46 protein-coding genes, 1 tRNA gene and 2 pseudogenes (1 of these 49 running past the window's edge) are annotated in these 57,671 nt (G+C 72.9%); 22 read left to right on the top strand and 27 right to left on the bottom strand.

What is annotated here, in order from left to right; all coding sequences use genetic code 11:
- Positions 1-127: pseudogene (locus tag GSY65_RS12710) on the top strand (DUF2087 domain-containing protein); its annotated part reaches 173 nt to the left of the window's first position; the annotation flags it as partial.
- Positions 128-140: 13 nt separating this feature from the next.
- Here GSY65_RS12710 and GSY65_RS12705 read toward each other — a convergent pair.
- Both GSY65_RS12705 and GSY65_RS12700 read right to left on the bottom strand, forming a co-directional pair.
- Positions 141-1,106: a D-2-hydroxyacid dehydrogenase family protein gene (locus tag GSY65_RS12705; RefSeq protein ID WP_159767430.1), complete on the bottom strand. Its 966-nt coding sequence runs from the start codon at positions 1,104-1,106 to the stop codon at positions 141-143.
- Positions 1,107-1,459: 353 nt separating this feature from the next.
- Positions 1,460-1,532 (bottom strand) — tRNA-Arg (locus tag GSY65_RS12700).
- A gap of 271 nt (positions 1,533-1,803) precedes the next feature.
- Between GSY65_RS12700 and GSY65_RS12695 the strand changes: the two genes are divergently transcribed.
- From GSY65_RS12695 to GSY65_RS12665, 7 genes are all read left to right on the top strand, one after another.
- Positions 1,804-3,462, top strand: coding sequence for a dynamin family protein (locus GSY65_RS12695; RefSeq protein WP_159767429.1), 1,659 nt, complete (start codon positions 1,804-1,806; stop codon positions 3,460-3,462).
- 947 nt (positions 3,463-4,409) lie between these two features.
- Positions 4,410-6,083 (top strand): YfjP family GTPase, encoded by a 1,674-nt coding sequence (locus GSY65_RS12690; RefSeq protein ID WP_236579763.1) that lies wholly within the window; start codon positions 4,410-4,412, stop codon positions 6,081-6,083.
- 309 nt (positions 6,084-6,392) lie between these two features.
- Positions 6,393-6,866 carry a single-stranded DNA-binding protein gene (locus tag GSY65_RS12685; protein ID WP_159767427.1) on the top strand — a complete coding sequence of 158 codons (474 nt, stop codon included), beginning with the start codon at positions 6,393-6,395 and terminating at the stop codon, positions 6,864-6,866.
- A gap of 428 nt (positions 6,867-7,294) precedes the next feature.
- The gene (locus tag GSY65_RS12680) at positions 7,295-8,737 is read left to right on the top strand and encodes a Cys-Gln thioester bond-forming surface protein (protein ID WP_236579762.1); all 1,443 of its coding nucleotides are present in this window, start codon (positions 7,295-7,297) and stop codon (positions 8,735-8,737) included.
- Between the two features lie 206 nt (positions 8,738-8,943).
- Entirely contained in the window at positions 8,944-10,608 is a 1,665-nt protein-coding gene (gene ettA / locus GSY65_RS12675; protein WP_159767425.1) for an energy-dependent translational throttle protein EttA, read from the top strand.
- 2 nt (positions 10,609-10,610) lie between these two features.
- A complete protein-coding gene (locus GSY65_RS12670; RefSeq protein WP_159767424.1) occupies positions 10,611-11,024 on the top strand; it encodes an acyl-CoA thioesterase in 414 nt (137 codons plus the stop codon).
- On the top strand, positions 11,021-11,710 hold the full coding sequence (locus GSY65_RS12665; RefSeq protein WP_159767423.1) for a hypothetical protein: 690 nt from the start codon (positions 11,021-11,023) through the stop codon (positions 11,708-11,710). Before GSY65_RS12670 ends, GSY65_RS12665 begins: the two co-directional genes overlap by 4 nt.
- A 17-nt stretch (positions 11,711-11,727) precedes the next feature.
- On the opposite strand, the gene GSY65_RS12660 is transcribed toward GSY65_RS12665, so the two are convergent.
- Positions 11,728-12,141 carry a globin gene (locus GSY65_RS12660; protein ID WP_159767422.1) on the bottom strand — a complete coding sequence of 138 codons (414 nt, stop codon included), beginning with the start codon at positions 12,139-12,141 and terminating at the stop codon, positions 11,728-11,730.
- A gap of 183 nt (positions 12,142-12,324) precedes the next feature.
- Between GSY65_RS12660 and GSY65_RS12655 the strand changes: the two genes are divergently transcribed.
- On the top strand, positions 12,325-13,305 hold the full coding sequence (locus GSY65_RS12655) for a methyltransferase domain-containing protein (RefSeq protein ID WP_159767421.1): 981 nt from the start codon (positions 12,325-12,327) through the stop codon (positions 13,303-13,305).
- A gap of 87 nt (positions 13,306-13,392) precedes the next feature.
- Here the strand turns inward: GSY65_RS12655 and GSY65_RS12650 are convergent, their stop codons facing one another.
- The 13 genes and pseudogenes from GSY65_RS12650 to GSY65_RS12590 all read right to left on the bottom strand — a co-directional run bounded on the left by GSY65_RS12650 (position 13,393) and on the right by GSY65_RS12590 (position 30,507).
- Positions 13,393-15,066, bottom strand: coding sequence for an FHA domain-containing protein (locus GSY65_RS12650; protein ID WP_159767420.1), 1,674 nt, complete (start codon positions 15,064-15,066; stop codon positions 13,393-13,395).
- 167 nt (positions 15,067-15,233) lie between these two features.
- Positions 15,234-16,580 (bottom strand): vWA domain-containing protein, encoded by a 1,347-nt coding sequence (locus tag GSY65_RS12645; protein ID WP_159767419.1) that lies wholly within the window; start codon positions 16,578-16,580, stop codon positions 15,234-15,236.
- Positions 16,581-16,721: 141 nt separating this feature from the next.
- Positions 16,722-18,038: a PP2C family serine/threonine-protein phosphatase gene (locus GSY65_RS12640; RefSeq protein WP_159767418.1), complete on the bottom strand. Its 1,317-nt coding sequence runs from the start codon at positions 18,036-18,038 to the stop codon at positions 16,722-16,724.
- A 3-nt stretch (positions 18,039-18,041) separates the two neighbouring features.
- Positions 18,042-20,543 (bottom strand): serine/threonine-protein kinase, encoded by a 2,502-nt coding sequence (locus GSY65_RS12635; protein ID WP_159775861.1) that lies wholly within the window; start codon positions 20,541-20,543, stop codon positions 18,042-18,044.
- A 65-nt stretch (positions 20,544-20,608) separates the two neighbouring features.
- The gene (locus tag GSY65_RS12630; RefSeq protein WP_159767417.1) at positions 20,609-21,934 is read right to left on the bottom strand and encodes a hypothetical protein; all 1,326 of its coding nucleotides are present in this window, start codon (positions 21,932-21,934) and stop codon (positions 20,609-20,611) included.
- A 98-nt stretch (positions 21,935-22,032) separates the two neighbouring features.
- A complete protein-coding gene (locus GSY65_RS12625; RefSeq protein WP_236579761.1) occupies positions 22,033-23,070 on the bottom strand; it encodes a glutamate ABC transporter substrate-binding protein in 1,038 nt (345 codons plus the stop codon).
- 35 nt (positions 23,071-23,105) lie between these two features.
- Positions 23,106-24,587 carry a hypothetical protein gene (locus GSY65_RS12620; protein WP_201452521.1) on the bottom strand — a complete coding sequence of 494 codons (1,482 nt, stop codon included), beginning with the start codon at positions 24,585-24,587 and terminating at the stop codon, positions 23,106-23,108.
- A gap of 262 nt (positions 24,588-24,849) precedes the next feature.
- Complete coding sequence (locus GSY65_RS12615; RefSeq protein WP_236580202.1) at positions 24,850-25,806, bottom strand: N-acetylglucosamine kinase; 957 nt, start codon at positions 25,804-25,806, stop codon at positions 24,850-24,852.
- 134 nt (positions 25,807-25,940) lie between these two features.
- Positions 25,941-27,206 (bottom strand): 6-phospho-beta-glucosidase, encoded by a 1,266-nt coding sequence (locus GSY65_RS12610; RefSeq protein ID WP_159767415.1) that lies wholly within the window; start codon positions 27,204-27,206, stop codon positions 25,941-25,943.
- Positions 27,207-27,213: 7 nt separating this feature from the next.
- Positions 27,214-27,330: pseudogene (locus tag GSY65_RS12605) on the bottom strand (carbohydrate ABC transporter permease); the annotation flags it as partial.
- 164 nt (positions 27,331-27,494) lie between these two features.
- Positions 27,495-28,715, bottom strand: a complete 1,221-nt coding sequence (locus GSY65_RS12600; protein WP_159767414.1) for an ROK family transcriptional regulator — start codon at positions 28,713-28,715, stop codon at positions 27,495-27,497.
- A 169-nt stretch (positions 28,716-28,884) separates the two neighbouring features.
- Positions 28,885-29,721 carry a hypothetical protein gene (locus GSY65_RS12595; protein WP_159767413.1) on the bottom strand — a complete coding sequence of 279 codons (837 nt, stop codon included), beginning with the start codon at positions 29,719-29,721 and terminating at the stop codon, positions 28,885-28,887.
- Between the two features lie 249 nt (positions 29,722-29,970).
- On the bottom strand, positions 29,971-30,507 hold the full coding sequence (locus tag GSY65_RS12590) for an HNH endonuclease (RefSeq protein WP_055538384.1): 537 nt from the start codon (positions 30,505-30,507) through the stop codon (positions 29,971-29,973).
- 315 nt (positions 30,508-30,822) lie between these two features.
- Between GSY65_RS12590 and GSY65_RS12585 the strand changes: the two genes are divergently transcribed.
- A complete protein-coding gene (locus GSY65_RS12585) occupies positions 30,823-31,926 on the top strand; it encodes a mechanosensitive ion channel family protein (RefSeq protein WP_159767412.1) in 1,104 nt (367 codons plus the stop codon).
- 177 nt (positions 31,927-32,103) lie between these two features.
- On the opposite strand, the gene GSY65_RS34685 is transcribed toward GSY65_RS12585, so the two are convergent.
- Positions 32,104-32,454: a hypothetical protein gene (locus GSY65_RS34685; protein WP_159767411.1), complete on the bottom strand. Its 351-nt coding sequence runs from the start codon at positions 32,452-32,454 to the stop codon at positions 32,104-32,106.
- Positions 32,455-32,517: 63 nt separating this feature from the next.
- On the opposite strand from GSY65_RS34685, the gene GSY65_RS12575 reads away from it, so the two are divergent.
- The 3 genes from GSY65_RS12575 (at position 32,518) to GSY65_RS12565 (ending at position 35,405) form a co-directional block, all read left to right on the top strand.
- Positions 32,518-32,757 carry a hypothetical protein gene (locus GSY65_RS12575; protein ID WP_159767410.1) on the top strand — a complete coding sequence of 80 codons (240 nt, stop codon included), beginning with the start codon at positions 32,518-32,520 and terminating at the stop codon, positions 32,755-32,757.
- Complete coding sequence (malQ, locus tag GSY65_RS12570) at positions 32,758-34,935, top strand: 4-alpha-glucanotransferase (protein WP_159767409.1); 2,178 nt, start codon at positions 32,758-32,760, stop codon at positions 34,933-34,935.
- A 218-nt stretch (positions 34,936-35,153) separates the two neighbouring features.
- Positions 35,154-35,405 (top strand): hypothetical protein, encoded by a 252-nt coding sequence (locus tag GSY65_RS12565; RefSeq protein ID WP_159767408.1) that lies wholly within the window; start codon positions 35,154-35,156, stop codon positions 35,403-35,405.
- Positions 35,406-35,584: 179 nt separating this feature from the next.
- Here the strand turns inward: GSY65_RS12565 and GSY65_RS12560 are convergent, their stop codons facing one another.
- Positions 35,585-36,103, bottom strand: a complete 519-nt coding sequence (locus GSY65_RS12560) for a MarR family winged helix-turn-helix transcriptional regulator (RefSeq protein WP_159767407.1) — start codon at positions 36,101-36,103, stop codon at positions 35,585-35,587.
- A gap of 176 nt (positions 36,104-36,279) precedes the next feature.
- Here GSY65_RS12560 and GSY65_RS12555 point away from each other — a divergent pair, with 176 nt between their 5' ends.
- On the top strand, positions 36,280-37,248 hold the full coding sequence (locus tag GSY65_RS12555; protein ID WP_236579760.1) for an EamA family transporter: 969 nt from the start codon (positions 36,280-36,282) through the stop codon (positions 37,246-37,248).
- Between the two features lie 107 nt (positions 37,249-37,355).
- Here GSY65_RS12555 and pepN (GSY65_RS12550) read toward each other — a convergent pair whose 3' ends face one another.
- On the bottom strand, positions 37,356-39,974 hold the full coding sequence (gene pepN, locus GSY65_RS12550; protein ID WP_159767406.1) for an aminopeptidase N: 2,619 nt from the start codon (positions 39,972-39,974) through the stop codon (positions 37,356-37,358).
- A 135-nt stretch (positions 39,975-40,109) separates the two neighbouring features.
- Between pepN (GSY65_RS12550) and GSY65_RS12545 the strand changes: the two genes are divergently transcribed.
- Positions 40,110-40,589 (top strand): DUF1203 domain-containing protein, encoded by a 480-nt coding sequence (locus GSY65_RS12545; protein ID WP_159767405.1) that lies wholly within the window; start codon positions 40,110-40,112, stop codon positions 40,587-40,589.
- Between the two features lie 259 nt (positions 40,590-40,848).
- Here GSY65_RS12545 and GSY65_RS12540 read toward each other — a convergent pair whose 3' ends face one another.
- Positions 40,849-41,865, bottom strand: a complete 1,017-nt coding sequence (locus GSY65_RS12540) for an aspartate-semialdehyde dehydrogenase (protein WP_159767404.1) — start codon at positions 41,863-41,865, stop codon at positions 40,849-40,851.
- Positions 41,866-42,335: 470 nt separating this feature from the next.
- On the opposite strand from GSY65_RS12540, the gene GSY65_RS12535 reads away from it, so the two are divergent.
- From GSY65_RS12535 to GSY65_RS12530, 3 genes are all read left to right on the top strand, one after another.
- Positions 42,336-42,854, top strand: a complete 519-nt coding sequence (locus GSY65_RS12535) for an RNA polymerase sigma factor (RefSeq protein WP_159775855.1) — start codon at positions 42,336-42,338, stop codon at positions 42,852-42,854.
- Positions 42,855-43,108: 254 nt separating this feature from the next.
- Positions 43,109-43,249 carry a hypothetical protein gene (locus GSY65_RS34680; RefSeq protein WP_443043213.1) on the top strand — a complete coding sequence of 47 codons (141 nt, stop codon included), beginning with the start codon at positions 43,109-43,111 and terminating at the stop codon, positions 43,247-43,249.
- A complete protein-coding gene (locus tag GSY65_RS12530) occupies positions 43,246-44,181 on the top strand; it encodes a hypothetical protein (RefSeq protein ID WP_236579759.1) in 936 nt (311 codons plus the stop codon). The genes GSY65_RS34680 and GSY65_RS12530 overlap by 4 nt, the downstream gene beginning before the upstream one ends.
- A 282-nt stretch (positions 44,182-44,463) precedes the next feature.
- On the opposite strand, the gene GSY65_RS12525 is transcribed toward GSY65_RS12530, so the two are convergent.
- On the bottom strand, positions 44,464-44,700 hold the full coding sequence (locus GSY65_RS12525) for a hypothetical protein (RefSeq protein WP_159767403.1): 237 nt from the start codon (positions 44,698-44,700) through the stop codon (positions 44,464-44,466).
- 393 nt (positions 44,701-45,093) lie between these two features.
- Complete coding sequence (locus GSY65_RS12520; RefSeq protein WP_159767402.1) at positions 45,094-46,074, bottom strand: helix-turn-helix domain-containing protein; 981 nt, start codon at positions 46,072-46,074, stop codon at positions 45,094-45,096.
- 327 nt (positions 46,075-46,401) lie between these two features.
- On the opposite strand from GSY65_RS12520, the gene GSY65_RS12515 reads away from it, so the two are divergent.
- From GSY65_RS12515 to GSY65_RS12505, 3 genes are all read left to right on the top strand, one after another.
- Positions 46,402-46,863 carry an NUDIX hydrolase gene (locus GSY65_RS12515; protein ID WP_159767401.1) on the top strand — a complete coding sequence of 154 codons (462 nt, stop codon included), beginning with the start codon at positions 46,402-46,404 and terminating at the stop codon, positions 46,861-46,863.
- A 298-nt stretch (positions 46,864-47,161) separates the two neighbouring features.
- Positions 47,162-48,934: a TIGR03767 family metallophosphoesterase gene (locus GSY65_RS12510; RefSeq protein ID WP_159767400.1), complete on the top strand. Its 1,773-nt coding sequence runs from the start codon at positions 47,162-47,164 to the stop codon at positions 48,932-48,934.
- Positions 48,935-49,027: 93 nt separating this feature from the next.
- Positions 49,028-50,167, top strand: a complete 1,140-nt coding sequence (locus tag GSY65_RS12505; RefSeq protein WP_201452520.1) for a serine hydrolase domain-containing protein — start codon at positions 49,028-49,030, stop codon at positions 50,165-50,167.
- Positions 50,168-50,255: 88 nt separating this feature from the next.
- On the opposite strand, the gene GSY65_RS12500 is transcribed toward GSY65_RS12505, so the two are convergent.
- The gene (locus GSY65_RS12500; RefSeq protein ID WP_159767399.1) at positions 50,256-51,308 is read right to left on the bottom strand and encodes a hypothetical protein; all 1,053 of its coding nucleotides are present in this window, start codon (positions 51,306-51,308) and stop codon (positions 50,256-50,258) included.
- Positions 51,309-51,627: 319 nt separating this feature from the next.
- Entirely contained in the window at positions 51,628-54,207 is a 2,580-nt protein-coding gene (pepN, locus tag GSY65_RS12495; RefSeq protein WP_159767398.1) for an aminopeptidase N, read from the bottom strand.
- 162 nt (positions 54,208-54,369) lie between these two features.
- Here pepN (GSY65_RS12495) and GSY65_RS12490 point away from each other — a divergent pair, with 162 nt between their 5' ends.
- Entirely contained in the window at positions 54,370-55,023 is a 654-nt protein-coding gene (locus tag GSY65_RS12490; protein WP_159767397.1) for a mycothiol-dependent nitroreductase Rv2466c family protein, read from the top strand.
- A gap of 90 nt (positions 55,024-55,113) precedes the next feature.
- Here GSY65_RS12490 and GSY65_RS12485 read toward each other — a convergent pair whose 3' ends face one another.
- The 3 genes from GSY65_RS12485 to GSY65_RS12475 all read right to left on the bottom strand — a co-directional run bounded on the left by GSY65_RS12485 (position 55,114) and on the right by GSY65_RS12475 (position 57,451).
- Positions 55,114-55,671 (bottom strand): DUF4240 domain-containing protein, encoded by a 558-nt coding sequence (locus GSY65_RS12485; protein ID WP_159767396.1) that lies wholly within the window; start codon positions 55,669-55,671, stop codon positions 55,114-55,116.
- A 48-nt stretch (positions 55,672-55,719) separates the two neighbouring features.
- The gene (locus GSY65_RS12480; RefSeq protein WP_159767395.1) at positions 55,720-55,953 is read right to left on the bottom strand and encodes a hypothetical protein; all 234 of its coding nucleotides are present in this window, start codon (positions 55,951-55,953) and stop codon (positions 55,720-55,722) included.
- Between the two features lie 115 nt (positions 55,954-56,068).
- Positions 56,069-57,451, bottom strand: coding sequence for an amino acid permease (locus tag GSY65_RS12475; RefSeq protein ID WP_159767394.1), 1,383 nt, complete (start codon positions 57,449-57,451; stop codon positions 56,069-56,071).
- Between the last annotated feature and the right edge of the window lie 220 nt (positions 57,452-57,671).

Here is a 57,671-nt window from a genome sequence, read left to right as displayed (position 1 = left end):
CGCCTGGTGCGAGGACGCGCCGGTCGACCATGTGACGCTGCGCCGGTACCTGGTGGATCTGGGGCACCTGCGGCGGCAGTTGGGTCACTACTGGGTGCCGGAGGGCGGGAACGAGGGCGCGGCGTAGGGAGCGGGGCCGCTCAGCCCAGGCGGCGAACGGGGGCACCGGCCAGGTAGGCCTGGATGTCCTCGACGGCCTGGCCGTAGTAGGTCGCGTAGTTGGCGCGGGAGACGTATCCCAGGTGCGGGGTGGCGAGGAGGCGGGGGGCCGTGCGCATCGGGTGGTCCGCGGGGAGCGGCTCGACGTCGAACACGTCGACGCCGGCTCCGGCGATACGGCCCTCGTGCAGGGCGGCGAGGAGCGCGTCCTGGTCGACGATGGCGGCGCGGGAGGTGTTGATGAGGTAGGCGGTCGGCCTGAGCAGGGCGAGTTCGGGGGCACCCAGCAGGCCCCGGGTGCGCTCGCTCAGGGCGAGGTGGACGGAGACGAAGTCGCTGTTCGCGAGCAACTCCTCCTTGGAGGAAGCCAGTTCCACGCCCACCTCGTCCACGCGTTCCTTGGTGAGGTTCTGGCTCCACGCTGACACCCGCATGCCGAAGGCGAGGCCGATGCCGGCCACTCGGCTGCCGATCTTGCCGAGGCCGAGCAGACCGAGCCGGGCGCCGTGCAGGTCCACGCCGACGGTGCTCTGCCAAGGGCCGCCCGCCCGGAGCGCGTTGTGCTCGGTGACCAGGCCGCGGGCGAGACCCAGCAGCAGGGCCCAGGTCAGCTCGACGGGCGGGGTGGAGGAACTGGCCGTACCGCAGACGGTCACGCCGTGCGCCTCGGCGGCCGCGTAGTCGATGACCGAGTTGCGCATGCCGGAGGCGATCAGCAGCTTCAGCCGGGGGAGGCGGGCGAGGAGCGAGGCGGGGAACGGGACGCGCTCGCGCAGGGTGACGACGATGTCGTAGTCGGCCAGGGCCTTCGCGAGGGCGTCCTCGTCGGCGAAGTGCTCCGCGAAGCTCACGACGTCGACGTCCTCGGTGACGGGGGACCAGTCGGCGATCTCGGTCGCGACGGTCTGGAAGTCGTCGAGCACGGCACAGCGCAGTCGCGGTCGCATGTCGGCGCCTCCGGGAGATCGATGGTCTGACCCGCCCCGACTCTACCGAGCGACGATCTCCGAGATCAGGGCCCGGACCCGCAACGTGATCACGCCGCGCACGGGGCACCGCCGGCGGGAGCCGCCGTCGGCCCGCGACGCTCCGCCGGACGTGACGACTCGGTGCACGGCGGCTGGGCGGTCGGCGCACTGGTACTGATGGCCGAGGACGGACGCGGGCCACTGCCGGTGGACGGGACCGCAGGGGCGGCCGGTGTCCGGAACGGCACCACGCCGACGGCGTCGGCGCGTGAAGCCGGCACGGCCGATTTCCGGACGAAAAAAGCCCTCCCGGAGGGAGGGCGGAGACTGTGCGCCCCCGGCAGGACTCGAACCTGCGGCCAAGCGCTTAGAAGGCGCCTGCTCTATCCACTGAGCTACGGGGGCCGGGTGTGGTGGCCTCTGTCGTGGTGCCCGGGTGTGGGCTGATCCGTGACGTTGCCGGGGACAAGGATAGAGCTCCCGAGTCCTTGCCCCTGTTGCTTCGCCTCCGTGGCTCAATGTGGAGGTTCGGTGAAGCGGTCCTGATAATCGCAGGCAGGTACGAATAGTGCACCTCTTTTGGCGCCTCGCGCCTCGGGTGTTGTGCACTCGTTATGCCTGCGCCCCTCTCATCCCCTCCATCCCGTGTGTCCTGTCGGCGCGCAGACGTACTTATATGCTTCAGAAAGTCCACAAAATTGGGCATTCTTCGCATGTGGTGACCTTGGACGTACGGCCTCAGCTGCTCGACGCGCTCTCCACCTTGCGCGACCGTGTCGCCGCCGCGCGCTTTCCGCTGCCCCTGGCAGGGGCCCCGCGCGCGCGTGCCAACCGCGACGAACTGCTCGCGCAACTCGACGACTACTTGGTGCCCCGCCTGCGGCAACCCGAAGCACCCTTGCTCGCCGTTGTCGGGGGCTCGACCGGAGCCGGTAAGTCCACCCTCGTCAACTCCCTGGTCGGGCGGAAGGTCAGCCAGGCCGGCGTGCTGCGGCCGACCACCCGGACGCCCGTCCTGGTGTGTCATCCGGAGGATCACCACTGGTTCAGCGGCATGCGCGTACTGCCCAACCTGACGCGCGCGTGGCTGCCCCAGCAGGAACTGGGCCAGGACCTGGGCGACGAGCCGTTTCCCCCGGACCGGGACGGCGAGCGCGTCCTGCGCATCGAGACCGCAGAGAGCCTCCCGCGCGGCCTCGCCCTGCTCGACGCCCCGGACATCGACTCCCTGGTGGCCGAGAACCGCGTACTGGCCGCGGAGCTCATCTGCGCCGCGGACATCTGGGTGATGGTGACCACGGCGGCGCGGTACGCCGACGCCGTGCCGTGGCATCTGCTGCGCACCGCCAAGGAGCACCGGGCCACCCTCATCACGGTGCTCGACCGGGTTCCCCACCAGGTCGTGTCCGAGGTCTCCCGCCAGTACGCGGCCCTGCTGACCAAGGCGGGGCTCGGCGACGTGCCCCGGTTCACCGTCCCGGAACTGCCCGAGTCCGCCTGGGGCGGCGGGCTGCTGCCGGCCACCGCCGTCGCACCGCTGCTGACCTGGCTCACCCAGCAGGCGACCGACCCGGCCGCACGGCAGCAGGCCATGGCCCGCACCGCGCACGGCGTACTCGACTCGCTGCGGACCCGGATGCCCGAGCTGGCCAGCGCCGCCGCCCAGCAGTACTCCGCCGCGCTCCGACTCACCTCGGCCGTCGACATGGCCTACGACGGCGAGCACGCGCGCGTGAAGGGGCGTCTTCAGGCCGGGTCCGTGCTCGCGGGCGACGCGCTGAAGCGCTGGCGCAGCTATCCGCTCGACTGCACCGCCGGTGAACTGCTCGACGCGCTCGTGGAGAGCCTCGCCACGCTGCTGATGTGCGCCGTCACCGCCGCCGACGAACGCATCCGCGACGCGTGGCGGCGCGAACCGGCCGCTGTGGCCGACGGGCTGATGGACCGACTGTCGACCTCGGGGAACACCGAGCACCGCATCGGGATGGCCGTACGGCGCTGGCGGCGCGTCCTGGAGGAGTACGCCGAGGAGGAGGTGCGCGGTCTCGACCGGGGCGTCGCGCCCGACCCCGAGGCCGTCGCCGCCCTCGTCGCCACGGCCCTGTTGGGCGGCCGCCGGGCCAGGGCGGCCGGTGAAGGGCTCGCCGAGCGGATCGGGGCGCACGGCGCGCTACGGCTCCGTGACCGCGGCGGGCGGCTGCTCACCGAGTACCTCGAACGGGCGCTGGACGCCGAGCGTGAGCGCCGTCTCGCTCCGCTCGACGCCCTCGACGTCCATCCCGAGCCGCAGGCCGAACTCATCGCCGCGCTGTCCGTACTGCAGAAGGAGAGGTGACCGCTGTGACCGCCGTCACTGACCACGCGGACCACACCGGGGACGGCGTCCCCGAAGAGGCCGACGATCGGAGGAGTGGCCTCCCTGGGTGCGAGGGGCGCTTCGGTGGCTCTGAGGTCGACGGTTCGGGTAGGCCGGGAGAGCCGGGGGGGTCGGCTGAGGCAGGGGCTGTTGAGCCTGGAGAGGCGGCGGCGTCCGATGCGGCTCGTGCGCCCGGTGGTGGTGAAGGGACGAGCGAGGCTCAGGCTGTAGGCGTGGCTGACGGCACTGCTGAGGGGCGTGATGCAGAAGGCGACGCGGAGACCCCAGAGGCTTCGGAGGGCTCGGAGGGCTCGGAGGGCTCGGAGGGCTCGGAGGGCTCGGAAGGCTGGAAGGGTTGGGAGGGCTGGGAGAGCCCAGAGGACCCGGAGGGGCCAGACAGCGGCGAGGGGCGCGCGGAACAGGAAGGCCAGGCTCCGGAGAAGCCCGCCAAGCGGGAGCGGCGCGGGATCTGGTGGAGCCGGGCCGCTCGGGAGGACCGGGGGAGCAGGGACGGCACGCGAGGCGGGGAGGACGACCAGGCCCCGGAGGACCCGGGTAGCCGGGACGGACGCGAGAACGGCGCCCACGCGCGCGTGAAGGGTGACGACGCGCCCGACAAGGCCGACTCCCGTCGCGCCGCGTCCGCCGAGTCAGCGGCCCGCTCCGATCGCGCCGCTCGTGCGGATGAAGCCGACCGTGCTGGCCGTCCGGACCGCGCCGGTCGCGCGGATGGTGCCGGTCGCGCGGATCGCGCGGACCGTGGCGACTCCGGCCGTGCGGACCGGCTCGGTCGCGGCGGTGTCGGCCGTACGGAAACCGCGCGCGGCGGGGGCTCCGGCGGTCGTGGGGAGACCGAGGGCCGTGGGGAGGCCGAGGGCCGTGGAGAGGTCGAGGAGTCCTGGGACGACGGCCTCATCGCGCGGCGGGTGTCCGAGACGAGCGGCTCCGAGGAGGCCGCACCGGCGTCGATGATGGAGACGAGGCCCTCCGGTTCGCAGGCGGTCAGCCCGCTGGCGTACGACATCGCCCTGCGGTCCCGGCTGGACGCGTTGCGCGAGCTGGTCGGGCTGTCACGGACTCGACTGGACAGCAGGACGCTCGCCGAGGCGGGGCGGGTGCTGGACGAGGCGGCGGCGAGGCGCAAGCTCTCGGGGCAGCACACGGTCGTCGCCATCGCGGGTGCCACCGGCAGCGGCAAGTCGACGCTCTTCAACGCGCTCGCCGGGGTGGCGATCTCGGAGACGGGTGTGCGCAGGCCCACCACGGCGGCGCCCATCGCGTGCAGTTGGAGCGACGGGGCCGCCACCTTGATCGACAGGCTCGGCATTCCCGGACGGCTGCGGCGGCGGCCGGTGCAGAGCGCGGACGCGGAGGCGCAGCTCGCCGGTCTCGTCCTGGTGGACCTGCCCGACCACGACTCCGCGGCGGTGCAGCACCGACAGCAGGTGGACCGGATCCTGGGGCTCGTCGACGCGGTCATCTGGGTCGTCGATCCGGAGAAGTACGCCGACGCGATGCTCCACGAGCGGTATCTGCGGCCTCTCGCGGGCCATGCCGAGGTGATGTTCGTGGTGCTCAACCAGGTGGACCGGCTGCCCGGCGAAGCCGCGCACCAGGTGCTCGACGATCTGCGTCGGCTCCTCGACGAGGACGGGGTCGCGCTCGGGGAGCACGGCGAACCGGGCGCCGCCGTGCTCGCCCTGTCCGCGCTCACCGGCGACGGGGTGGCGGAACTCCGCGAGGCCCTCGGACAGTTCGTGGCCGAGCGGGGAGCTCCGGGCCGCCGCGTCCAAGCCGATCTGGACGCCGCCGCCGCGCGGCTGTGGCCGGTGTACGCGACCGGACGGCGCACCGGGCTCAGTGAGCGGGCGCGGAACGAGTTCGCCGCCAGGCTCGCCGACGCGGTGGGCGCCACCGCCGCGGGTGAGGCCGCCGAACGGGCCTGGCTGCGCAACGCCAACCGCGCGTGCGGAACGCCGTGGCTGCGGCTGTGGCGCTGGTACCAGGGCCGGAGCGACCTCCCGACCGGACGTCACTCCCTGCGGATGCCCGTGGACGAGGAGCCCACCGCGCGGCAGCGCGTCGAACAGGCCGTACGGGTCCTGTCCGACCGCGCGGTGGCGGGGTTGCCCGCGCCGTGGGCGCAGGCGGTGCGCGAGGCGGCGGCGCGCGGGGCGCAGGGGCTGCCCGAGGCGCTGGACGAGCTGGCGGCACGGGTCGGGGCGCCCACCGGGCGGCCCCCGCGGCCGGGCTGGTGGCCCGCCGCGGTGCTGGCCCAGGCGGCCATGACCGTGCTTCAGGTCCTGGGCGGGTTGTGGCTGCTGGGGCAGATCTTCGGTGTCATGTCCCCGAACCTGGGGGTTCCTGTGCTGCTGATGGTGATCGGCATCGTCGGGGGGCCTGTCGTGGAGTGGGCGTGCAGGCTGGCGGCACGAGGGCCGGCCCGGCGCTACGGCCTCGAAGCCGAGCGGCGGTTGTGGGAGGCGGCCGCCGGGTGCGGCCGGGCACGGGTGCTGGACCCGGTGGCCGCCGAGTTGCTGCGCTACCAGGAGGTGCGGGAGCAGTACGGACGGGTGCTGGGGGTTGCGCGGGTGGGGTGAGTCTCCTTCTGCCCCGGCGTCGTTCACCCGGTCGGGTCGTCTGCGCGGTCCACGCCGTGGGCCGTGCCCCTTCACCTTCACCCACTCGGGTGGCGGAGTTCTCCACAACTCGCGGGTCGTACACAGCGCTCAGCGGGCTCGTCCCCGCGGCGGCAGTCTGGATGCGCGGCGATCGCAGCGCGACGGCCCCCTCGCACGCAGCGGCGGGGCGGGAGCGGCGCGGTCACCGCGACAGACAGCGGTCGTACGGGACGGGCCCGTACGTGTGTCCGGCCGGCGTCGGTGCCGGTGCGAGGGAGGGTTCGCGAGATGAACGAGACGATGGTGTGCGTGGTGGGGAACGTGGCGACCCAGCCGGTGTGCCGCGAGTTGTCGACGGGCTCCTCGGCCCGGTTCCGGCTGGCGGTGACCGCGCGGTACTGGGACCGGGAGAAGAACGAGTGGACCGACGGCCACACCAACTTCTTCACGGTGTGGGCGCGGCGCACCCTCGCGGCGAACGTGGCGTCGTCCGTGTCGCTGGGCGACCCGGTCGTGGTCCAGGGGCGGTTGAAGGTGCGCACCGAGCAACGGGACGGGCAGAGCTGGGCCTCGGTGGACGTGGACGCCGTCGCGATCGGCCACGACCTGTCGCGCGGGACCTCCGCGTTCCGCCGGACACCCAGGGGGGAGACGGTGGCACCGGCCCCGTCCCAGCCGGAGCCGAACTGGGAGACACCGGCCCCCGGCGGACGCATCGACGCGGTTGCCGAACTGCGTCCGGAAGCGGTCGGAGTGACGTGACATCAGGGCAAGGTGGCTGTGCATCAGGGCGGGGTGGCGTGATGTCAGAGCGCGATGGCGTGCCTTCGGAGCAACCTGCCGTGTCCGTAGAGCACGATGCCCTGTCTTCAGGGGTGGGTGACGTGTCCTCGGGGTCCGTGAGTCCGGTTCCCGGCGCCGTACCCGGACGCCTGCCTGGGCGAACTGCGGCTTATCGACGCTTGCGTGCCGAACACTCCGGACGTAAATGCCGTCGATTTGTCGATAAGACCTGTCCGTGGCCTGTGCGGGCGATAACGATTCCGAGTCGGATCGGTTGTCCGACCATACGACTGGGAAGAGCGAAGCGCCGCATCCCTAGGATGCCGGGCATAGCTCACGGGGCTTCTGATTCTGCTGGTGGGACCACAACCCCCCACGTCAACGGGTCCTGCTCGAAGGGAAATTCTGTGGTTTCTTCGTTCTCGGCGCCGTTCACCGTGTCGTCCGGGTGGTCCGCTTGCAGACGAGGGGCGGCCCGTCACGCCGCCGTGTCGCTCGCGACCGGCCTCGTCGTCGCGGGTGCGATCGTCACCGCGGGCACGGCCGCCGCCGACGAGGAGAAGGTGCAGAGCCCCGGCGGGGCGACGGCCACCATAGGCGGCCTGAAGACCTACGGGACGGCCGTGCTCCGTACCGACGGCGAGGAACAACAACTGCCCGCCGGCCTGTTCGAGATGTTCGTCGACGGCGGCGGCACCCTGCAGACCTACTGCGTCGACGTCCAGAACCCCACGCAGAAGGACGCCACGTACCAGGAGACCCCCTGGAGCGGCACGTCCCTGGGACACAACAAGAACGCCGGCAAGATCAACTGGATCCTGCAGAACTCCTACCCGCAGGTGAACGACCTCGCGGCCCTCGCCGGCAAGGCGGGCGCCAAGGGGCTCACCGAGCAGGACGCGGCGGCCGGTACCCAGGTCGCGATCTGGCGCTACTCCGACGGGGCCGACGTGACGGCCCTCGACCCGGAGGCCGAGAAGCTCGCGGACTACCTGGAGAAGAGCGCCCGGAACCTGTCGGAGCCGGCGGCCTCGCTGACCCTCGACCCGCCGGCGGTCGCCGGCCGGGCGGGCGAACGCCTCGGGCCGGTCACGGTGCGCACCAACGCCGACGGCGTGACGGTGACCCCGCCGTCGGACGCCGCCGCGGCCGGGGTGCAGGTCGTCGACGCGGACGGCAAGGCCGTGACCTCGGCCCGTGACGGCAGCGAGCTGTACTTCGAGGTGCCCGAGGACGTCGAGGACGGCGCGGCCGAGCTGGCCGTCGAGGCCTCCACCACCGTGCCGGTGGGCCGTGCCTTCGCCTCCGAGACCCGCAGCCAGACCCAGATCCTCGCGGGCTCCAGCGCGTCCACGGTCTCCGCCACGGCCACCGCCACCTGGGCCACCGCGGGCGCGATACCCGCACTGTCCGCCGAGAAGAACTGCGCCGAGGGCGGCCTCGACCTCACCGTGGCCAACCCCGGTGACGAGCCCTTCACCTTCGAACTGATGGGGATCGACTACGGCATCGAGGCGGGCGAGACCCGCACGGTGACCGTCCCGCTCCAGGAGGACCAGGCCTACGACTTCACGATCAAGGGAGCGGACGGCCTCGCGAAGCAGTTCCGCGGTGTCCTCGACTGCCGGACGGAGACCGAGGCCGACGCGGCCGGCGAGTCCGTGCAGACGCTGAGCGAGCCCAGCCCGGCGACGGTCGGCGGCACCCCCGTCACCGACTCCGCCGGCGACCTCGCCGAGACCGGCAGCTCCGGCGCGACCCCGTTGATCGGAGGCGTCGCCATCGCTCTCGTCGTCATCGGCGGCGCCGTGATGATCGTCCTGCGCAAGCGGGAGCAGCAGGACCAGTAGCCGACGAGCAGAGTTCCTTGGCAACTCAACAGCGAGTGACCGCGCGGTGACGTCCGCGCACGACGCGGCCCCGGCGACGCCCCCAGCGCGCCGGGGCCGCGTCGCTCTTGCGGGGCCTCACCATCCGGTTTCCGTCGAGGGCTGGCAGTGCGGCAAGATGGGTGGTACTGCCCACTGCCAGATTTCAAGTTGCCGGACGGTTTCTCTTGGCTGAGTTCATTTACACCATGCGCAAGACGCGCAAGGCGCACGGCGACAAGGTGATCCTTGACGACGTATCGCTGAGCTTCCTGCCCGGCGCGAAGATCGGTGTGGTCGGTCCGAACGGTGCCGGTAAGTCCACCGTCCTCAAGATCATGGCCGGCCTGGAGCAGCCGTCGAACGGCGACGCGTTCCTCTCGCCCGGGTACACCGTCGGCATCCTCCTCCAGGAGCCGCCGCTGAACGAGGCGAAGACGGTCCTGGAGAACGTCCAGGAGGGCGTCGCCGAGATCAAGGGCAAGCTGGACCGGTTCAACGAGATCGCCGAGCAGATGGCCACCGACTACTCGGACGCGCTCCTCGAGGAGATGGGCAAGCTCCAGGAGGAGCTCGACCACGCCGAGGCATGGGACCTGGACGCCCAGCTGGAGCAGGCCATGGACGCCCTCGGCTGCCCTCCCGGCGACTGGGCCGTCACCAAGCTCTCCGGTGGTGAGAGGCGCCGCGTCGCCCTGTGCAAGCTGCTGCTGGAGGCCCCCGACCTGCTGCTCCTCGACGAGCCCACCAACCACCTCGACGCCGAGTCGGTGAACTGGCTGGAGCAGCACCTCGCCCAGTACAAGGGCACCGTCGTGGCCATCACCCACGACCGGTACTTCCTGGACAACGTGGCCGGCTGGATCCTGGAGCTCGACCGCGGCCGCGCCATCGGCTACGAGGGCAACTACTCGACGTACCTGGAGACCAAGCAGTCCCGTCTCAAGGTCGAGGGGCAGAAGGACGCCAAGCGTGCCAAGCGCCTCAAGGAGGAGCTGGAGTGGGTCCGCTCCAACGCCAAGGGGCGGCAGGCCAAGTCCAAGGCGCGTCTGGCCCGCTACGAGGAGATGGCCGCCGAGGCCGAGAAGATGCGGAAGCTGGACTTCGAGGAGATCCAGATCCCGCCGGGCCCCCGTCTGGGCAACGTGGTCGTCGAGGTCAACAACCTCAGCAAGGCCTTCGGTGAGAAGGTCCTGATCGACGACCTGTCCTTCACGCTGCCGCGCAACGGCATCGTCGGCGTCATCGGCCCCAACGGCGCCGGCAAGACCACCCTGTTCAAGATGATCCAGGGCCTGGAGCAGCCGGACGCCGGCTCCATCAAGGTCGGCGAGACCGTCAAGATCTCCTACGTCGACCAGAGCCGCGAGAACATCGACCCCAAGAAGACGCTGTGGGCCGTCGTCTCCGACGAGCTGGACTACATCAACGTCGGCCAGGTCGAGATGCCCTCCCGCGCCTACGTGTCGGCGTTCGGCTTCAAGGGCCCCGACCAGCAGAAGCCGGCCGGTGTCCTCTCCGGTGGTGAGCGCAACCGCCTCAACCTGGCGCTCACCCTCAAGCAGGGCGGCAACCTGCTGCTGCTCGACGAGCCGACCAACGACCTCGACGTCGAGACCCTGTCGTCCCTGGAGAACGCGCTCCTGGAGTTCCCCGGCTGCGCCGTGGTCGTCTCCCACGACCGCTGGTTCCTGGACCGGGTGGCGACGCACATCCTCGCCTACGAGGGCGACTCCAAGTGGTTCTGGTTCGAGGGCAACTTCGAGTCGTACGAGAAGAACAAGATCGAGCGGCTCGGCCCGGACGCCGCCCGCCCGCACCGCGCCACCTACAAGAAGCTGACTCGGGGCTGATCTTGCGGCACATCTACCGCTGCCCACTGCGCTGGGCGGACATGGACGCGTACGGCCACGTCAACAACGTGGTCTTCCTCCGCTACCTGGAGGAGGCCCGTATCGACTTCCTGTTCCGCCCGGAGAAGGACTTCAAGCAGGGGTCCGTGGTGGCACGCCATGAGATCGACTACCGGCGGCAGCTCGTCCACCGGCACAAGCCGGTGGACATCGAGCTGTGGGTCACGGAGATAAGAGCGGCGTCCTTCACGATCACCTACGAGGTCAAGGACCCCGACGAGGTCTACGTCACGGCCTCCACGGTGATCGTGCCGTTCGACTTCGAGGCCCAGCGCCCCCGTCGGCTCACGGCGGAGGAACGGGAGTTCCTGGCGGAGTACCGGGACGACGAGAAGGAGGGGGCCGTCGCCGCATGACGGTGCTCCACCTCGCCGACGAGGGGGAGGCGGCGGATCTCGCGGCCTTCCTCTCCCGGCTGCTCCACTACGACCGGGGTGCTGCGGTGCGTCTCCAGGCCGCCGGCACCGCACTCGCCGTCTTCGGCAGACCGCCCTCCTTCGAGGTGCTGGCGATCCGGGCGGCACGGCTGGCGAAGCCGTACGAGAACGGCCTCGACATCACGCTCGACGTGACCGTGTCGGCCGGTGAACTGCTGGAGACGATCGACGAGTCGGCGGCCACCGTGGTCGTGCCCGACGCCGTCACCGGCCCGCCGTGGGCCGGGGTGCTGCCCCCGCGCGGCGGCTGGCGCCGGGTGGCGGGGCTGCCCGCCCAGGAGACGGTGCGCGCGCGTGTCGCCGAGGCGGTCGCCGAGTTCCGCTCCCGCACGGGGGAACTGGCGCCGGAGCGGCGCACCCGAACCGAACTGGACCGGATCGGGCGGGAGATCTGGTCCCGGCCCGTCGGGGACACTGCCCTGCCCGTGCGCGCCGCGCACGCGGCCCAGTCACTGGGCTTCCTCCGGCCCACGCGGGGCCGCACAGCGGAGGAGCAGGAGCCCGCACTGTTCTCGTCGGGCGCGTGGCTGCGCCTGCGCACGCCGTACGGATCGATCGCCGTACGGCGCGCGGGACTCGGCGCGCTGGACGTCAGCGTCCGCTGACCACCCGGCTCGGCTGCTCAGTCGGGGGTGTTCACCATCGAGGCCGCCGCGTACGTCAGGTAGTTCCACAGGGTCTGCGCGTGTTCCTCGGAGAGGTCCAGTTCGTCGACGGCGACGCGCATGTGCTTCAGCCAGGCGTCGTGCGCGGCCCGGTCGACGGTGAACGGGGCGTGCCGCATCCGCAGGCGGGGGTGGCCACGGTTCTCGCTGTACGTGGTGGGGCCACCCCAGTACTGGATCAGGAACAGCACGAGGCGCTCCTCCGCCGGACCCAGATCCTCCTCGGGATACATGGGCCGAAGGATCGGGTCCTCGGCGACCCCCTCGTAGAACCGGCGCACGAGGCGCCGGAAGGTCTCCTCGCCACCGACCTGTTCGTAGAAGGTCTGCTCCTGCAACGTGCCGCGCCGAATCTCTCTCACGTCTCCCATGGTCTCAGACGGGGGGACGGAGGACTCAAGGCTTAGGACCACGCGGAAATCCGGGATCCGGTGGCACCCCCCGCCCGGTTCGGCGGCGCCTTCCGGGTGATGTGCGCGGGCGGCGAACGACGGATTCCGGACCTGTCCGCTGCGACACTCGCCTCCGGGGGCCTCCGGCAGCACAGTGGACACATGGGCACGCACGCTGTGGACCACGACCTGGAACGCCTCGCCGCGCAGGCACGTTCGGCGCTGGTGCGCGAGATCGGACGCAGCGGCGCCTGGGACACCGACCCGGTCTGGCGGGAGGCGTTCGCGGCGGTGCCGCGGCACCTCTTCGTCCCGTACTACTACGTCGAGGGCGCGAGCGGCTTCGAGCGGCTGTGGGGCGAGGAGCGCGACCCGCGGCGGCGGGAGCGATGGGTGCGGGGCGCGTACGCGGACGCGCCACTGGCCACGCGGGTCCGGGACGGGGAGTTGATCTCCTCCAGCAGCCAGCCCTCCCTGATGGCGAGGATGCTGGCCGAGTTGGAGGTCGAGGACGGCCACCGGGTCCTGGAGATCGGTGCGGGGACCGGCTACAACGCTGCTCTGCTCGCGCACCGACTGGGCGACGACCTGGTCACCACCGTCGATCTGGACGCCGACATCACGGAGGCGGCGCGCGCCCATCTGCGGGCGGCCGGGTACCACCCGACCGTCGTCACCGGGGACGGGGCACGCGGAGTCCCCGAACGGGCCCCGTACGACCGGATCATCGCGACCTGCGCGCTCCCGTCGGTCCCGCGTGCCTGGCTCGCCCAGTGCGCCCCCGGCGGACGGGTGCTGACACCGATGGCCACAGGGCTGGTGGCGCTGCGCGTCCTCGACGAAGAGCACGCGGAGGGGCGGTTCCTGCGGACGGCGGCGTTCTTCGTGCCGTTGCGCGGGGGCGGGGAGCCGGAGGGGATGCGTCCGCATCTGGGCGGGCTGGCGCGACAGGTCAGGGACCACGATCTCTTCCGGTTCCTGCTGACCCTGACGGCGGGCGCCCTCGACCCGCGCGAGGCGCTCGCACTGTGGCAGCGCGAGGGCATGCCGTCGCGTGAGCGCTTCGGCATCACCGTCAGCGGCGACCGCGCCTGGGCCTGGCTGGACGACCCGGAAGGGCCCTACGCCTGGCCCCGGTCGTGAACGCCGGGAACCGGCCGACGGGGCCCGGACAGCGGAACAGGGCCGGCCGAACCGGTCGGCCGACCCCGATCGTCATGTCCTCGCGGGTCAGCCCCGGCGGATCGTGATCGTCGTCCACGCGCCCACATGGACCCGGTCCCCGTCCTGGAGGGGGACCGGCACGAAGGGCTGGATGGGCTCCTCGGAGCCGTTGACCGTGGTTCCGTTGGTGGAGTTCTGGTCGACGACCGCCCAGGTGCCGTCCGGCTGCTGCACCAGCATGGCGTGCTGGTGCGAGACACCCGGGTCCTCCGGCGGCACGGACAGATCGATGTCGGGGGTGTCGCCGGTGGAGTGCCGGCGGCGGCCGATGGTGATCTGGTTGCCGGTGAGGGTGCGCTGCTGCTCGGGCGAGTACGCGGGCAGGTTCAGCCCGGCGGCCTCGGGGCCCGAGCGCTGCATCATCGCCATGAAGTACTCGCGGTCGGGACCGATGGTCGCGCTCCAGGTGGCCGGGCCCTGCTGGTACGAGGGGCCGGGCGGGGCCTGGGTGACGGCGGGCTGCGGGTAGCCGTAGCCGCCGGGGCGCGCTCCCGCGCCGCCGGGACCGCCGGGACCGCCCGGTCCGCGGGAGCCACCGGGGCCGCCCGAGGGCGGGGAGATCACCCAGTCGTCGTCGCCCCCGAAGGAGGGAGCACCCGACTGCGGATGTCCACCGGGACGGCCCGGACCACCGGGACCGCCCTGGCCACCCGGACCGCCCTGCTGCGGACGCCCGGTCTCCTGCGGGAAGACGGGCGGGGCCGGGGGGCCCGACTGCTGGAACGCCTGGGGCGCCCCACCGGCACCGGGGCCGCCGCCGGGCCCCGGACCGCCGGGGCCACGGCCGCCGGGGCCGCCCGGACCACCGAAGCCGCCGGGGCCCGTCAGACCGGGACCGCCGGGGCTGCTCAGGCCGGGGCCGCCCGGCCCACCCGGCGTCGGGCCGGGCGGTGGGGGAACCGGTCGCGAGGGGTCGCCGTCGAAGCCCGCCGGGCCGGGGCGCGAGCGGTCGCCGCCGAACGCGGACGGACCGGACTGGCCGGGCTGGCCGGGCTGACCCGAAGGCCCGCCGCCGAACCCGGAGGGGTCACCCGCCCGCCCGGAACCACCAGGACCACCGGGACCACCATGGCCACCGGGACCACCGTGGCCCGAGGGGCCGCCCGGTCCGCCAGGGCCACCGCCCGGTCCGCCCGGCCCGCCCGGTCCGCCCGGGCCCGGCTCGGAGCCGTACGGAGGGCCCGGAGGGATGGGCTCGGCGGGACGGTTCATCTGCGAGGGGCGCGAGCTCTGGTAGTCGTACGCGTCACCGCCGCCGTAGGAGGGCGGGGGCGGCTGCTGGAAGCGGAGCGACGGGTTCCCGCCCGGACCCTGGCCGGGGCCGCCCGGCCCGCCGGGGCCGGGGGAGGGCGTCGAGGGGCGCGGCGCGGCCGGGGTGTACGTGGTCGCCGTGTTGGTCAGGAAGTTCCACCGGCACTCCTCGCAGAACGGCGCGCCGCCCTCACGGGGCGTGCGGCACTGCGGGCAGAGCTCCGGCTCGGCGGCGAGGTGCGGGCGTCCGCCGGGACCCCCGGGGCCTCCCGCGCCCGGAGGCGGCGGAGGGGAACCGGGCGGCGGGTATCCGTAACCGGCGCGCGGTGGCGGCGGGGGCGGCGGGGGTACGGCACCGGCCATACGGTGACCGCAGACCTCGCACCAGTCGTCGGAACCCGACTGGTGTCCGTTCGGGCAGGTCGGCATGTCGGCGCTTCCCCCTCTCCTTTCCGGCACTCGGGCCGGGTCCTGTGGCCGCGACGGGCCGGTTTGGCCGAGCGTGTCCGGATCCCCGGTGGGGAGCCAGGCTCTCTCGCAGCGGTACTACTCGGTGTTCGCGGTACTTCTCGGCTACTGCTGTTGCTACTGCTTGTCTACTTCTTTACACGAACAGTCTTTGTGGACCGGGTCTCGAGGGTCATCTCGTCGGCCTCCGTGACCTTCGCCTTCAGTCGCACAGTACCTGTCGCCGCATCGACCACGTCCACCACCTTCGCAAGCAGTTTCGCAGTATCCGCGTTCCCCGACGCACTCGCCAGTTGCACGGCCCGCCCCAGCTTGGCCGTCGCTCCGTCGACATCTCCCGCTTTACGCGCATCGAGACCCTGTTGGATGACTTGTGCCAGTTCGGCTTGACCCGTGTAGTGGGCGACCTGGGGGTTGATCGAGGTGGACGCCGCCATGTCGTCGGTCCACACGGCCTTCACCAGACCCTGGGCGCCGAGGTTCTGCGCGCCGCCGTCGGACTGCGGGATGACCAGGGACACACGGGCGGCGAGCATCTCCTGGCCGAGGGACGCGGGCGGGACCTCGACGCACACGTGGTAGTCGCGGGACTCGTCCCCCCAGGAGCCGGTCGGGTAGTCGCCGGCGCGCGGGCCGGCCTCCGTGCGACGGTCCGTCAGATCGACCACGGTGGGGGCGACCTGCTTGACGTACTTGATCCGGGTGCCGACCGGTGTCCACAGCCGGAGGGCGACGTCGGCGACCTCCTTGCCCATGGTCGCCTCCATGATCTGGGTGAAGTCGGCGGACAGGGCGGCCGGGTCGGCGACGATGTCGGCGGTGCCGAGGAGGGCGGAGGCGATCGCGGTGACCTCCTTGACCTCCCAGTCGGTTCCCACTCCACGCGCGTCACAGGTGAACCGTCCGGCACAGGCGTCCAGCGCGGCCCGCAGGTCCTCGGGCGACTCGTGCTCGTTGCGGCCGTCGGTGAGCAGGATGCCGTGGCGTATCTCGACGTCGGCCGAGGCGAGCAGCCGGTCGGCGAGCCTCAGCCAGGTGCCGATCGCGGTGCCGCCGCCCGCCCTGAGCCTGCGCAGGGCCTGCTTGGCCTGGTCCCGGGTGGCGGGGTCGGCGACGGCGAGCCGGCCGCCGCCGGGGTAGACCTCGCGGGCCACATGTGTGCCGTCGATCACCGCGAAGTGGACCCCGTCGCGCAGGGTGTCGATCGCGGCGGCCGTGGCGTCGCGGGCGTTGCGCATCTTGGTCGGCGGGTAGTCCATCGACCCCGAGCAGTCGACCATGATCGCCACGGCGGCGGACGGGCCCTGGCCGGGCGAGTAGAGGTGCGGCGCCGTGACCGCGCTGCCCACGGTGCCGCCGCCCGTCGCGCTCACCGTCACGATCGCGTTGACCTCGCGGCCGCCCTCCGGCAGGTACTCGTTCTGGTACACGTCCACCGAGAACTGCGGCACGTTCGACTTCGAGAAAATGGCCATGCCTGATCTGCTCCCCCTAGCGGCCCCACAGCACGTGGGGTGATGACTGTGCGTGCCTCTGCCCGGACCGGTCCCCTCCGGTCCGTCGGCCGTTCCCTCCGGCCGCCGAGGTGCCCGCGAGTCCCCGCCCCGCGAGCGTCCTCAGGCCGATCCTGCCCCCTGGGGCGGGGCCGGGAACGGCAGGACGGCCACTGTTACGTTGTCGTGGCCGCCCCCGTCCAGGGCCCGGCCGACGAGGACCTGTGCGCAGTGCAGTGGGCGCTGGGCCGCGTCGAGGGGGACGGCCTCGGCCATCTCCTCGGCGGCCTCCGCGTAGTTCCACAGTCCGTCGGTGCACACCACCACCACACCCGGCCGGTCCGGTTTGAAGGAAGCGGTGTGCGGCTCCAGTTCGTACGCGTCCGCCCCGAGCCAGCCGGTGATCGCGTGGGCGCGTTCGTCGGCGTACGCCTCGGCCTCGTTCATCAGTCCCGCGGCCACCATCTGCGCTGCCCACGAGTCGTCCTCGGTGAGCCGGGCCGAGGGCGCGCCGCGGTCCACGGGCACCCAGTAGGCGCGGCTGTCGCCGACCCAGCCGACGACGAGCAGGGTGGGCGTGACGACGGAGCCGACGATGGTGCACGCCGGCGCGTTCTGGTGCGGGGCGTGCTCCTGGGCGGTCTCCGGTTCGTCGGCGAGGGCGTTCACCGCGCGGGACGCGGCGACGATCGCGTCGTGCATCGCCTGCTGCGGGTGCGTGCCGCGAGGCAGGGACTCCAGCAGCGTCTCGTTCGCGGCGCGGGCCGCGGCGAGCGAGGCGTCGTCGGGGCGGGTCGCGGAGGACACGCCGTCGCAGACGATCGCGACGACCGCGGGTGAGCCGTCGGGCAGCGCGGTCGAGGACACGGCGAACGCGTCCTCGTTGCGGTGATGGCGCAGTCCTCGGTCGCTGACCGCGGCGACCGCGCCCAACTCCTGCTCCATGTGGTCGCGTTCACGTGGCTGTGCGTGACCGCAGTTCTCGCAGTAGCCATCCCGGTCGACCTGGCCCGCGCGGCAGGCCACGCACAGCTTCGTGCCGGCCGACGGGGTCGCGAGGTCCGTGGTGCGCGGGTCCGGCGGCTGCGGCGCGGCCAGCGGGTACTCCTCGGGCTCGCTGGGCCGGTCGAACCGCACGCCGCGGCCGGGGCCGGACAGTTCGCCACCGCCGGAGTCGGTGCCCGGGATGTCGGTGGGGCGGACCACCGGCGGTGGTGTGCCCGCACTGGGTTCGGAGGCGACGGGCCAGGCCACGGACGCGGCCTCGTCCGGCGCGTCACCGGCCGTCCCGTTCATCGTCAGGGTCGGGTGGTCCTCCGGCGGCGCGGGCACCGCCGACAGGTCGTGGCCGCACGCACCGCAGAAGCGGTCGTCCGAGGCGAGGGGCCACTCGCAGATCGGGCATTTCGTCAGCGCGGTCGGCTGGGGCATCTGCGACATGAACTACACCCACGTCCGGGGGCGGTAACGGTTGGCACGTTCCACCAGGTCGATCCTCTCCTCGCCGCCCTGCGCGAGCCGGGCCAGCGTGCGGTACGCCCGCTCCAGTCCGAAGCGGAGGCCACGCTCGTCCAATGCGCTGCCGAGCAGCATCCGTTCGCCGCCGGCCGGGGCCACGGCGCCCTGGCTACCGGAGAGTACCCAGTCCAGGGCGCTGCCGAGGACCTCTGTGGACAACTGCTCCCGGCGCACCGCGTCCAGACCGTACCCGCCGAGCGCCTCGACCTGGCCCGCGGCGGCGGTCAGGTCGTCCAGGAACGCCGCGCCCGGGGCGGCCCCGGACGCGAGCGTCGACTCCGTACGGTGTCTCAGCCGCGCCCGGACGGCGGCGACCCGGGCGGCGGTGTAGTGGATGGACGCCTCCGGCACGGACTCCAGGACGAGCACCGCGTTCCGCCGGTCCCCGGCGGTCAGCCGCACCCGGGCCAGCCCGAACGCGGCGCTGACGAAGCTGGGGTCGGTCGTCCACACCAGCCGGTAGTACTCGGCGGCGTTGTCGAGCTGCCCGAGGACCTCGGCGCACAGACCCAGGGCCAGCTTGGGGGCCGGCTCGCCCGGAAAGGCGTCGTAGATCGCGTCGAAGGACAGCGCGGCGTTCTCGTGGTCGCCGGTCGCGAGCGCGGCCACCCCCCGGTACCAGACCACCCGCCAGTCGTCGGGGTGGTCCCGCTCCAGGGCGTCCAGCGTGGTCAGGGCGATGGTGAACTCGCCCATCTCCAGGCGGGCCCGCAGCTCCCGCAGCCGCAGCTCCAGGGAGCCGGTGGGCGCCGCGTGCAGCGCCGTGATCAGCTCGGTGGGCGCGGAGGCGATGAGACCGGCCAGGAACCCGGCGTTCGGGTCCCCCGGGTCCACGCGGGGCACGGGCAGCGCGAGCGCCGCGGCGGCCGTGTCCAGGGGCTTGGTGAGCCGTGCGGAGGCGGAGGGATCCGTGCCGCCGGTGAGCGGCGCGGGCGTACCGGCGGCCGGGCCCCCGTTCCCGGCGGCGGTCCTGCCCCGCCGCGGGAGCCTGCCGGGCGGCACCGGCCGCGTCCCCAGCCGCGACACGTCCCCGTCCAGGCGCGCGAACAACTCCGTGTCCGTGACGCGCACTTCCGGGCCGAACAGCGTCGACAGCGCCGGCCGGGCGCGGCCGGTCTGAAGGGACACGACCTCCCGGAGCACCCCCGTGAGCTGCTCCGACATCTCCTGCGCGGAGGCGAACCGGCGGGCCGGGTCGGGGTCGGTGGCCCGCACCAGCAGCCGGTAGAACGACTCGTACTGGCGGAAGACCTCGATGGTGTCCGGGTCGGGCAGGGAGTCCACGAAGACGTTCGTGTACCCCTGGAAGTCGAAGGTCAGCACCGCGAGCGTACGGGCGACCGTGTACAGGTCGGACGCCACGGACGGGCCGACGTCGGCGACCTCCGGCGCCTGGTAGCCGACCGTGCCGTAGATGGCCGACTCGTCGTCGTCCATCCTGCGCACCGCGCCCATGTCGATCAGCTTCAGCTGGTCCTCGGTCTGGATCGCGTTGTCGACCTTGAAGTCGCAGTACAGCAGGTTGCGGCTGTGGAGGTGCCCGAGGGCCTCCAGCGCCTCGATGCCGTACGCGCACGCCTGATCGACCGGCAGCGGATCGCGGCGGCCGTCCGGGGTGCGGCGGCCGTTGGCGATCTCCTTCAGCGACTTGCCGCCGACGTACTCCATGACGATGTACCCGTCCAGCGAACCCGTCCGCTGGTCGAGGTGCTCGACGAAGTTGTAGATGCGGACGATGTTGGAGTGCTCGATCTCGGCGAGGAAGCGGCGCTCGGAGATCGCGGCGGCCATCGCGTCCTGGTCCCCGGTGTCGAGGAGGCCCTTCAGCACGACCCAGCGGTCCGACACCGCCCGGTCGATCGCCAGGTAGATCCAGCCCAGGCCGCCGTGCGCGAGACAGCCCACGACCTCGTACTGGCCGCGCACGATGTCACCGGCGTGCAGCTTCGGCACGAACGAGTACGGGTGGCCGCACTTGGTGCAGAAGCCCTCCGTGCGCCCCGGCCGGTCACCGCGCGCCCGCCCCACCGGCGCGCCGCAGTCCGAACGAGAGCAGAACCGCTTGCGCTCGGGCACCTCCGCGGTCTCCAGGACCATCGAGCGCGGATCCGGGCGCGGCACCTCCGGCACCTGCACGAGACCCGCGCCGAGCCGGGCCCGACCCGAGGAGCTCGCCGTCTTCCCGGAGCTGCGCACCGACACCGAACGGCCCGTCGTCGTGCCCGACAGGGCGCGCGAGAGGCGGCCCGAGACCGACCGCCGCGACTGCGCGGAACGCGCGGACGACCGCGCGGACCGCGCACTGGAAGCCGAGCCGCGCGAGCCCCGCCCCCCGGTGATGCCGGTCGCCGGGGAGGACACCATGCCGCCGGCGGAGACGACCGGCGCCAGACCGCAGGTGTCGCAGTACAGCTCACCGCCGCCCATGTCCTCGTACGCCCCCGAGCAACCGGGCCGCTGGCACGACTGCTGACCCGCTCCGTCCGGCCGGCTCACGATTTCTCCCCTCCCCGGTCACGCGGCTCCGGCCGGCCGGGCACGGGCGCGCCCAGCAGCTCCGCCACCGCGTGCTGATAGCGCAGCACCGCCTGCTCGGCGACGCGCAGGTCGCAGGGCGCGCTCCACAGCATGCGGCGCGCCGCGTCGTATCGCTCCACCAGCAGCGAGTCCTCCGCCAGGCCGTGCCGGGCGACCTTCGCCTTGTACGCGTCGAGCCGGCCGCGCAGTTCGGCGCGGACCGCCAGCGGCGCGGTGACCGCCGTCAACGACTCGCGGGCCCGCAGCAGTTCGTCGTCGGCCTTCTGCTCCAGGGACTCCAGGAGCGGGGACAGCCGGTGCCACTGCCCGTGTCTGCGGTACTCGGCCGCCAGCGCCAGCTGCTCCTGCAGCACGGTCGGCGGGCCGCTCACCACGGGCACCTCGGTCGCGGCGATCTTCGCCAGCACCTCACCGCGGGCGCTGCGCGCCTCGGCGAGGGTACGGTCCGCGCGGCTCAGCACGTCCCGCAGCTTCACCAGCCGTGCCTCCGCGTCCTGACGGACCATCAGCACGGCCTCGATCTCCCGCCGCACGTCGTCCAGGGCGCGCGCCTCACGGTCGTACGTCGAGAGGTCGGGGCGGCCGCTGCCGGGGGCCGAACTGCCCTGCGCGGGAACCCAGTAGGCGAGCGGGTCGGAGACGACCTCCTCGCGGAGCCTGGTCAGGGTGCGGGTGATCCGCTCCAGGTCGTCGCCCGCCGGGTGCTCTCCGGGGCGTACGCCCACGGAGTGCGCGAGCTGACGGGTGCGCTGGAGCTCTGCGGCCAGTAAATCGATCCGGGCGGGCAGCGCGGACCACACCGCGTCGGCGGCGACGACCATGTCCAGCGACGCCGCGTACAGGTCGTTCATCCGGTCCACGAGCGTGGACAGCGAGAACTGCTCGCTGAGCCGGCCGGTGCCCTGGAGCGTCGGCGCGTTCGCCATGGCGGTGGCGGAGCCCGCGACGGTGACGGCCTCGCCCCGCAGCAGCTCCGTCAGCTCCACCAGGTCCTCACGGCTGGACCAGCGGCGGCGCGAACGGATCTCACGGGCGCTGCGCAGCGCGTCCGAGTAGGCGTCGAAGTACGCCCACAGCAGGGTGATCGACGCCTCCGTGGACTCCCAGCGCTCCTTGGTGACGCCGGTCAGCTCGGCGCCCTCGAGCAGTCGGCGGCCCGCGTGGTCCTGGAGGGCGAGCAGGGAGGTCTCGATGGCCTCGTGCTCCGCGCCGAGCCGCGCCAGCGCACGGTCCACCTCGTCCCGGTCCATCACCGGCCCGGTGGATCCCGCGACGCCCATCGATCACCTCTCGCTCTGTCGGTGTCGGTCTGTCTCTGTCGGTCTGTCTCTGTCGGTCTGTCTCTGTCGTCTCTGTCGGTGTCGGTCGACTTGCGGGGTCAGTCCCGGTACTTCTGGTCGGACGGCGGCAGGGACCCCGTGGAGTCGTCGCCCAGGGTCGCGGACAGCCAGTCGTCGTACGACTGCTGCCAGCCGTCCTTGAGGTAGTCCTCCAGGACCTGGTTGACCCGGCGTACCAGATCGTCCGCCTCGAGATTCATCGCCACGCCGTAGTACTCGGTGGTGAACGGCGCGCCCACCAGCTTGACCGTCGGGTCCTGCGCCGCCTGGCTCGCGGCGAGCGCGCCGTCGGTGACCACCGCGTCGACCTCCCCGAGCTGGAGCCGTACCAGGCAGTCGAGTTGGTTGGGCGGATTGACGGAGGTGATGTCGGCGGAGGCGACGAGCTTGCCGGACTTCTGGTCGGCCTCCAGGGTCTCCCACGCGGTGGAACCGCTGGCCGAGCAGATCTTCTTGCCCGCAAGCGTCTTGTCGTAGCCCTTGACGGGCGAGGACTTGGGGGCCAGGACCTGCTGGCCGGTCGTGAAGTACGGCTGGGAGAAGGCGACGTCCGCCATCCGCTCGCAGCTGATCGTCATGGTGCGGACCACCATGTCGACCTGCCCGTCCTGGATCGCCTTGATGCGTTGGTTGGTGGGGATGGCGCGGAAGCGCACCTTGGCCGGGTCGCCGAGGATCTCCTCGGCGATGCGGTGCGCGATGTCGATGTCGAAGCCCTCCAACTCCGCCTTGCCGGCGGTGTTGTTCGGGTCGCGGTAGCCCCAGCGGTAGCTGTTCTGGTCGACGCCGATCGTGAGGAAGCCGTTGTCCTTGATTTTCTTGATGGTGGGACCGGACTCGCTCGACGAGGGCCTCAGGCTGTGGTTCTGCGGGTCGCCCTTGGCCCTGCAGTCGTCCGCCCGGGTCTGTTCGCCGTGGGCGACGCCCTGGCCGCCGGTGCCGGCCGGGCCGCCGCCGCGGGTCCCGCTGAGCGGCAGCACCAGGGCGAAGACCACGGTCAGGGCACAGACGACCGCCATCGCGCCCACGCCGCCCCAGCCCTTGAGGCCCGCCCGCAGGCGTCGTACCGCTTCCATCGCCCCTCCTTCCACCGTGTTGCCTCCCGTCGGCCTCATCGGTACTCCGAGAGCCTGCGTCCGATGCCCAGCACCGCGCCCGCCGCGGCGAGCACGGCCAGCACGGCCGCGCCGACGGGCAGCCCGGTCATCGCGTCCAGACCTCCCCTGGCAGCCTGCTCGAACTCCCTCGTCTCATGCCCGAGCGCCGTGTTCAGGTTGGCGTCGACCTGGTCGAAGCACTCGCCCGTCGGTTTGTCGCCCGCCCGGCAGTCGGGTGTCGCCCTGCCGCCGATCACCTGGTCGAGGGCGCACTGGTACTTGCCCTCCTCGTCGGCCGTACGGGCGCTGCGGTGCCGGTCCTGCCACACCTCCATGCCGGCGAGGGCGGCCTTCACGGGCTCCGCGCCCTTGTCGTCGTCGGCGAGCTTCCCGGCGGTGGCCAGCTGCGAGGCCAGCGCCTTCATCTCCAGCCCGAACCTGTGGTCGAACTTGTCGACCACGACGCCCTTCTTGATCTCCTCGGTCTCCGCGCCGCGGCTGATCAGCGTCAGGTTCTCGTTGCCCCGGGCCTTCAGGGAGGCGATGCGGGCGTCGTTCAGCACGGTCAGGGACCGTACGCCGTGGTCGTAGGAGTCGTTGAGACCGGAGCGGGCGAGGGTGTGGCCGGCGACCAGCCACAGCAGGACCACCGTGGAGGCCACCGTCGCCGCGACCAGACCGTGGTTCAACACCCGGTTGGTGTGCAGGTAGTTGCGGCGCTGGGCCCAGACGAGGCCGCCGAGGGCGACGGCACCGAGGGCGATCGCGGCCCACGGATAGGACGTCGCGTCGGAGTAGTCGTCGCGCAGCCGCCGGTTCTCGTTGTCGTAGATCTTCTGGGCCTTCGGCAGCATCTGGTCCTGCATGATGCTGTTGGCGTACCGCAGATACGCGCCGCCCAGCGGGTAACCCAGCCGGTTGTTGGCGCGGGCCCGCTCGATCAGGCCCTTGTACTTCGGCAGCAGGGCGTTCAGTTCGGCGACGCGCTTCTCGGACTCGGAGCCGGGCTCCGAGGCGGCCGCGGCGGTGGCGAGGCCGTCGGCGGCCTCCCCGATCTCGCGTTCGTACCGCACGCGCGACTCAGGTGTCTCCTGGCCGCCCGCGAGAAAGCCGCTGGAGGCCGCCGTGTTGGCGTCGGCGAGGGAGCTGTAGACGCCGGCCGCGGCGGAGCTGAGAGGCTGGCTGCTCGTCAGGACGTCGTCGGCGGCCGTCGCGCGGTCGTTCATCTGCCAGGCGGTGACGGAGCCGAACGCGACGATCAGCAGGGCGAGGACGGCGCCGATGATGCGCAGTCGGCCGGGTTCGGTCGTCGCGGCGGCGCGCACCTGGTCGAGGCCCTCGGCGAACGCCGTGCGGCGGGGCGGCTCGCCGTCCGGGCCGGCGGACGACCGGGGGAATCCGGACGCGGGCGTGACCTGGGGCGGCACGGAGGGGATCGCGCCCGGGCTCGCGGGCGGTGCCGGTGGTGGCGCGCTGCCCTTCGGCGTGTGTGTCACCTGACCTCCCCCTGGTCATCCGTCCGACGCTTCCGCCCGGTGACGGGCAGAGGTGCACGGCCGCAAGTATCGCCGCCGGGACCGACATCCGCACAGGTCCTGACTCGATCTTGTTCCCCGATCGTGTCGTGGACGCTGCGCCGGGCGAAATCCTGCGTGACGGAAGGCTTCCCGCACCACCCCCTGCCCATGAATACGCCTGCCGGGTGGGTTCGGTTCCCTCGTGGTCCGGTCGGGCGCGGGCAGGGGGCGCGGGGGTGCCTCAGGGGGCTTCGAAGTGGGCCCGCACGCGCGCGTGCACCTCCTGCGCCGCGCCGAGCCGGTCCAGGCCCAGCAGCGCGGCGCCCAGCACGGGGGCGGCCGCGACCACCTGGGGGACCGCCTTGGGCGCGGCGGCGGAGAGCAGGTCGCGGACACGGGTGTCGAGGCGGGGATGCCGGGCGGCGAGGACGCCGCCGCCGAGGAGGACGCGCGTCTCCTCGGTCAGCAGGTCCAGCCGGGTCAGCGCCACCGTGGCCATCGCCACCACCTCCTCGGCCAGCCGGTCGACCAGCGCCCCGGCGACCGGGTCGCCCGCCGTCGCCGTGGCGAAGAGGACCGGCGTCAGTTCATGCCGGCGCAGCCGCGGGATCCGCCCCAGGTGGAGGGCCTCGATCAGGGCGTGCACGGACCCCAGACCGAAGTGCGCCGGCAGGGTGCGGGCCAGCGCGGTCGGGCCGCCCCGGCCGTCCTCCGCGCGGGCCGCGTGCCACATCGCCTCCTCGGCGAGGACCCAACCACCGCCCCAGTCACCGGAGATGCGGCCGAGTGCGGGGAAGCGGGCGGTACGGCCGTCGGGGCGCATGCCGACGCAGTTGATGCCGGCGCCGCACACGACGGCCACGCCGCGCGGTTCGGCGACACCGGCCCGCAGGATCGCGAACGTGTCGTTGCGGACCTCCACGGACGTCCCCCACGCGCGCGTGCGCAGCGCGGCCGCCAGCTGTTCCTCCTCGACGGGGAAGTCCGCGTTGGCGAGGCAGGCCGACACATGGTCGACCGCCGTGACCCCGGCCGTGGCGAACGCCTCCCGCACCACCTCCGCGAGGGCGTCCACGGCCGCGGTCACGCCCACGGTCGGCGGCTGGAACCCGCCCCCGCGAGCCGCCGCCAGCACCTCTCCGCCGGCCCCGATCACCGCGACGTCGGTCTTGCTGTTCCCGGCGTCGACGGCGAGCACCGCGCCCCGCCGCCGCCCCCTGCCCCCGGCCACAGCGGCACCGCCGCCGGGACCCGCGCCACCTCCGGGACCCGCGCCGCGGTCAGGGTGCGCGCCGCGGTCAGGGTGCGCGCCGCTCTCCGCGCCTCCGCCGGTCATGCCCACGTGAGGTGCTCCCGGTTGTGTGCGATCAGCCGGTCGGTGAGGGTGTCGGCGTAGGCGTACTGGCCGATCAGGGGGTGGGCCAGCAGGGCGCGGAAGACGCGGTCGCGGCCGCCCCGCAGGGCCGCGTCGAGAGCCAGGTCCTCGTACGCGGTCACGTTCGCCATCAGACCGGCGAGCAGCGGGTCCACGGGCGGCAGGGGCAGCGGGGTGACGCCCGTCGGCCCCACGGTCGCCTGGACCTCGATCACCGCGTCGTCCGGGAGGAAGGGCAGCGTCCCGGCGTTGTACGCGTTCACCACCTGGTACGGGCTCCCGCTGCCGCCCAGCAGGCCCGCCGCCAGGTCCACCGCGGCCTCCGAGTAGTACGCGCCGCCGCGCTCGGCGAGCAGCGCCGGCTTCTCGTCGAGCGCGGGGTCGGCGTACATGTCCAGCAGGCGGCGCTCCATGGCGGCGACTTCGGCGGCCCGCGACGGCTTGGTGCGGAGTTCCCCCACCACCTCGTCGTGGGCGTAGTAGTAGCGCAGGTAGGGGGAGGGGACGACGCCGAGGCGGTCGAGGAGGGGCCGGGGCAGGCGCAGGTCGGCGGCGATGGAGTCCCCGTGGCCGGCCAGCAGCTTCGCGAGGACGTCCTCGCCGGTGGGCCCGCCGAGCCGTACCCCGGTCTCCCAGGTGAGGTGGTTGAGGCCCACGTGGTCCAGGTGGACGTCGGAGGGGGTGACGCCCAGGTGCGCGGCGAACTTCCGCTGGAGCCCGATCGCCACGTTGCACAGCCCGACCGCCCGGTGCCCGGCGCGCAGCAGCGCGCGGGTCACGATGCCCACGGGGTTGGTGAAGTCGATGATCCATGCGCCGGGGTTGGCACGGCGGACCCGTTCGGCGATGTCCAGGACGACCGGGACGGTGCGCAGCGCCTTGGCGAGGCCGCCCGCGCCGGTGGTCTCCTGGCCGACGCAGCCGCACTCCAGCGGCCAGGTCTCGTCCTGTTCCCGGGCGGCCTGTCCGCCGACCCGGAGCTGGAGCAGGACGGCGTCGGCGCCCCCGACCCCGCGGTCCAGGTCGGTGGTCGTCACGATCCGGCCGCCGTGGCCCTGGCGCGCGAAGATCCGGCGGGCGAGGCCGCCCACCCGTTCCAGGCGCTCCTCGGCCGGGTCGACGAGCACCAGCTCCTCGATCGGCAGGGTGCCGTGGAGCCGGGCGAACCCGTCCACGAGTTCAGGTGTGTAGGTCGAGCCTCCGCCGACCACGGTGAGCTTCATATGCGTATCAACCCTTCACTCCGGTCAGGGTGACGCCCTCGACGAACGCCTTCGGGGCGAACAGGAGGACGACGGTCACGGGGGCCATGACCGGGACGGTCGCGGCCATGGTCGGGTTCCGGTCGTCGCACGGTGGCCGCGGGAGCGAGCGCCGCGTTCTCGGACACCCGGGACGCGGAGGGGTCTGCCCCAAGACCCGCAGGCAGCGTGTCCGTCGGCCGTGGGCCCGTCGGCTGTGGGCCCGCCGCCAGTGGCCCGGCCGGCCGGGCGGCCTCGGACCCGGCGGGTTCAGCGGAGCGTCAACGTGTCGAAGACCTCGTCGCGTGTGGTGGCGAGCGCGCTCTCCAGGGCCCCCCGCAGCACGGGGCGTTCGAGCACGTCACCGAGGACCAACCGGGGCCGGGACGCGGCGAGTTCCGCCAGCTCGGCCTGGACGAGGGCCCGCAACGGCTCCCCGCCCGAGGTGAGCGCCGAGCCGCTCAGCACGATCAGTTCGGGATCGAGGACGGACACCAGTGCGGCCAGCCCGGTCGCGACGCCGGTGGCGTACGTGACCAGGAGCCGCCGGTGCGGACCGGAGTTCACGTCGGCGGCCCGCCCCACGAGCTCCGCCGCGACCTCGGCGTACGGTCCGTCCGGCACCGGGGTGACGCCCAGCTCGCGGGCGAGCCGGGGGACGACCTGGGAACCGGCGAGCTCCTGGAAGCCCCCGCTGTTCGCCTTGGTGACATGGCGGACCAGCGGCACACCGGGGACGGGCAGGAAGCCGACCTCGCCGGCGCCCCCGGTGAAGCCCCGGTGCAGCCGCCCGCCGAGGACGACCGCTGCGCCGATGCCGCCCTCGTTCCACAGCAGGACGAAGTCGTCGTGGCCCTTGGCCGCGCCCAGCCGCTGTTCGGCGAGGGCGACGAGGTTGACGTCGTTCTCGTACTCGACCGGCATCGGCAGCGCGGCGGCGATGTCGTCGAGCAGCGCGGGGGAGTGCCAGCCGGGCAGGTGCGAGGCGTAGCGCAGCCGGCCCGTGGTGGGGTCGAACGCGCCGGGTGTGCCGATGACCAGCCTGCGGACGTCGGACCGGACGAGCCCGGCGGCCTTGACCGCCCCGTCGAGCGCGGCGGCGACCTGGTGCGCGACGGGCTCGGCGGAGCGCCGTCCGGGGGTGGGGACGGCGTGCTCGCCGACCGTGCGGCCCGTGATGTCGGCGACGGCGGCGAGGACCCGCTCGGGGGTGACGTCGAGGCCGGCGGCGTACGCGGCGGTCGGGTTGACGGCGTACAGCTGGGCGTTGGGTCCGGGCCGGCCCGCACCGGAGCCGTCCCCGGGACCGCCGGTGCCGGTGGCGACGACGAGCCCGGCGGCCTCCAGCCGGGCGAGGAGCTGCGAGGCGGTCGGCTTCGACAGCCCGGTGAGCCTGCCTATCCGGGTCCGCGACAGCGGCCCGTGCTCCAGCAGCAGATCGAGCGCGGCGCGGTCGTTCATGGCGCGCAGTACGCGAGGGGTTCCAGCCATGGGCAGCGTCACCGCCGGACTATCAGGAAGGTTTCCTGTCGGATGTGGATGCCAGGAACATAGGACTGCACCAGGGGTGAGTCAATACGGGTCGTACGGCAGCGCCCCCGGGCGACGGAGCCGTCACCCGGGGGCGCTGCCCGCGGCGCGGGAGAGGCGCTACGTCACGTCACCGTACGTCGACGTGGTCGCCGGCGGACGTCTTCGCAGCCGTCGTCGACGTGCCCGCGAAGGTGTAGCGGTACGAGCCGTCCTTGAGGGCCTTGACCGTGGTGGAGAGGGCGCCGCCGGTGCCGGAGGTCACCGTCTTCACGTCGGCGTACGCGGTCGCGCCCTTCGCCTTGAACTGGAGCGTCACCTTCTGGTCCCGGTAGCCCGAGTGGCGTCCGGTCTCCCAGTTCGCGCGGGTCAGCGCGCCCTTGACGGTCAGGGTCCGGCCCTTGGCGACCGGTTCCGGCGTGGCGTTCACGGTGAGCTTCGCGGCGCGCTGGAGCTTGGCGGTGCCGAGGTTGCCCCAGATGTCGAAGCCGTTCTCGAAGCCGATGTGGTCGTCGGAGTCGTCCTCGTCGACGGAGGTGCGGCTGAGGATGGCGGCGACCTTCCAGGTGGTGGCGTCCGCGGCGCTCATCAGGTGCTCGCGCGGGTCGACGGTGATCTTCGTCGTGCAGGACTGCGTCACCGTGGTGTCCGTGGTCGCGGTGGTGGTGCAGACGGGCTGCTTCGCGGAGGCCTCCAGGGTGTTGGAGGGGCTCGCGAGCCGGCCCCGGTACAGGGCGACGCCCATGAAGGTGTTCTCGTTGTCGATGACGAGGTCCGACGGACGGGTGAAGCTGTACGTGACCGGGACGGTCACCTTGTCCTTGACGTCGGCCACGATCGGCTTGCCGTTGTTCACCGTGACGGCGCCGAAGGTCAGGTGCGGCGTGTCGGCCAGCGCGGAGGGCGCGGCGAGGCCGGTGAGAGCCAGGGCGCCGGAGACCACGGCACCTATGGCGAGCTTTCGCATGAGTTCCCCACATTCGAAGCGGGCCCCCGGGCATTGCGCTCCAGAACAAGGGCCCGCCGTTGGGGCGACACTAAACGATCACCGATGTGCGGGGAATGCGGGGTCTTCGTGAGCGCGGCGACGAAACGCCTGGTGAGGTGGACGTGCGCGTTCCGGATGGCGTCCGGCACCCACGTGCCGGACGCCCCGCGGCCGGCTGTCCGGTGGGGGCGTCCGGTGGGGCTTCGGGCGATGCGAAGGCCCGGACCGTCAGGCGGAGATGCCGTCGATCCGGGCCAGGGCGTCGTCCGCGCCGTACGGCTGGAGGTAGGGCAGCCAGCGCGGGTCCCTGTGGCCGGTCCCGATGATGCGCCAGGCCAGGCCGGTGGGCGGAGCGGGTTTGTGACGGAGCCGCCAGCCGATCTCGACGAGGTGGCGGTCTGCCTTGACGTGGTTGCAGCGACGGCACGACGCGACGACGTTGTCCCAGACGTGCTTGCCCCCGCGGCTGCGCGGGATGACGTGGTCGACGCTGGTTGCGACGCCACCGCAGTACATGCACCGGCCCCCGTCCCGCGCGAACAGCGCCCGGCGGGTCAGAGGAACGGGCCCCCGATAGGGAACCCGCACGAATCGCTTGAGCCGGACCACGCTGGGTGCGGGGACTGTGACGGTCGCGCTGTGCATGAAGGCGCCGGATTCCTCCAAGGAGACGGCCTTGTTCTCCAGGACGAGGACGAGCGCGCGGCGGAGCGGTACGACGCCGAGCGGCTCGTACGACGCGTTGAGGACCAGGACATGCGGCACGGATGCCTCCTTGTACGCCGGCGGCGCGTGGCTCGCGCCGTGGACGATCCGTAGTCAGTCTCCCCTCAGGCCTGGTGGAAGCGCCACCATGTCCCGGTAACGGGCTGGGAGTGTTTTCGACCACACGTTGATTCATCCCCCGCTGCGTGCGCCCTTCACTCCCTGGTGAGCGCCCTGTCTCCCGCAAACATCACTACGGCCTCCACACAATGCCCCGTTAGTGTGGTGGGTCTGCCCCTCCGGTGACCTTTCCGTGACCTGACCGATCTTGACCGCCGTACCGGGGGGCGGATAACGCACCTGGAGGTACCCGCCGTGTCGCCCGTTTCGTCCCTGCCCCTCCTACTGGCCGCCGCGTCGCCGTCGCCGTCCCCCTCCGAGACGCCGACGACGCCCGCGGTGCCCACCCTGGAGGACGCCCAGGAGAGCGCGACCAACGCCGCCAGCTGGGTGGAGGAGAACTGGTCCACATGGCTGGCCATCGGCCTGCGCGTGCTGCTGATCGTGGTGATCGCGGCGGTGCTGAGGGTGGTGGTCCGGCGGGCGATCACCAAGCTCATCGACCGGATGAACCGCTCCGTGCCGACCACCGAGGGCTCCACCCTCGGCGGGCTGCTGGTCAACGTCGAGCGCCGCCGCCAGCGCTCCCAGGCCATCGGCTCGGTGCTGCGCTCCGTGGCGTCGTTCCTGATCCTCGGCACGGCCGCCCTGATGGTCCTCGCCACCTTCGAGATCAACCTCGCCCCGCTGCTGGCCTCCGCCGGTGTCGCGGGCGTCGCGATCGGTTTCGGCGCCCGGAACCTGGTCACGGACTTCCTCTCCGGCGTCTTCATGATCCTGGAGGACCAGTACGGCGTCGGTGACACCGTCGACGCGGGGGTCGCCTCCGGCGAGGTCATCGAGGTCGGCCTGCGCGTCACCAAGCTCCGCGGCGACAACGGCGAGATCTGGTACGTCCGCAACGGCGAGGTCAAGCGCATCGGCAACCTCTCCCAGGGCTGGGCCACCGCCGGCGTCGACGTCACCGTCCGCGCCGACGAGGACCTCGACAAGGTGCGCCGCACACTCGCGGAGGTCGGCGAGACGATGGGCAAGGAGGAGCCCTGGAACGAGCTGCTGTGGGGCCCGGTCGAGGTCCTCGGGCTGGACGACGTGCTCCTGGAGTCGATGGTCGTCCGCGTCTCCGCCAAGACCATGCCGGGCAAGGCCCTCACCATCGAGCGTGAACTGCGCTGGCGCATCAAGAAGGCCTTCGACGCCGCCGACATCCGCATCGTCGGGGGCATACCCGCGCAGCCCGACGGCCCCGCCGACGATCCCGCCGCCGCCGTCTCGCCCCCCTCGGTGTACGCCAACACGACCTCACCCCAGTCGGAGCGGGCCACGCCGATCACACCGCCGGGCGTGCCGACGAAGTAGGACGCCCGGCGCACCGCCACCGCCCTGCGGCCCGCGCCCGCTCGCACACCACCGTGGGGGCGCCCGGATCTCTCCGGGCGCCCCCACGGTCGTTCCGCGCCCCGGGAACGCCCCCGTACCCCCAGGAACGCCCCCGTACCCCCGGGAACGCCCCCGTACCCCCCGGAGCGCCCTCCGCTACGCGTACCGCAGCTCGGCAGGCCGCACCGACCGGCGCAGCAGGGGCAGGGACGCGGCCGCCGCCGGCACACAGGCGCCGAACACCACGACGGGGACCAGCAGCGCGCCGTACGGCAGGACCGAGCCGCCGCACATGGCCACGGCGTAGGTGAAGGCGATACCCACGCCGCCCGCCCCGGCCACCAGCAGCGACGGCAGCGCGTTCTGCACGGCGGTCAGCTCACGCATGCGGTCCATGTGGGCGGTGCGCTGTGCCCGCAGGTAGGCGGCCGGGTCGCCGTCGGCGGGGATCGTCAGGCGTGAGCCGGGCCACGATCTGCGCCGCGCCACGTCTGCGACGGCGTCCACGGGGTAGGGCTGTTGTACCCCGGACCCGCACATCCACCGTCGTACGACGACAAGGAGGCCCCCGTGGCCGCACCGGTACACCTTCCGGCCCAGACCGCCCGCTCCAAACGTGTCCACGAGCCCCACCGGCTCGTCGAACCCCACGTCTGCGTCTTCAGCGCGGAGGGCCACTGCGCCGAGGCGCCGCTCACCAGCGAGCCCCCGCTCCCGGACGCCGAGCCCCTCACCAGCGAGCCGCCCCTCGCGGACGCGGCGCCCCTCACCAGCGAACCCACGTCCAACGGCGCCGCATCGGGGGTCTAGATGGCAGCACGCCCGGCCGACCCGGGAGAACCGCCACGCTCCGGCGCCCCCGCGGAGCCGTCGGACACGACCCCGCTGGCGCGGCTCGCCGCGTCGTACGGGGTCGCCACCTCCTACCGCCCGTCCCCGGACCGTACGGTCGCCGCCGCGGACGGCGCGGTCGTCGCCGCCCTCGCGGCGCTGGACGTGGACGCGAGCACTCCCCAGGCGGTCGACGCGGCCCTCGCGGCCCGCGAACGGCAGCTGGCCGCCCGCCTGCTGCCGCCCACGCTGGTGCACTGGCGCGGCGGCGAGCCACCGGCCGCGCTGACCCCGCTCCCCGACGGCGCCCGGCTGCGCGTACGGACCGAGCAGGGCGAGACCCTCGACACCGACCGGGACGGTCTGCGCACCGCCCTCCGGGACCTGCCGCCCGGGGTGCACGCCCTCGGCGCCACCACCCCGGACGGCCGCACCGCCGACGCCCACCTCGTCGTCGCCCCGTCCCGCCTCCCTGCCCCGCCCGGCCGCACCTACGGCCTCCTCGTCCAGCTCTACTCCCTGCTCTCCCGGCGCAGCTGGGGCATGGGCGACCTCGGCGACCTCGCCGAACTCACCGCCTGGGCCGGCCGCGCCCTCGGCGCCGGATTCGTCCAGGTCAACCCGTTGCACGCGGCCGTACCCGGCGCCCCCACCGACCCCTCCCCCTACCGCCCCTCCTCACGCCGCTACCCCGACCCCGTCCATCTGCGCGTCGAGGACATCCCGGAGTACCCCTACGCCCTCACCGACGGCGAGGCCGGCGGCGACGGCGACCTCCTCCGCACGCTCCCCGAACGGGCCGCACGGCTGCGCGCCTCCGTGCTGGACAAGGGCGAACTGATCGACCGCGACGCCGTGTGGGAACTGAAACGGCAGGCCCTGGAACGGGTGCGCGCCGTCCCGCTCGGCCCCGGCCGGCTCGCCGCCTACTGGGACTTCCTCGCCGAGGAGGGCGAGGCGCTGGAGGACCACGCCACGTGGTGCGCCCTCGCGGAGGTGTACGGCTCCGACTGGCACCGGTGGCCCGCCGGCCTGCGCGACCCGCGCTCCGCCGAGACCGCCCGGGCCCGCGCCGAGCTGATGGACCGCGTCGACTTCCACACCCGGCTCGCCTGGCTCACCGACGCCCAGCTCGGCACCGCCCAGCGCTCGGCGCGGGACGCCGGCATGCCCATCGGCCTCGTGCACGACCTCGCCGTCGGCGTGCACCCCGGCGGGGCCGACGCCTGGGCCCAGCAGCGCTACGTCGCCGCCGGCATGTCCATCGGCGCGCCCCCCGACGCGTTCAACTCCCGCGGCCAGGACTGGGGCCTGCCGCCCTGGCGCCCGGACCGCCTGGCCGAGTCCGGCTACGCCCCCTACCGCCGCCTCCTGCGCGCCCTCCTGCGCCACGCCGGCGCCCTGCGCATCGACCACGTCATGGGCCTGTTCCGCCTGTGGTGGGTCCCGCAGGGCCGACCGCCCACGGAGGGCACGTACGTCCGCTACGACGCCGACGCCATGCTCGCGATCCTCGTCCTGGAGGCCGCCCGCGCCGGGGCGCTGGTGATCGGCGAGGACCTCGGCACCGTCGAGCCGGGCGTACGGGAGGCGCTCGACGAACGGGGCGTGCTGGGTACTTCGGTGCTGTGGTTCGAGCGGGACTGGGAGGGCGGCGGCCGTCCGCTGCCGCCCGAGCGGTGGCGGGCGAACTGCCTGGCCACGGCCACCACGCACGACCTCCCGCCGACCGCGTCCCGGCTCACCGGGGACCACGTCGACCTCCGCCACCGGCTGGGCCTGCTGACCCGCCCCCTGACGCAGGAGCGGGCCGAGGCCGCCGCCGACGCGAGCGAGTGGCTGGCGGTCCTGCGGCGGCTGGGCCTGCTGCACGGGGCCAGCGGGGGCCTGTCGGCGGTCTCCGAGGAGGCCGAGATCCAGGCCGTCCACCGGTTCCTGCTGCGGACCCCGGCCCGGATGATCGGCCTGTGGCTCCCCGACGCGGTGGGGGACCGGCGGCCGCAGAACCTGCCCGGCACGTGGGACCAGTACCCGAACTGGCGCCTGCCGATCGCTGACGCGGCGGGCCGTCCGTTGACCCTGGAGGACCTGGCGGCCTCGCCCCGGCTGCGGGCCCTGGTGGAGGTGCTGCGCGGGGAGGACCGAGGCGTCTCGTAGCCGGTGGTGCGGGCCCATTGCCTGTTCATCGCCGGGTGCGGGTGCGAGTGCGGTCGAGGGTGCGGGTGGTCAGTGGTTCCCGCGACGTTCCCCGCGCGGTTCACCGCGCCCCTGCGGAGCGCGCGGGCGCGGCCGGCCTCCACCCGCCCGCACCCGCCCGCACTCGCCAACGGACCCCCGCCCGCGCGCTCCTCGGGCGCGTTGGATACGTTGGCCCCGTGGACAAGAAGAACGCCCTGCGCGCCGGCGCCCTGGCCGCCGGTACGACGCTGATGATGCTGCTCATGTCGTCCCCCGCCCTCGCGCTGACGCCCGACGACGGAGACGACCCGGGTCCGGGCCTCAGTGTGATCGAGACGCTCGGCCTCTTCGTCGTGGCGCCGATCGGGCTGTTCGCGCTGATCACCGGCCTGGTGATGGTCCTGGACCGGTCGACGGACCGCGAGCCCAAGGCCAAGGCGAAGGCCTGACCGCCCCCCACTGACGGCGTTTCGTCGAGGGCACCCTCCGCACACCCGTGCGCCGAGGGTGCCCTCGTCGTGTTTCCGGGCGTTCCCCGGCGCGCCGTGCGCCGCTCAGGGGCGCGCCGACGGGTCGGGCGCCGTGAGACGGCGCCGCACCGCCGGTACCGGCCGTAGCCCCCGGCGCGTCACGAGCCCGTCCCCAGCACGAGCGTGCGCAGCAGGCCGGCCAGGTGGCCGGCCTGTTCCTCGTCCAGGTGGGCGAGCGCCTCCGTCTGGACGGCGAGTCCCGCGGCCACCGCCTCGTCGATCAACCGGAGCCCCTCCTCCGTGAGGGTGACCTGGAGGGCGCGGCGGTCGTGCGGGTCGGGCGAGCGGCGCAGCAGACCCGCCCGTTCGAGCTTGTCGAGGCGGCCGGTCATCCCCCCGGTGGTGAGCATGAGGGTCCCCGAGAGCTGACGGGGCGAGAGGGTGTACGGCTCGCCGGACCGGCGCAGGGTCGCGAGCACGTCGAACTCACCGCGCGAGATCCCGAACCGCGCGTACGCCTTCTCCATGCGGTCGCCGAGCGTGCGGGACAGCCGGTACACGCGTCCGAAGACCTCCATCGCGGTGGTGTCGAGGTCGGGGCGGACGACCGCCCACTGCTCGATGATCGCGTCGACGGGGTCGCGGGGGGACGGGTCGGGCTCGGGGCGCTGAGTCATGGGTCGAGTATCGGGGGAGTGTCGGTCGGTCGCAAGAAAGTAGCTTGACGAAAAGTTGCTTAGCGGTAAGCTAGTCGCAAGCAAGGTAATGCTGCGGCGGTCGTCCACGCCGCGTCCCCTCGACCGTCAGCACTGCGACCGTCACCACACCCCGCCGAGCGCGAAGGGCGCGTCCCATGACCGCGAACCGTCTCCCCCTCATAGCCCTGACCGCCCTCGCGCCCATCTCCTGGGGCACGACGTACGCCGTCACCACCGAGTTCCTCCCGGCCGACCGGCCCCTGTTCACCGGCCTGATGCGGGCGCTCCCCGCCGGGCTGCTGCTCCTCGCGCTCTCCCGGACGCTGCCGCGCGGGGTCTGGTGGGGGAAGGCGGCGGTGCTGGGCGCGCTGAACATCGGCGCCTTCTTCCCGCTGCTGTTCCTCTCGGCGTACCGCCTGCCGGGCGGAATGGCGGCGGTCGTCGGGTCGGTGGGACCGCTGTTCGTCGCGGGGCTCGCGGCCGTGCTGCTGGGGGAGCGGCCCACCGTGCGGACCCTGCTCACCGGCATCGCCGCGGCCCTCGGCGTCAGCCTGGTGGTGCTGAAGGCGGCCGGGGCGCTCGACGCGATCGGTGTGCTGGCCGCGCTCGGCTCCACCGCCTCCATGTCGGCCGGTGTCGTCCTCACCAAGCGGTGGGGCCGCCCCGAGGGCGTGGGCCCGCTCGCGCTCACCGGCTGGCAGCTGACCGCCGGCGGCCTGCTCATCGCACCGATCGCCCTCCTCGTCGAGGGCGCGCCGCCCGCGCTGGACGGCCGTGCGATCGGCGGCTACCTCTACCTCGCCCTCGCCAACACCGCCGTCTCCTACTGGCTCTGGTTCCGCGGCATCGGCCGCCTCTCGGCCACGCAGGTCACCTTCCTCGGCCCCCTCTCCCCGCTGACCGCCGCCGTCATCGGCTGGGCCGCTCTCGGCCAGGCCCTCACCCCCCTCCAGCTCCTCGGGATGGCCCTCGCCTTCGCCGCGACCGTCCTCGGCCAGCTCCAGCCGCGCGGCGACCGGCGACCGGAGAAGGCGGCCGAGGCGGGCGCCCGGCGGCCGGAGAACGCGATCGAGCCCGGCGACCTCCCGGCCCCGCTGGTGCGCGACACCACCCGAACGGCCTGACGCGGGAGAGGGCACATGACAGGGGCGCCCGGTGGAGACCACCGGGCGCCCCTGCCGCGCGTACGGCCGCTTGTCGCGCGGCCGGGGAGAACGCCTCCCGCGCCGGACTACTCCGCCGCGGCCGCCGCGGCGTCCGCGGCCTGGGCCCTCAGGGCGCGCTCGACACCCGCACGGGACTCGGAGACCAGACGGCGCAGCGCCGCGTTGGGCTCGGCCGAGGTGAGCCAGGCGTCCGTCTTGCGGAGCGTCTCCTCGGAGACCTGGACCGCCGGGTAGAGGCCGACGGCGACCTGCTGGGCGATCTCGTGGGAACGGGCCTCCCAGATGTCCTTCACGACCTCGAAGTACTTGTCCGTGTACGCGGCGAGCAGCTCGCGCTGGTCCGTCTGGACGAAGCCGCCGATGACCGCCTCCTGGAGGGCGTTCGGAAGCTTGTCCGACTCGATGACCTGGGACCAGGCCTCCGCCTTGGCCTCCGGGGTCGGGCGGGAGGCGCGGGCCGTGGCGGCGTGCCGCTCACCGGCCGCGGTCCTGTCGCGCTCGTACTCGCCGGCGATCTCCGCCTCGTCGTAGCGGCCCACCGCCGCGAGCCGCTGGACGAACGACCAGCGCAGCTCCGTGTCGACGGCCAGCCCCTCGATGGTCTGCGTGCCCTCCAGCAGCGCCTCCAGCAGGTCCAGCTGCTCGGGGGTGCGGGCGGTCGCGGCGAACGCGCGGGCCCAGGCGAGCTGGTGGTCGGAGGCCGGCTCCGCGGCGCGCAGGTGGGCGAGGGTCGCGTCCGTCCAGCGGGTCAGCAGCGCCTCACGGCCGGCCGGGTCCGCGTACAGGTCGATCGCCAGCTTCACCTGACGGTGCAGCGACTGGACGACACCGATGTCCGACTCCTTGCCGATGCCGGACAGCACCAGGGACAGGTAGTCGCGGGCGGCCAGCTCGGCGTCCCGGGTCATGTCCCAGGCCGAGGCCCAGCACAGGGCGCGGGGCAGGGAGGACGCGAAGTCGCCGAGGTGCTCGGTGACGAAGGCCAGTGACCGCTCGTCCAGGCGCACCTTGGCGTACGACAGGTCGTCGTCGTTGAGGAGGACGACCGCCGGGCGGCGCTTGCCCACCAGCTGCGGCACGGCCGTCAGCTCGCCGTCCACGTCCAGCTCGACGCGCTCGTCCCGGACCAGCTTGCCGGAGTCGTCGTCGAGTTCGTACAGACCGACCGCGATGCGGTGCGGGCGCAGGGTCGGCTCGCCCTTCGCACCGGCGGGCAGCGCGGGCGCCTCCTGGCGGATCGCGAAGGAGGTGATGACACCGTGCTCGTCGGTCTCGATCTCCGGGCGGAGGATGTTGATGCCGGCGGTCTCCAGCCACTGCTTCGACCAGGTCTTCAGGTCGCGTCCGGAGGTCTCCTCCAGGGCGCCCAGGAGGTCCGACAGACGCGTGTTGCCGTACGCGTGACGCTTGAAGTACGCCTGCACGCCGCGGAAGAACTCGTCCTCGCCGACGTACGCCACCAGCTGCTTCAGCACCGACGCGCCCTTGGCGTACGTGATGCCGTCGAAGTTGACGAGGACGTCGTCCAGGTCGCGGATCTCCGCCATGATCGGGTGCGTGGACGGCAGCTGGTCCTGCCGGTACGCCCAGGTCTTCATGGAGTTGGCGAAGGACGTCCACGCGTGCGGCCAGCGCGACTCGGGGTGGGCCGCCTGGCACGCGATCGACGTGTACGTGGCGAACGACTCGTTCAGCCACAGGTCGTTCCACCACTCCATCGTCACGAGGTCGCCGAACCACATGTGGGCCAGCTCGTGCAGGATGGTCTCGGCGCGCATCTCGTACGCCGCGTCCGTCACCTTCGACCGGAACACGTACTGGTCGCGGATGGTCACCGCGCCCGCGTTCTCCATCGCGCCCGCGTTGAACTCCGGCACGAACAGCTGGTCGTACTTCTGGAACGGGTACGCGTGGTCGAACTTCTCCTGGAACCACTCGAAGCCCTGCCGGGTCACGTCGAAGATGTGGTCGGAGTCGAGGTACTCGGCCAGCGACGGGCGGCAGTAGATGCCCAGCGGCACGCTCTGCCCGTCCTTCTCGTACACGCTGTGCACCGAGTGGTACGGGCCGACGATCAGCGCCGTGACGTACGTGGAGATACGGGGCGTCGGCTCGAAGACCCAGACGTCGTCCTTGGGTTCCGGCGTCGGCGAGTTGGAGATGACCGTCCAGCCGGTCGGGGCCTTCACCGTGAACTGGAAGGTGGCTTTCAGGTCCGGCTGCTCGAAGCTCGCGAACACCCGGCGGGCGTCCGGGACCTCGAACTGGGTGTACAGGTACGCCTGGTCGTCGACCGGGTCGACGAACCGGTGCAGGCCCTCACCCGTGTTGGTGTACGCGCAGTCCGCCACGACCCGCAGGACGTTGCGACCCTCCAGCAGACCGGGCAGCGCGATCCGGGAGTCCGCGAAGACCTCCGCCGGGTCGAGCGCGTCGCCGTTCAGGGTCACCTCGTGGACCGTCGGGGCCACCAGGTCGATGAAGGTCTCCGTACCGCCCCGGGCGGCGTCGAAGCGCACCGTGGTCACGGACCGGTAGGTGCCTCCCCCGCTCTCGGCCTCGCTCGAGGGGGAGGTGCCCCCACCCTGCGCGCCGGTGAGGTCGAGTTCGATCTCGTACGAGTCAACGCTGAGCAGCTCCGCCCGCTGCTGAGCCTCTTCGCGGGTCAGGTTTGTGCCAGGCACGCGGTCATCTCCTCGTTATGTGTGGGTTCGGTCATCCTTCCACGGCGCGGGGAGTTGGGCGACGACCAGGTTCACCCGCACCACTACGTCCGGAATCCGCCGGTCGCACGGCACGGCGCGCACCACGCTGGGGGCATGACGACCCACATCGCGCGCCCCCTGGACGCCCCCACCCTGAAGCAGCTGCGGACGGCGGACGACGCCGGCCGGCCCCCGACCGCCGTCATGGACACCGAGGGCGGCGCCCCGCTGCGCTGCTGCCTGCGGCACAGCCGGCCAGGTGAGTCGACCGCCCTCGTCTCCTACGCGCCGCTGCGCCGCTGGGCGGCCGCCACCGGCGTCGACCCGGGCGCCTACGACGAGCGGGGCCCCGTCTTCATCCACGCCGAGGAGTGCCCCGGACCGGCCGACGACGACCGGCTGCCGTTCACGGACAGCCACCGCGTACTGCGCCGCTACGCCGCCGACGGCCGCATCCTCGGCGGACGGCTCGTCGAGGAGCCCGCGGACCACGAAGCGGCCCTCACCGCGGCCTTCGCGGACCCCGCGGTCGCCGTCGTGCACGTCCGGGCCGTCGAGTACGGCTGCTTCCTGTACGAGGTGCGCCGGCCCTGAGCGCGGGCGCCGCGCCGGACCCCGCCCGTGCGGGACCCCGGCCGTGCGGGACCCCGGCCGTGCGGGACCCCGGCCGTGCGGGACCCCGCCCGTGCCGGACCCCGCCCGTGCCGGACCCCGGCCGTGCGGGACCGCACACGCGCCGGACCCCCGCGCCGGGTACGCCGACGGGGCGGCCACTCCCGGTGGAGTGGCCGCCCCGTCGGACGGCCGGACACGGCCCGGCCCTGGGCTGGGCGCGGCCGTGCTCGTGCCGGTGTCAGCCCTTCAGCTCCGCCGCCACCAGTTCCGCGATCTGGACCGCGTTCAGCGCGGCGCCCTTGCGGAGGTTGTCGTTGGAGACGAACAGCGCCAGGCCGTGGTCGACGGTCTCGTCGGCGCGGATGCGGCCCACGTAGGACGGGTCCTGGCCGGCGGCCTGGAGGGGCGTCGGGATGTCGGAGAGGGCGACACCCGGCGCGCCGGCGAGCAGCTCGGTCGCTCGCTCCACCGAGATCGGCCGCGCGAAGCGGGCGTTGACCTGGAGGGAGTGCCCGGAGAACACCGGGACACGGACACAGGTGCCGGAGACCTTGAGGTCGGGGATCTCCAGGATCTTGCGGGACTCGTGGCGGAGCTTCTGCTCCTCGTCCGTCTCGTTCAGACCGTCGTCCACGACGGAGCCGGCGAGCGGGACCACGTTGAAGGCGATGGGGCGCTGGTAGACCTGCGGCTCGGGGAAGTCGACCGCCGCGCCGTCGTGGGTCAGCTTGTCCGCGTCGGCGACGACCTTCTGGACCTGGCCGTGCAGTTCGGCCACGCCCGCGAGACCGGAGCCGGACACCGCCTGGTACGTGGCGACGACCAGCGCCTGGAGGCCCGCCTCCTCGTGCAGCGGACGCAGGACCGGCATCGCGGCCATCGTCGTGCAGTTCGGGTTGGCGATGATGCCCTTGGGGCGGTCGGCGATCGCGTGCGGGTTCACCTCGGAGACCACCAGGGGCACCTCGGGGTCGCGGCGCCACGCGGAGGAGTTGTCGATCACGACGGCGCCCTGGGAGGCAACCTTCTCGGCCAGCGCGCGGGAGGTCGCCCCACCGGCGGAGAACAGCACGATGTCGAGGCCGGAGTAGTCGGCGGTCGCCGCGTCCTCGACGGTCACGCCGTCGATGACCGAACCGGCCGAGCGGGCGGAGGCGAAAAGACGCAGCTCGTCCGTCGGGAAGTTCCGCTCCTTGAGGATCCTGCGCATGACCGTGCCGACCTGACCGGTGGCTCCGACGATTCCGACCCTCACGGTGACTCCTTTGACGTGGCTTGTCTGTGTCTGCTGCATGACCGACGCGTTTCCATCATGCGGTGAGCCCCGGTCCGCCTGTCCAATTCTTTGCCCGCGGTGCTCGGGGAATGGGACGCGGGGGACGGCGGCGCCGCATCCGGTTCTTTGGCCGCCACCCCGGCTGAGCTGGAGATATTCGTCCTGCGAGGGCTCGGCGCCGCAAGCTGTGCTGCCTCCCCCCTGCCCGCCCGCACCTGGTGCACGCGAAGGTGTGACGTACGCCTCTGCGGGGCGGCCGGAAAGTCGTGGACCCACCCGAACGTTCCGGCCAGGCCCGGCGTCGTAGGGGAAACGCGGGAGGGAGGGGAGGGGTGGCTGTGCTGCGCAGAAAGGCGCGCCGCGTCCAGGAGGTGGACGATCCGCTGCGGGTGGCCGGCGTCCCGTCGGCTGCGGCGGGTCCGGGCGGCGGGGGTGAACCACCGGCCGCGGTGACGGGTCCGGCGGCCGCGGGCGACACGGGGGTGGATCCGCTGGACGCGGCCCAGGAGCGGCGGGTGCGCGCGGTGCTCGCGCTCGGCGGGGTCCCGCAGTCCGACCTGCCGGACGGGGTGCAGCAGGTGCGGCTGCGGCTGCTGGAGCGGGCCGCGAGCGGCCGGGAGGCGCCGCGGGACGTGTCCGCGTGGGCGGCGGTGGTCGCCTCCAACCTGGCGATGGACTGGCACCGCGCCAAGCGCCGCCAGGAGCGGCTGGGGGAGCGCCTGGCCTCGCTGCGCCAGCTGGAGCACCCCTCCGGCGAGGACTCCAGCGTGCTCTCGCTGGCCGTCACCCGCGGCCTGGACGAACTGCCCGCCGCCCAGCGCCAGGTCGTCGTCCTGCGCTTCTACGCCGACCTGCCGGTCCGGGACATCGCCGGCGAGCTGGGCATCCCCGAGGGAACGGTCAAGAGCAGGCTCCACTCAGCGGTCCGCGCGCTGCGCGCCCGCCTGCACGAGGACGAGGTGGTGTGACATGGCGGCCCAGGACAACCACCGGCACGACACCGAAGCCGACGACATCACGCTCGCGACGCCCGTGACCGGGGGCGGCCCGGCCGGGGACGCCTCGGCCGGGGTGCCTTCGGCCGGGAACGCCTCGGCCGGGGTGCCTTCGGACGGGGGCGCCGCCGAAGGAGCCGTGCGGGAGGGAGCCGAGCCTGAGGGAGGCGCGCGGGTCGGAGCTGTGCCTGAGGGAGACGTGGCTGAGGGAGGCGTGCGGGGCGGAGTTGTGCCTGAGGGAGACGTGCTTGAGGGAGGTGTGCGGGGCGGAGTTGTGCCTGAGGGAGACGTGCCTGAGGGAGGCGTGCGGGACGGAGTTGTGCCTGAGGGAGACGTCCGCGAGCGAGACGTCCGCGAGCGAGACGTGAGCGAGGGGGGCGGATTCGGGGGCGCCGAGGCCGAGGCAGCCGTGTTCGAGGGCGCCGAGTACGGCGGTATGGACGCCTTGATGGCCGCGCTCCTCGACGAGCCCCTGCCGGAGGAGGCGCTCGCCGACGGCGAGTTCATGGCCGCGCGGCGCGCGGCCGCCGCCGACGTGCTGCTGCTGCGGGAGCAGTTGGGGCTGATCGGCGACGCCCTGGCCGGGGCCGACGACGGTGCGGGCGGACCGGAGGCGGAAGCCGGTGCGCCGCCGGGGCGACCCCCGGCCGCGCGGCCGGGGGACGCGGCCCGGGCCGGGACGGTCACCGGGCACCGGCCCGAGCCCGGGACGCCCCCCGTCGCGCCGGTGAGGCCCCTGCCGACGCGGCCGGCCCGCCCCCGCGGGCGCCGCCGGGCCGTGTCCGTCGCCCTCGGCACGCTCGCCGCGGCTGCCGCCGCCACCGTCGTCGTGGGGCTCGGCGCCGTAGTCGTCCAGTCGGGCGGCGGGGGTGCGGCGGACCGATCCGGCAGCGCCGCCAGCAAGCACGACGACAGCGGCCTGCACGACGACGCGAAGGGCGGCCAGGGCGGCGGGAACGCCGACGGGAGGGTCGATCCCGAGAGCTACGACATCGCCTGCGCCCGCCTGATCGTGGAGGGCACCGTCGTCTCCGTCGAACCCGTCCCCGGCACCGGGCGGGACCGCGTCACCCTCGTCGTCGACCGCTACTACAAGCCGGACAAGGGCGAGAAGGAGATCGTCTTCCCGCTGGCCCAGGACGTCGGCTCCCGCGTGAGGAAGGGCGACCGCGCTCTCGTCGGCATCCCGAGCGACGGCGCCGAACCCGACCTGTGGACCACCGACCCGACCGACATCGCCCGACAGCGGAACCGGATCGAGACCGCGACGCCGGAGACGGGGGGCCGGACGTGTGAGTGAGGACAGCCCCGTGGCCGACCGCCCTCGCGCGGCGGCCCCGGGGCCCCGGTACGGCCTGGCCCCTGCCCGGCGCCCGCACCCCGCGAGGTGCCCGCACCCGGGCACGGCCCCTCGCGCCGCACACACAGCCCGCCGGGGACACGCATACGGCCCGCCGGGAAACCGGCGGGCCGTATTCCGGCGGGCCTGAGCGGCCGTGGCACCGCCGGGCACCCCGGATCGGACTGCCCGATCCCGGGGTGCTTTCGAGCCCGGGGTGCGACGAGGGGACCGGTGGTCAGGTCACTCCTGGTCGTCCCAGGTCCAGGTCTCCTTGTGGCCGGGTACGACCACACCGGGCTGCACGCCGCCCTTGTCAGGCTTGGCGGGCACGACGATCTCCGTCACGGCGTCGTCCGCGGCCAGCCGCGTGCCCGCCGGGGCGTCGACGGCGGTGCCGAGGACGAGGGCCGCCGCGGCGGAACCCAGACCGAGGAGGGCGAGGACGCCGATGCGCCGGGAGCGCGTCGAGGAATGCACAACCGTTCCTCTTTCGTGAGGGGTGACAAGTGAGGGCCCTGTGAAGGGCCATGACCGATCATGATTGATCACCGTCCGAAACGCAGGTGCTCACCATGGCCACTTGCGGCCATGGCCGGACAGGGCCACCGTGCCCGCGATTAGGTCCCGGCGGAGGGCTCCCGGAGGAGGGTTCCCGGCGGCGTGCGGCGACGCTGCGGCCGGCCCCGCCGCACCGGACCGGACCGCACCGCACCGCACCGAACTGGACCGCATCGCACGGCACCGGACCGCACGGCACCGCATCGCACCGAACCGGACCGCACCGAACCGCACCGCATCGAACCTGGACGCATCGGACCGAACCGGACCGCATGGCACGGCATCGCATCGCGCCGGACCGCACCGCAGACGCTACAGCCAGCCCCGCCGCACGGCCTCCGCGCCCGCCTCGAACCGGCTCTGCGCGTCCAGACGCTTCATCAGGTCCGACATCAGCCGTCTGATCGTCCGCACGGAGAGCCCCAGCTTGCGGGCGATCCCCTGGTCGGTCATCCCCTCGGACAGCAGCTTCAGCAGGACCCGGTCGCGTTCGCTCGCCCCGTCGCCCACCGCGGCCGGTGCCTCCGCGCCCAGGGGCACGCCCTGCGCCCAGACCAGCTCGAACAGCTCGGCGAGGGCCTGGACGACGCCCTGGTAGCGGACGACGAGCGCGCCCTGGCGGCTGTCCTCGGCGTTCACCGGCACGACCGCGACCTCGCGATCGCAGATGATCATCCGCATCGGGAGGGCGGGCACGGTGCGCACCTGTCCGCCCATGGAGGTGAGCCAGGTCGCGTAGTCGGAGGTGGGCTGGTCGTTGCGCACGCTGTCCAGGTAGACGGAGCGCATCCGTACGCCCCGGTCGAAGGACTCCTGGTCCAGGGGGCGGGCCGACTCCAGTCCGGCCGCGCTCACGGCGCCGCCCGGCGTGAAGGTGCACACCTCCTGCACCGCGTCCCGGGACAGTTGCTCCAGCCGGGTGCGGACCGCGTCCACGCCGACCAGGTGCTCGGCGCCCCCGGTGTGCCGCAGCCCCAAGGCCGCGTACTCCTTGGCGAATTCGGCGACCACCGCCTGGTGCCGGGAAAGGTGGGCGCGCTGGGCGTCGAGTTCGGCCTCGCGGCGGCGCAGTACCGGCCCCAGGATCGTCTCGGGGTTCATCGGCAGGAACGTCGTGTCCGTGACGGGGCTCAGCAGGGAGAGACCGGAGAGCCGGTCCACGGCCGCCCGCACCGCGTCCTCGGTGAGGCCCGTGTGCCGCCCGACGTCGTGGAGCGTCCAGGACGGGTTGGTGAGCAGGCTCCGGTAGACGCTGACGGCCTCGGTGTCCGCCTCCAGGAATTCGTCCAGCACAGTCGGCCCTTTCGCCTCCCCACCCCCTCGCGCCCGAAGGGGAATCCTAGTTCGATCCGTGGCGATTTCTCGGTGGATCAGGGGTCTTGTGGCGAAGGGTACAGGGCAGGCACGACGGTGCCATGGCGCGTTGCGGCCACCCCGCGCCCCTGGTGTGCGGTGGGGATCCCGGCCGAAGATCGGAGGGCGCGACGCACAGATGTGCGGCGGCCCGTCCAACGGGGGGACGGGCCGTCGCGCCGAGCGCCCGTCTCCCCGTCGCCTGGGGGCGGGTGCCACGTGGGGAGCACCCGCCCTCTCCCCGTATCCGTTGAGTAACGTCTCCTCATGCGCGAGGACTTGCGGGTGGCGGCCTACGCCGTGTGCGTACGGGACGGACGGATGCTGCTGGCCCGCTGGGTCGGCCGGGACGGCACCAGGCGCTGGACCCTCCCCGGCGGGGGCATGGACCACGGTGAGGACCCCTACGACACCGTCATCCGCGAGGCCGACGAGGAGACCGGGTACACCGTCGAGCCGACCGCCCTCCTCGGCGTCGACTCCGTCACCGAGGACCACTCCCGGCGCCTCGGCTCCCGCGCCTCCTTCCACAGCCTCCGCCTCGTCTACGAGGCCCGCGTGACGGGCGGCACCCTGCGTCACGAGACCAACGGCTCGACGGACATGGCCGCGTGGCACCCCTTGGAGGAGGTCCCCGACCTGGAGCGGGTCGGCCTGGTGGACGTGGGCCTCACCTTGTGGCGCCGACGCCCGCCGAACGGTCACCTGGAACCGCCGGCCGTCCCGTAGGGGCCGCGGGGCACACGTGCCCTGCCCCGCTCCCCGAACGACACCTGCCCTACCCCGTCACATGAACGAGGAGTGACCGCTTCCCCTCGGTTCCCCCTACCTTCGGCAACCCCCGGCGAACACCCAGCGCCCGCGAAGATCCACGTACGGTGATCGGCGCCACCCGTTGCGACCTCGTTCACGTCCAGGTCACCCCGGCTGCCAAGCATTCGGTACGAGCGGGAACCCCACTCCGGCCCCCACCGCGGAGCGGCCCCGCGACCACTGCCGACGCGTTCGCACTCGGGGAGACCGCGCCATGTCGCGCATACGCTCAGTCGCTGCCGCCGCCACCAGCCCTGACCGCCGGGCCTTCCTCGCCGCCACCGGCGCGGTCGGCCTCTCGGCGGGCATCGGGCTCGCCCTGCGGCCGGAGACGGACGCCCACGCCGCCGCTGCCGCCGGGAGCACCACCGAGGTCCCCCTGGCGAACCTCTCCAACCGGGAGGCCCCGCCCGCCCCGCTCGCGCCGTACACACGGGGCACCACCCTCGCCTCGGTCGCGGCGCCGCGCAACGCCTCCGGCTACCGCCGGCTCGGCGACGGCCCCGCCTGGAAGCGGGTCGTGCGCTCCGACCTCGCGACCCCCAAGTCCGGCCGGGAGAAGCGCCGTACGGCTCTCGCGTCGTTCGTGCAGTTCACCGACCTGCATGTCGTCGACGTGCAGCACCCGCTGCGCTACGAGTACCTGCGCGCCCAGACCGCGAGCGCCTGGCGCCCGCAGGAGGCGCTGTCCGTGGCGGGGGCGGTGTCGCTCGTCGAACGGGTCAACTCGCTGCGGGGCGCGCCCGTCACCGGTTCGCCGCTGCACTTCGTGATGACGACCGGCGACAACACCGACAACAACTCCCGGACGGAACTGGACTGGTTCCTGAAGGTGATGAGCGGCGGCCGCGTCACCCCCAACTCCGGCGACCCGCGCCGCTACGAGGGCGTCCAGAACAGCGGCCTGACGCTCTACTGGCAGCCCGACTCCACCGTCCGCGACGCCGACAAGAAGCTCGGCTTCCCCCACCTGGACGGCTTCCTCGCGGCCGCGATCCGCCAGGTCAACAGCCCCGGCCTGAACGTGCCCTGGTACTCCACCGTCGGCAACCACGACTCCCTGCCCGGCGGCTGCTACGCCCCCGGCGACTCCTTCTTCGCGGACTTCGCGGTCGGCGGCAAGAAGCTGATGACCCTGGACGAGCAGGTCGGCAGGGCCCTCTGGGACAACGTGAAGAGCGGCGGCGACCCCCGCGGCGCCGACTGGAAGGCCGTCCTCAAGTCCCAGGCGAAGAAGATGCGTTCGGTCACCCCGGACGAGGGCCGGGCACCCTTCACGCCCCTGGAGTACCTGAAGGCGCACCTCGACCCGGCCCACACCGGCCCCGGCCCGGTCGGCCACGGCTATTCGCAGGCCAACCTCGACGCCCGCACCCAGTACTACGTCTTCCGGATCGCCGACGACGTCATCGGCGTCAGCCTCGACTCCACCGACCCCGGGGGCCACTACGAGGGCTCGCTGGGCACGGCGCAACTGAAGTGGCTGGAGCGGACGTTGCAGGAGGCCGCCAAGGACGGCTCGTACGCCGTGGTCTTCAGCCACCACACCAGCACGACCATGCGCAACCTCCGCAAGGACCCGTCCCGTCCCGGCGAGGCCCGGCACGGCGGCGACGAGGTGCTGGCCCTGCTCGGCCGCCACCGCAACGTCCTCGCCTGGGTGAACGGCCACAGCCACCGCAACCGCGTCACCCCGCACAGGTACGCCGGCGGCGGCTCGTTCTGGGAGATCTCGACCGCGTCGCACATCGACTTCCCGCAGCTCGCGCGGGTGATCGAGCTGGTGGACAACAAGGACGGCACGATCTCCCTGTTCACGACCCTCATCGAGTCGGCCGCCCCGCACACCACCCGCTTCACGGACCTCAGCCAGACCGGCCTGGCGGCCCTGTACCGCGAGCTGTCGTTCAACGCGCCGGGCCGCCGTGACACCCTCACCGGCACCCCCGGCGACCGCAACGTGGAGCTGGTGCTCCGAAAGGGCTGAAAACCGCTCAACGTCAGGCACCGTGTCAACCCCGGCCACACCGGCCGGGTCCCCCTCCCCGACCCGACGATCAGCACGGACACAGGGGGAACGATGTCAGTACGCACAGCTCTGGTGGCGGCGACCGCGGTGGTCGCGGCGGTGGCACTCGCCGCCCCGGTGGCGGTGGCCGCGCCCGCCGCCCCGAGAGCCGGCCACGACGCGACCCGCGCGGCGATGGACGCCAACATCAGGGACGGGGTCGTGGGCATCGCCCTCCAGGCGAAGGACTCCCGCGGCGTGTGGAAGGCGACCGCGGGGAAGGGTGACCTGAGGACCGGCGAGCCGCGCACCGCCCGCGACCGTTTCCGGGCGGGCAGCATCACGAAGAGCTTCGTGGCGACGGTGCTGCTCCAACTGGAGGCCGAGGGCAGGCTGTCCCTGGACGACACGGTGGACCGCTGGCTGCCCGGCCTGGTCCGCGGCAACGGCCACGACGGCCGCCGGGTGACGGTCCGCCAGCTCCTCAACCACACCAGCGGGATCTACAACTACACCACCGACGAGCAGCTCGGCCGGGACCTCTTCCTCGCCGACGGGTTCCTCAAGAACCGCTACCGCACCCACACCCCCCGACAACTCGTCGGCATCGCCACGCGGCACGAGCCGGACTTCGCCCCCGGCACCGGCTGGAACTACTCCAACACCAACTACCTGCTCGCCGGCCTGGTGATCGAGAAGGTCACGGGAAACCCGTACGGCCGGGAGATCCGCGCCCGCATCATCGAACCCCTCGGCCTGCGCGGCACGAGACTCCCCGGCACATCCCCCTCTCTGCCGGGGCCGCACAGCCGCGCCTACTCCAAGCTGGCCGAGACCGCGGAGGGGCAGACGTACGACGTCACCAGGTTGAACCCGTCCATGGCGGGCGCCGCGGGTGAACTGGTCTCCAGCCCCGAGGACCTCAACCGCTTCTACTCGGCGCTGCTGCGGGGCCGGCTCCTGCCGAAGAAGCAGCTCGACGCGATGAAGACGACCGTCCCCCTGGGGGACCAGGGCGGCTACGGCCTCGGTCTCATCGAGCAGACGCTCTCCTGCGGTGTGCGGGTGTGGGGCCACGGCGGCGGCATCCACGGCTCCCTCTCCGAGGCCGTCACCACCGCGGACGGCCGCCACTCCCTCACCTTCAACCTCAACAGCGACTGGACGGGGAACAGCCAGGCCATCGTGGAGGCGGAGTTCTGCGGTGAGTGAGACGGCATGAGGAAGGGCCGCCGTGAGGTGCGGCGGCCCTTCCTCTCCCCTCCTGCGTTCCGCCCTGGGTGAGGGCGGGTTCCCGGAACTACCGGGGAAGCACCACCACGTACGCGGCCGGATCGCGGTCGGACGACGCCATCAGCGCGGTGCGGACGACCGCGGCCTGCTGCTCCAGGGACTCACGCAGCTTCCTGGGGGTGAGGTGGACGACGGTGATGCCGAGACGTTCCAGCGTCTCCCGCTTGCGGGCGTACTCGGACCAGAGCGCGTCGTCCTCCCGCCCGGGGGCCCGGGTGTCCAGCTCCACCGCGACGGCCTGCTCCGGCCAGTACGCGTCGAGGCCGCCGAGGTGCGGGCCGCCGGGGAGCCGCAGGTCCACGTTCCAGGCCGGGTCGGGCAGGGCGAACTCCCGGACCATCCGGTACAGCTGGTCCTCCGCCATCGCCCGCCCCTCGGCGAGCAGCGAGTCCACCGCGTCCGCGACGTGGGGACGGTTCAGCAGCCGCGCCTGCGCCAACTCCCGCACCACCGACGCCGGCTCGGTGTGACCGCCGCGCACCGCCTCGGTCAGGAGCCGCCGTACGGGCTCCACGTCGGCCAGCTCCGCGACCGCGTCGGCCAGGGCACGCGGCACGGGGGCGACGGGCAGACCCGTCACGTACGACGGGGTCGGCAGGGACGCGGTACGGATCACGCGGGCGCAGCCGGCGGTGCGCAGTCGGCGCATGCGCGGGACCAGGACGTCGATGGTGTCCAGGGAAAGCAAGGGGGGAGCGGACGAGAAACCGTGCAGCGTCAGCGCCGCGAGACCCGTGATGACGGCGTCCGCGTAGTGCGGGGTCGCGCGGGGCTCGTCCGCGTTCGGCTGCGCGGGAACCCCGGCTGCCGGTGCGCGGAAGGGGGTGCGGGCGGCGTACGACAGGACGGCGTGCAGCCGCTCCTCGGAGGTGGGCGGGCCGGGGTGCAGCAGGTAGACGCCGGGGAGGAGCTGCTGCCAGGGACCACCCTGCCGGCACCGCTCGTTCGTCTCGGCCGGGGTGACACCCTGCGCGCGCAGCTGCGCGGCCGTCAGTACGCGGCGGTGCACGTCCGCGAGCCGGCTCAGGGGGCGGGAGGAGAGCGGGGTGTTGTGGTTCATGACCCGGAGGTTTCCGCGCCGGGAGCGGCTCCGAACCCCTGTTACACGTCCGTCGACAAATCCGGACAAGAACGCACTAAAGTACGTGCGTTCGACTGCCGATAGTCGCTGGTCGACCCCGTGATCCGAAAAGGTTACGGCTCCGACTACCCGAATTTCGTAACGTGCAACCAGGGGAGGGAGACCGGCGCGGACCGGCGTGACGGCGCCGCTTCCCGGCCGTGGGCAGGCGAGCGGGGCGGCCGAGCCGCGCATCCGGCCCGGCCGGCGGTGGGGCGGCGCCGGGCCGGATGCGCGACACGAGCAGGACCGACAGGAGTTACCCCTCGCCCCCCGCCGCGTCGCACGCCTGCGCCCGCAGCGCCCGCGCCAGGTCGTCGCGGGCCTCCACCACCAGGCGGCGCAGCGCGGGCGCGGCCCCCTCGTGGGCGGCGAGCCACGCGTCCGTCGCCTCCAGGGTCGCCGGGGAGTCCTGCAGCGACGGGAACAGCCCTCGCACCACGTCCATCCCGATCTGGATGGACCGCTCGGCCCACACCCGCTCGATCACCTCGAAGTACCGCTCGGCGTACGGCGCCGCCAACTCCCGCTGGGACGGCCGCGCGAACCCGGCGATGGTCGCCTCCACCAGCGCGTTCGACAGCACGTCGGACTCCACCACGGACGCCCACGCCTGCGCCTTCACCGCGGCCGACGGCCGGGCCGCCAGGCACCGCACCTGGTGCCGCTTCCCGGACGCCGTGTCGTCGCGGGCCAGTTCGGCCGCGAGGATGCCCTCCCCGGCCACCCCGTAGGTCGCCAGCGGCTCCAGGAACGCCCACCGCAGCTCCTGGTCGACGTCCAGTCCGTCCACCTTCTCGGTCCCGGCGAGCAGTCCCTGGAGCACCCCGAGATCCGCCTCGCTCGACGCCACCGCCGCGAAGAACCGCGCCCACGTCAGCTGGTGCTGGCTCCCCGGCTCGGCGGCCCGCAGCTCGCGCAGGGCGCCCTCCGCGAGGAGCCGGCCGCCGGCCTCCCGCCACCGCGGCGCCGCGTAGAAGGTGAGCGCCGAGTTCGCCCAGGCGTGCAGCATCTGCAGCACGCCGATGTCGGACTCCCGGGCCGCGAACCGCAGCACCAGGTCGATGAAGTCCCGCGCCGGCAGCAGCGCGTCCCGGGTGAGGTTCCACAGCGCCGACCAGCACAGGGCGCGCGCCAGCGGGTCGGTGATGTCGCCGAGCCCGGCCCGCAGCGTGTCCAGCGACCCGGCGTCGAAACGGATCTTGCAGTAAGTGAGGTCGTCGTCGTTGACCAGCACCAGCTCCGGCGCCTCGGCCCCGGCCAGTTCGGCCACGACCGTACGGGGCCCGTCGACGTCCGCCTCGGCGCGCGCGTACCGCTCCAGCGCGCCGTCGCCGCCACGCCGGTACAGGCCGATCGCCACCCGGTGCGGCCGCAGCTCGGGGTGGGACTCGGCGGCCTCCTGCACCACCGCCAGCTCGTCGATCCGGCCCTCGGCGTCGAGCAGCACCTGCGGGGTGAGGGAGTTCACCCCGGCCGTCTGCAGCCAGGCCCGCGACCAGGCCGCCATGTCCCGGCCGCTGGTCTCCTCCAGGACCGACAGCAGGTCACCGAGGCGCGTGTTGCCGTAGGCGTTGCGCTTGAAGTAGCGGCGGGCGCCCTCCAGGAACGCCTCGCGCCCCACGTACGCCACCAGCTGCTTCAGGACGGACGCGCCCTTGGCGTAGGTGATGCCGTCGAAGTTGAGCTTGGCGTCCTCCAGGTCACGGATGTCGGCCGTGACGGGGTGGGTGGAGGGCAGCTGGTCCGCGCGGTACGCCCAGGACTTGCGGTTGTTGGCGAAGGTGACCCAGCCGTTGGTGAAGCGGGTGGCCTCGACCATCGAGAAGGAACCCATGAAGTCCGCGAAGGACTCCTTCAGCCACAGGTCGTCCCACCACACCATGGTCACGAGGTCGCCGAACCACATGTGCGCCATCTCGTGCAGGATGACGTTGGCCCGCCGCTCGTACGACGCGCGGGTGACCTTGCCGCGGAAGATGAACTCCTCGCGGAAGGTGACGAGCCCCGGGTTCTCCATCGCGCCGAGGTTGTACTCGGGGACGAACGCCTGGTCGTACTTCCCGAACGGGTACGGGTAGTCGAAGTGGTCGTGGAAGAAGTCCAGCCCCTGCTTGGTGATCGTGAAGACGTCGTCGGCGTCGAAGTAGGGGGCGAGCCCCTTGCGGCACATCGCGCCGAGGGGGATCTCCAGCCGCGTACCGTCCGCGAGGACCCGCTCGTAGGAGTCGGTGACGTAGTGGTAGGGGCCGGCGACGACGGCGGTGATGTACGTCGAGATCGGCTTGGTCTCCGCGAAGCGCCACACCCCGTCGGTCCGTTCGCCGACGCCGTTGCTCCACACCACCCAGTCCTCGGGCGCCCGCACCTCGAAGCGGAACGGGGCCTTGAGGTCGGGCTGCTCGAAGTTGGCGAAGACCCGGCGGGAGTCGGCGGGCTCGTACTGCGTGTAGAGGTAGACCTCGCCGTCCTCCGGGTCGACGAAGCGGTGCATGCCCTCGCCGGTGCGGGAGTAGGCGCACTGGGCGTCGACCACCAGCTCGTTCTCGGCGGCCAGGTCGTCCAGGACGATCCGGGAGCCGTCGAAGACCGCGCGCGGGTCGAGGTCCCTGCCGTTGAGGGAGACCGACGTCACACTCGGCGCGATCAGGTCGGCGAAGCTGGTGGCGCCCGGATCGGCGCACCGGAAGCGGATGGTGGTCACCGAGCGGAAGGTCCGCGGCTCGTCCCCCCGGTCTCCGACGGCGGACCGCAGGTCGAGGGAGACCTCGTAGCCGTCGACGGACAGCAGCGCGGCCCGCTCCTGGGCCTCGTCGCGGGACAGATTCTCACCGGGCACGGGCGGCACTCCCTCAGGGGTGGTGTTCAGTATGCGGACAGGGCCGATCCTGCCATGTGCTCCTGACGCCGGGCAGCCGGGAATCAGGCGGGGGGCGCCGGTGTTGCGGATTGTTGCGCCGTAAACCGACCATCGCACTCTTGCTTCTTCTCAAGGAGAACCATGTCCGAGCAGACCTCAGGCAAGACCCCCGTCGACTTCTGGTTCGACCCGCTGTGCCCCTGGGCGTGGATGACCTCGCGGTGGGTCCTGGAGGTGGAGAAGGTCCGTGACATCGAGGTCCGCTGGCATCTGATGAGCCTCGCGGTCCTCAACGAGAACAAGCTGGACGAACTCCCCGCGGAGTACCGCGAGCTGCTGGAGACGAAGGCCTGGGGCCCGGTCCGCGTGGTCATCGCCGCACAGGAGGAGCACGGCGCCGAGGTGCTCGGCGACCTCTACACCGCGATCGGCACCCGAGCCCACAACCAGGGCGAGGGCGCCGGCAAGGAGGTCGTCGCCGCGGCACTGAAGGAGGTCGGCCTGCCCGACTCCCTGATGGACCACTGGGACTCCACCCCGTACGAGCCGCAGCTGCGCGCCTCCCACAAGGAGGGCATCGACAAGGTCGGCCAGGACGTCGGCACGCCCGTCATCGCGGTCCCCGGCGCCGACGGCGAGCAGATCGCGTTCTTCGGCCCGGTCGTCACCCCCGCCCCGAAGGGCGAGGAGGCCGCCAAGCTCTGGGACGGCACCCTGCTCGTCGCCTCGGTCCCCGGCTTCTACGAGATCAAGCGCACCCGCACCCAGGGCCCCGACTTCAGCAACCTGGTCTGACGCGCCCCCGGCACCGGGCTCTCACCGCGGGGCCCGGTGCCGGGCGGCGTCCGTACCGGCCTCTGCCCTCTGCCCTCTGCCGCAGGTCGTTCACGCCTGACGGTGCCGCGCGTACAGGGCGGCCAGTCGGGGCAGTCGGCGCTCCGTCTCCGCCCGGTCGTCGAAGTCGAAGTCCCAGGACGGGTCCAGCGCGGGGTAGCGGATGCGGAAGCTGTCCGGGGGCAACTCCCGCCCGGTGGCCTCGCGATGGGCGTCCCAGGCGATGCCGAGGGTGCTCTCGCACTCGACCTCGGTCCATTCCTCGGAGGCACGCCGGACCACGGACGACTCGGCGAGGGAGTCGGGGTCGGCGACGGCCCGCTCGAAGACCTCGCGCCCCTGGAGCACGAGCCAGCCCCGGAAGTAGTCGAAGCCGTCGTCCGAGCAGCCCCCGTTGATCGTGTACGCAGCGGCCCACAGGGGGGCGCGGTACGACGTGCTCAGCAGGTCCCACAGGATCTGCTGGGCGGCCACGATCTCGGCGGCCGGCCGGGCCGCGAGCAGCGCGGCGGCCCGCTCCGCGACGTCTTCGGCCCCGTCCGGCTCCTCGGGGGCCGGGGCCGTGCGGCGCGCCTCGTCGACGATGCTCCAGAACTCGTTCACGTCCATGGGGCGAAGCCTGCCAGGGGGGTCTGACAACGCGTCCCGGCCCGCGGGTCACTCCAGTTCGTCGGGCAGCCGCTTGGTGAGCCTGAAGTGCTTCTCATGGCCGTGGGTGCGCAGGTTGAGGCAGACCGTGCCGTCGGGGCGCTCGTTGACGCACTTGTAGTAGTTGTCCGCGACCGGGTTGCCGAGCTGTCTCTGCAGCCAGTCGCGCTCCTTGGCGGTCAGCGGCTCGTGCGGCTCCTCGGAGCGGCAGGTCTGGCAGGTCAGTCGTCGCGACGTCGGCATCCCCCAAGAATCGCGCCGAAACCGCCCGTAGGGGAGGAGGCTGCGCCGAACGACCCCTGGAAACGGGGGAGGGGGCCGAGGTGCGGCCGGGTGCCGGCGGCCCGGGGCGAGCCGGTCAGCGCCGCTCCCGCGCCCGCTGCCATCCGTACCCGACGGCCGCCAGTACCGCCGTCATCCCGCCCGACCAGTACAGCTGCGTCCGGGTCGCCGGCTCCCGCGCCATGAGGACGAACACCGCCGCCATGCCGGCCAGCGCCACCCACGTCAGCCACGGGAACGCCCACATGCGGACGACGAGGCGCTCGGGGGCCTCGCGCTCGATCCGGCGGCGCAGCAGCAACTGCGAGACGGCGATGAGGATCCACACGACGAGGATCACCGCGCCGATCATGTTCAGCAGCCACGCGAAGACGTCGTCGGGCCGCCAGTAGCTGAGCACGACGCAGAGGAAGCCGAAGACGCTGGAGGCCAGCACCGCGGTCCGGGGGACCCCGCCCGAGACCCGGCCGAGGAACCTCGGGCCCTGCCCGCGCTCCACCAGGGAGTACGCGATGCGCGAGGAGCCGTAGATGTTGGCGTTCATCGCGCTCAGCAGCGCCACGAACACCACCACGTTCATCAGCTGACCGGCGCCGGGGATGCCGATGTGGTCGAGGGCGGCGACGTACGGGCCCTTCTCGACGACCGCCTTCGCGTTCCACGGGACCAGCGTCACGATGACGGCCATGGAGCCGACGTAGAAGACGGCGATGCGCCACATCGCCGTGCGCACGGCGGTCGCCACGCCCTTCACGGGGTTCTCCGACTCGGCCGCCGCGATCGTCACGGTCTCCAGACCGCCGTACGCGAAGATCGAGGCGAGCAGGCCGACGACGAGGCCGTCCGTGCCGCCCGGCAGCAGGCCGCCCTCGCCGGTGAGGTTGGCGAGGCCGGGCGAGTCGCTGCCGGGGAGGACCCCGGTCACGGCCAGGACGCCGAGCACCAGGAACAGGGTGATCGCACCGACCTTCAGCGCGGCGAACCAGAACTCGAACTCGCCGAAGTTCTTCACGGCCGCCAGGTTGGTGCCGAGGAACACCAGCATGAACAGCCCGACCCACGCCCACTCGGGCGTCCCGGGCACCCAGCCGGTCACGATCTTCGCGGCGCCGATGCCCTCCAGGCCCACGGCGGTGCACAGCAGCACCCAGAACGACCAGCCCGCGGTGAAGCCCGCCCACGGGCCGACCGCGCGTTCCGCGTGCGCCGAGAAGGAGCCCGACGAGGGATACGCGGCGGACATCTCGCCCAGCATCCGCATCACCAGCATCACGAGGAGCCCGGAGAGGGCGTACGCGAGGACGATCGACGGGCCTGCGGCGGCGATCCCCGCCCCGGAACCGACGAAGAGTCCCGCGCCGATCACCCCGCCGAGGGCGATCATCGACAGATGGCGCTGCTTGAGGCCGTGGGAGAGGGCGGCGTCCTGCTCCGGTGGAGCCTTGACGGTGCTGGGCATGGGCGCGGCTCGTCCAATGCGTGAGAGGGCAAAAGCGTCCACAGTCTGGACGGCCCGTCGCGTGCACGAGGAGCTGTTCGCTATCCGGACGCGTCCGGCACGCAGGGTCACGGGGCCGCTACGGGAGGGGAACGGGAGGGAAGGGTGGGGAGCGACGGGGAACGGAAGGGGAGGGAAGGGGAGGGAAGGGGGGAGCGACGGGGAACGGAAGGGGAGGGGA

The organism is Streptomyces sp. HM190 (genome assembly GCF_009857135.1).
GTDB lineage: Bacteria > Actinomycetota > Actinomycetes > Streptomycetales > Streptomycetaceae > Streptomyces > Streptomyces heilongjiangensis.
Note: the sequence above shows the minus strand (reverse complement) of the source record. Positions and strands in the feature narration are given on the sequence as shown.

Coding starts and splice junctions, on each gene's coding strand:
- GSY65_RS12665 (WP_159767423.1), top strand. CDS start 11,021: ATGACGGTGCTCCACCTCGCCGACGAGGGGGAGGCGGCGGATCTCGCG.
- GSY65_RS12475 (WP_159767394.1), bottom strand. CDS start 57,451: ATGCCCAGCACCGTCAAGGCTCCACCGGAGCAGGACGCCGCCCTCTCC.
- malQ (WP_159767409.1), top strand. CDS start 32,758: ATGGCAGCACGCCCGGCCGACCCGGGAGAACCGCCACGCTCCGGCGCC.
- GSY65_RS12630 (WP_159767417.1), bottom strand. CDS start 21,934: ATGGGCGTCGCGGGATCCACCGGGCCGGTGATGGACCGGGACGAGGTG.
- GSY65_RS12655 (WP_159767421.1), top strand. CDS start 12,325: ATGGGCACGCACGCTGTGGACCACGACCTGGAACGCCTCGCCGCGCAG.
- GSY65_RS12480 (WP_159767395.1), bottom strand. CDS start 55,953: ATGCCGACGTCGCGACGACTGACCTGCCAGACCTGCCGCTCCGAGGAG.
- GSY65_RS12625 (WP_236579761.1), bottom strand. CDS start 23,070: ATGGAAGCGGTACGACGCCTGCGGGCGGGCCTCAAGGGCTGGGGCGGC.
- GSY65_RS12595 (WP_159767413.1), bottom strand. CDS start 29,721: ATGCGAAAGCTCGCCATAGGTGCCGTGGTCTCCGGCGCCCTGGCTCTC.
- GSY65_RS12640 (WP_159767418.1), bottom strand. CDS start 18,038: ATGTCGCAGATGCCCCAGCCGACCGCGCTGACGAAATGCCCGATCTGC.
- GSY65_RS12705 (WP_159767430.1), bottom strand. CDS start 1,106: ATGCGACCGCGACTGCGCTGTGCCGTGCTCGACGACTTCCAGACCGTC.
- GSY65_RS12515 (WP_159767401.1), top strand. CDS start 46,402: ATGCGCGAGGACTTGCGGGTGGCGGCCTACGCCGTGTGCGTACGGGAC.
- GSY65_RS12660 (WP_159767422.1), bottom strand. CDS start 12,141: ATGGGAGACGTGAGAGAGATTCGGCGCGGCACGTTGCAGGAGCAGACC.
- GSY65_RS12695 (WP_159767429.1), top strand. CDS start 1,804: ATGCTTCAGAAAGTCCACAAAATTGGGCATTCTTCGCATGTGGTGACC.
- GSY65_RS12685 (WP_159767427.1), top strand. CDS start 6,393: ATGAACGAGACGATGGTGTGCGTGGTGGGGAACGTGGCGACCCAGCCG.
- GSY65_RS12635 (WP_159775861.1), bottom strand. CDS start 20,543: ATGGGCGGCGGTGAGCTGTACTGCGACACCTGCGGTCTGGCGCCGGTC.
- GSY65_RS12645 (WP_159767419.1), bottom strand. CDS start 16,580: ATGGCCATTTTCTCGAAGTCGAACGTGCCGCAGTTCTCGGTGGACGTG.
- GSY65_RS12500 (WP_159767399.1), bottom strand. CDS start 51,308: ATGAACCACAACACCCCGCTCTCCTCCCGCCCCCTGAGCCGGCTCGCG.
- GSY65_RS12650 (WP_159767420.1), bottom strand. CDS start 15,066: ATGCCGACCTGCCCGAACGGACACCAGTCGGGTTCCGACGACTGGTGC.
- GSY65_RS12560 (WP_159767407.1), bottom strand. CDS start 36,103: ATGACTCAGCGCCCCGAGCCCGACCCGTCCCCCCGCGACCCCGTCGAC.
- GSY65_RS12505 (WP_201452520.1), top strand. CDS start 49,028: ATGTCAGTACGCACAGCTCTGGTGGCGGCGACCGCGGTGGTCGCGGCG.
- GSY65_RS12610 (WP_159767415.1), bottom strand. CDS start 27,206: ATGAAGCTCACCGTGGTCGGCGGAGGCTCGACCTACACACCTGAACTC.
- GSY65_RS12555 (WP_236579760.1), top strand. CDS start 36,280: ATGACCGCGAACCGTCTCCCCCTCATAGCCCTGACCGCCCTCGCGCCC.
- GSY65_RS12485 (WP_159767396.1), bottom strand. CDS start 55,671: ATGGACGTGAACGAGTTCTGGAGCATCGTCGACGAGGCGCGCCGCACG.
- GSY65_RS12510 (WP_159767400.1), top strand. CDS start 47,162: ATGTCGCGCATACGCTCAGTCGCTGCCGCCGCCACCAGCCCTGACCGC.
- GSY65_RS12545 (WP_159767405.1), top strand. CDS start 40,110: ATGACGACCCACATCGCGCGCCCCCTGGACGCCCCCACCCTGAAGCAG.
- GSY65_RS12600 (WP_159767414.1), bottom strand. CDS start 28,715: ATGGCTGGAACCCCTCGCGTACTGCGCGCCATGAACGACCGCGCCGCG.
- GSY65_RS12490 (WP_159767397.1), top strand. CDS start 54,370: ATGTCCGAGCAGACCTCAGGCAAGACCCCCGTCGACTTCTGGTTCGAC.